We start from the raw sequence: 53,822 nt of genomic DNA on the forward strand, positions 1-53,822 counted from the left end.
TGCGGGGTGGAGCAGTCTGGCAGCTCGTCGGGCTCATAACCCGAAGGTCGCAGGTTCAAATCCTGCCCCCGCTACCAAGTAAAGAATGCGCCTTCGAAGCTCTGCTTCGAGGGCGTTTTTCTTTGCGGCTTCCGCCGATCCGCCGGGCATGGCCCGGCGCTACCATCGCGCGGTCACCCGGTAGCGCCGGGCCATGCCCGGCGAGTGCAGCGGAGGGTTTCAGGACGGCCGCAGCCTTGCACCAGAGCGGTGCAGGGGCTATCATCAGCGGCCTAGAAGTACCCCTGACGGCGGCGCTCCCCATCGGAGATCCACCCGGAAGGAGGGCCGCAGCACGCTTGTTCAGCGCGTTGCAACCGGAATCCAGTCACCGGAGTCTTTCCGGAAAAGGGGCCCAGCGGGCCCTTCGTCGTTTTCGGGGCGTCATGTTTCCATGCTGGCCAAGGCCGGCACCCAACCAAGAGATCAAGGCAGGCTGTGAGCGACAAGGCAACCGACATCGCGAATCTGCTCGCCCCGACCGTTGTGTCGCTGGGCCTGGAGCTGCTGGGCGTTGAGTATCTGCCGGCCCCCGGCGGTGCGACCCTTCGCCTTTACATCGACGTGCCGCTGGCGGAACAGCCGGAGCGCATCATCAATGTGGACGACTGTGAGCGGGTAAGCCGCGAAGTGTCCGCACAGATGGACGTCGAAGACCCGATCAGCGGCAATTACACGCTGGAAGTGTCTTCGCCGGGCGTGGATCGCCCGCTGTTCAACCTGGAGCAGTTCGGTCGTCACCTCGGCGAATCGGCCAAGGTCACCCTGAAGCTGCCGCAGGAAAACCGTCGTCGCCTGCAGGGTCGCATCGAAGCGATCGACGAGGCGCAGGGTAGCATCACCTTCATCGTCGACAACGCCGCACTGGTGGTGTCGGCCGACAACATCGACAAGGCGCGGATCATGCCTGACTGGGTGGCGCTGGGGCTGGCCCCGAGCAAGCCGACCGGTCCGGCACCGAAGCGTCCGAAGCCGAACAAGAATTCTTCTTCCAACGAGCCGGCGGCAAAGAAGCCGCGCGCGGAGTGAGCCAATGAGCAAGGAACTGTTGCTGGTAGTGGACGCGGTCGCCAATGAGAAGGGCGTGCCGCGTGAAGTGATCTTCGATGCCATCGAGGCCGCCCTGGCCTCGGCAGCGAAGAAGCGCTATCCCGACGAGGAAGTGCTGACCCGCGTGGTCATCGATCACAAGGATGGCAACTACGAAACCTTCCGCCGCTGGGAAGTGGTGGCCGACGACGTAGTGATGGAATCGCCGGATCGCCAGATCCGCCTGATGGACGCCATCGACGAAGCCGAAGGCGTGGATGTCGGCGATTACATCGAAGAGCAGATCGAGAACCCCGACTTCGGTCGCATCGCCGCCCAGGCCGCCAAGCAGGTGATCGTGCAGCGTGTGCGCGAAGCCGAGCGCCAGCAGGTGGTCGATGCCTGGGCCGATCGCGTCGGTGAGCTGATCACCGGTGTGGTCAAGCGCGCCGAGCGCGGCAACATCTATGTCGACCTGGGCGGCAACGCCGAAGGCTTCATTCCGAAGGACAAGGGCATTCCGCGTGATGTCCTGCGTGCCGGCGACCGCGTCCGCGGCTACCTGGCCGAAGTGCGTTCGGAGCCGCGTGGCCCGCAGCTGTTCATCAGCCGCGCCGCACCGGAATTCATGATCGAGCTGTTCAAGCTGGAAGTGCCGGAAGTCGGCCAGGGCCTGGTGGAAATCAAGGCCTGCGCCCGCGATCCGGGCGACCGCGCCAAGATCGCCGTGCTCGCCCACGATGCCCGCACCGATCCGATCGGCGCCTGCATCGGCATGCGTGGTTCGCGCGTGCAGGCCGTGTCCAACGAGCTCAATGGCGAGCGCGTGGACATCGTCCTGTGGAACGAGAACCCGGCCAACTTCGTCATCAACGCGATGGCGCCGGCCGAAGTGCAGTCGATCATCGTCGATGAAGACAAGCATTCGATGGACCTGGCCGTTGCTGAAGACCGCCTGGCCCAGGCGATCGGCAAGGGCGGCCAGAACGTGCGCCTGGCCAGCCGCCTGACCGGTTGGCAGCTGAACGTGATGACCCAGGACCAGGTGACCGCCAAGTCGGAAGCCGAGCAGGCTTCGGCTCGCCAGCTGTTCATGGACAAGCTGGAAGTGGACGAGGAAATCGCTGGCATCCTGGTCAGCGAAGGCTTCGGCACGGTCGAGGAAATCGCATATGTACCGGTCGGCGAACTGCTGGCCGTGGAAGGTTTCGACGAAGACATCGTCGAAGAGCTGCGCGCACGTGCCCGCGATGCGCTGCTCAATGAGGCCCTGGCAGTCGAGGAAGGCCTGGAGGACGGCCAGCCGGCGCAGGACCTGCTGTCCCTGAAGGGCATGGACGAAGCCACCGCATATGCGTTGGCCGGCCACGGCGTGCGTACCAGCGAGGACTTGTCCGACCTGGCCGCCGACGAGGTCATGGACTTCGGCATCGAAGGGCTGGACCAGGAGCGCGCCGCGGCGCTGATCCTGGCCGCGCGTGCCGAGGAAATCGCCCGACTGGAACGCGGCGAATGAGCCGGCAATGAACAGGGCCCTGAGCCGATCAGGGCGTAGAATCCGCGCCACCTCCAGATGCGGGGGGGCGCCCACAAGATCATAGGATCCGAATGTCGCAGCAAACCACCATCCGCAAGCTTGCTGAACTGGTCAATACACCGGTCGAAAAACTGCTGGAACAGCTGGCTGGTGCCGGCATGAAGTTCAGCGGTCCCGACCAGGTCGTGACCAGCTCCGAGAAAGTGAAGCTCCTGGGCTTCCTTCGTCGCTCGCATGGCAAGCCCGAGCAGGCCCCGGAAGAGACTGATCAGTCTGCCAAGAAGATCACCCTCAACCGTCGCAAGCAGCAGGAAGTGACGGTCAATTCCGGTCGCAGCAAGACAACCGTGAACGTGGAAGTGCGCCAGAAGCGCACCTACGTCAAGGCCGATGGTGGTCGCGCGATGACCCCGGACGAAGAGCGTGCCGACATCCTGCGCAAGCTGGAAGAGTCGCGCGCACGCAACCTCGCCGAGCAGCAGGCACTGGCCGAGAAGGACCGCCTGCGTGACGAGGAAATCGTCCGCAAGCGCGAGGAAGAGGTCGCTGCCAAGGAGCGTGCCGAGGCCGAGAAGAAGGCGGCCGAGGAAGCTGCGGTAGCCGCCAAGGCTGCCGAGGCACTGGCTGCCAGCCAGCCCAAGGTGCGCGCGCCGATCGACGAAACCGCGCCGCGCCCGCCGCGTGCTCCGGCTGCAGCCCCGGCTGCTCCGCGTAGTGCGCCGCCGCGCAGCGACGACCGCAACAATCGCAACGCGCCGCGCAACGAGCGTGGCCCGGGTGATCGCTTTGCCGGTCAGATGCACTTGTCCGCCGCTGATCGTGCGCGCCGTGGCAACAGCAACAACAGCAACAACCGTGGTCGCCCGGGCAGCCGTCCGACGTCCGGCCGTCGCGACATGTCGCGCGGCGGTGGCAACTCCGGCCCGCACGCCTTCGAACGTCCGACCGCACCGGTCGTGCGTGAAGTGGCGATCGGCGACACCATCACCGTAGCCGACCTGGCGCAGAAGCTCGCGCTGAAGGGCGGCGAGGTGGTGAAGGCGCTGTTCAAGATGGGCGTGATGGCCACCATCACCCAGTCCATCGACCACGACACTGCGGCACTGGTCACCGAAGAACTGGGTCACAAGGCGATCCGCGCCAGCGACAACGACGCTGAAGACGCGCTGTTGGCATCGGCTGGCGAGAACCAGGGCGAGGCCGTGCAGCGTCCGCCGGTGGTCACCATCATGGGCCACGTCGATCACGGCAAGACCTCGCTGCTGGATTACATCCGTCGCACCAAGGTCGCCACCGGCGAAGCCGGCGGCATCACCCAGCACATCGGTGCGTACCACGTTGAAACGCCGAAGGGCGTCATCAGCTTCCTGGATACCCCGGGCCACGCCGCGTTCACCTCGATGCGTGCCCGCGGTGCCAAGCTGACCGATATCGTGGTGCTGGTCGTGGCTGCCGATGACGGCGTCATGCCGCAGACCAAGGAAGCGATCCAGCACGCCCGCTCGGCGGGTGTGCCGCTGATCGTGGCGATCAACAAGATCGACAAGTCCGGTGCCGACCCGATGCGGGTCAAGAACGAGCTGCTCTCCGAGCAGGTCGTGGCCGAAGACTTCGGTGGCGACACCCAGATGGTGGAGATCTCGGCCAAGACCGGCCTGGGCATCGACGATCTGCTGGAAGCTGTTTCGGTCCAGGCTGAACTGCTGGAACTGAAGGCGGTCGACGACGGTCGTGCCAACGGCGTGGTCATCGAATCGTCGCTGGACAAGGGTCGTGGCCCGATCGCGACGGTGCTGGTGCAGCAGGGCCGCCTGAAGAAGGGCGATTACCTGGTGTGCGGCATCCAGTACGGCCGCGTGCGTGCGCTGTTCGACGAAACCGGCAAGCAGCCGGAGTTCGCCGGCCCGTCCATCCCGGTGCAGGTCCTGGGCCTTTCCGGCGTGCCGGAAGCCGGTGACGACTTCGTCGTCGTTGACGACGAGCGTCTGGCCAAGGACGTTGCCCAGCAGCGTGAGACCAAGCGCCGCGAATCGCGCCTGGTCGCCACCGCGGGCAGCCGCATGGAAGACATCATGGCGACCCTGGGCAAGGGCGAGGGCCAGCAGGTCCTCAACCTGGTCATCAAGGCCGACGTGCAGGGTTCGGTGCAGGCGTTGAGCCAGGCCCTGGTGGCGCTGTCCAACGACGACATCCGCATCAACGTGATCCACTCCGGCGTGGGCGGCATCACCGAGTCGGATGCCAATTCGGCTGCCGCTTCGAAGGCCACCGTCATCGGCTTCAACGTGCGTGCGGATGCTTCGGCCCGTCGCATCATCGAATCCAACGGCGTGGACCTGCGTTACTTCTCGATCATCTATGACGTGATCGATCAGGTGAAGCAGGTGGCCTCCGGTCTGCTGGGCGTGGAGATCCGCGAAGAGATCATCGGTATCGCCGAGGTCCGCGACGTCTTCCGCAGCTCCAAGCTGGGTGCCGTCGCCGGCAGCATGGTCATCGAGGGCGTGGTCAAGCGCAACAAGCCGATCCGCGTCCTGCGCGACAGCGTGGTGATCTTCGAAGGCGAGCTGGAATCGCTGCGCCGCTTCAAGGAAAACGTCGAGGAAGTCCGCAACGGTACCGAATGCGGTATCGCGGTGAAGGCCTACAACGACGTCAAGCCGGGTGACCAGATCGAGTGCTTCGAGCGTATCGAAGTGCCGCGCACCCTGTAATGCTGCAACGGACCGGCCCTCACGGGCCGGTCCTGTTTCAACCCGTAGACTGCAACAACGAAACCCAACAAGAGCCTGCCGCGTGCCCAAGACTTTCCATCGAACCGACCGTGTCTCCGCCCAGCTGCGCCGTGAACTCGGCACCCTGGTGCACAACGCCGTGCGTGAGCACGGGTTGCCCTCGGTGAGCGTGTCCGACGTGGAAATCACCCGCGACATGGCCCACGCCAAGGTGTTCGTCACCGCGCTGATGCCGGAACGTTCGGTTGAAGCCGTGAAGGGCCTGAAGGAACTGGCCTGGGGCCTGCGCATGGAACTGGCGCGCGCGATGAAGCTGCGGCATGTGCCGGAGCTGCATTTCCATTACGACGACTCGGTCGATCGTGGCGAGCGCATCGACAACCTGTTGCGCGACCTGCCCGATACCGTGGCCGCCGAAAAGCGTCGCGAAGGCGACGAAGAATAACCGCGCGACGCCGGGCATGCCCGGCGTTGTTGCATTCCGGCTGCGCGATGTCTGATGCAGACCGCGCTGCGCGCTCGCCGGGCATGGCCCGGCGCTACCCGTACCTGTCATGACCCGAATTCAGTTCCGCCGCCTGGATGGCATCCTGCTGCTCGACAAGCCGACCGGCATGAGCTCCAACGCCGCGCTGCAGGTCGCCCGTCGCCTGTTCCGTGCGGAGAAGGGTGGCCACACCGGCAGCCTTGACCCGTTGGCCACTGGCCTGTTGCCGCTGTGCTTCGGCGAGGCCACCAAGATCGCCGGCCTGCTGCTGGGCTCGGCCAAGGCCTACGACGCCGAGATCGTGCTGGGCCAGACCACCGATACCGACGACGCCGAGGGCCAGGTGCTGCTCGAGCGGTCGGTGCCCGTGATCAGCGCCGAGGCCCTGCAGGCGGCGATCGCGCCGCTGCTTGGCGACATCCTGCAGCGTGCGCCGATCTATTCCGCGCTCAAGCAGGGCGGGGAGCCGCTGTATGTGAAGGCCCGCCGTGGCGACGCCATCGAGGCGCCCGAGCGCCAGGTCAAGGTCCACGCCATCGAGATTCTGGAGCAGCACCCCGAGCGGCTGCGGCTGCGGGTCACCTGCGGCTCGGGCACCTATATCCGCAGTCTGGCCCGTGACCTGGGTGAAACGCTGGGCTGTGGCGCGCACATCAGCGCCCTGCGGCGCCTGTGGGTGGAACCGTTCCACGAACCGGCGATGGTCACCCTGGAGCAGCTGAGGGCTCTGGTGGAAGCGCAGGATGAGGCCGCCATGGACGCGCTGCTGCTGCCGCTGGCGGCGGGCCTGTCCGAATACCCCCGGGTTGACCTGGACGCCGAGCAGACCCAGCGCTTCTGCGTGGGCCAGCGCCAGCGCGACCTCTCCTGGCCGCGCGGCCTGGTGGCGGTGTTTGGCCCTGGATCGGTGGTGCAGGGCCTGGGCCAGGTCGACGACAGCGGTCTGCTGGCCCCGCAGCGCCGCTTCAACCTCTGAACGAGGAGGCCCGGTTCAGCCCCGGACCTTGTTCCAAAGCCCCCTGGCCGTTACAATTCCGCGGCCGTTTTACGGCAGCCTGCCGAAGGCGGGTTTCATCCATTGTTGGTTCACGGCGAGCCAGGCGGTGCGCGAAAGCGCGTTCCTGCCGGCCACGCATCACAGAGAAAAAAGACATGTCGATCGACACCCAGAAGGTCATTGAAGACAACAAGCGCAGCTCGGCTGATACCGGCTCCCCGGAAGTCCAGGTTGCACTGCTGACCGCCCGCATCGAACTGCTGACCGGCCACTTCAAGACCCACAAGAAGGATCACCACAGCCGCCGTGGTCTGCTGCAGATGGTCAACCGCCGCCGCAGCCTGCTCGACTACCTGAAGAAGAAGGACGTCGAGCGTTACAAGGCCCTGATCGAGAAGCTTGGCCTGCGTCGCTAAGCAACGAATCCCCCGCGGCGCAGCGATGCGCCGCGGTTTTGTTTTGTAGCACCGCAATACCTTTTTCAGATCGGAACGACCGGTCATCCGTTGGCGGCAAGGGTCGCCCACGGTCCATTCGCAGACAGCATCCCCAAGGACACCCTCCGTGGCAAAAATCACCAAAACCTTCCAGTACGGCAAGCACACCGTCACGCTTGAGACCGGCGAAATCGCCCGCCAGGCCGGTGGCGCCGTCATCGTCAAGTTCGACGACACCGTGCTGCTGGTCTCCGCCGTTGCCGCCAAGAGCGCGCGTGAGGGCCAGGACTTCTTCCCCCTGACCTGTGACTACCAGGAGAAGTTCTACGCCGGTGGCCGTATCCCGGGTGGCTTCTTCAAGCGCGAAGGCCGCGCGACCGAGAAGGAAACCCTGATCTCGCGTCTGATCGATCGTCCGATCCGTCCGCTGTTCCCGGAAGACTACAAGAACGAAGTCCAGATCATCGCCACCGTGATGTCGCTGAACCCGGACATCGACGGTGACATCCCGGCCCTGATCGGTGCCTCGGCTGCGCTGTCGCTGGCCGGCACCCCGTTCAAGGGTCCGATCGCCGCCGCCAAGGTGGGTTACAAGAACGGTGAGTACATCCTCAACCCGACCGTGACCGAACTGAAGGATTCGGAGCTGGAGCTGGTCGTTGCCGGTACCGCCAACGCCGTGCTGATGGTGGAATCCGAAGCCGCGCTGCTGTCCGAAGACGTGATGCTGGGCGCCGTGACCTTCGGTCACCGCGAAATGCAGAAGGTCATCAACGCGATCAACGAACTGACCGTGGAAGCCGGCACCAAGCCGTCGACCTGGGTGGCCCCGGCCAAGAACGACGTGCTGATCAGCGCCCTGCAGGAAGCCATCGGCCCGCGTCTGGGCGAGGCCTTCCAGGTGCGCGACAAGCTGCAGCGCCGCGACGCCATCTCGGCGATCAAGAAGGACGTGGTCGAGTCGCTGGCCGGCCGCGTTGCCGCTGAAGGCTGGAACCCGGCCGAGCTGTCGAAGGAATTCGGCGAGCTGGAATACAGCACCATGCGCAACTCGGTGCTGGACACCAAGGTCCGCATTGACGGCCGTGCGCTGGACACCGTCCGCCCGATCGCAGTGAAGACCGGCATCCTGCCGCGTACCCACGGTTCCTCGCTGTTCACCCGCGGTGAAACGCAGGCCATCGTGACCATCACCCTGGGCACCGCCCGTGATGGCCAGGTCATCGATGCCGTCTCCGGTGAGTACAAAGAGAACTTCCTGTTCCATTACAACTTCCCCCCCTACTCGGTGGGTGAAACCGGCCGCATGATGGGCCCGAAGCGTCGCGAGATCGGCCACGGCCGTCTGGCCAAGCGCGGCGTGCTGGCAGTGATGCCGTCGCTGGAATCCTTCCCGTACACCATCCGCGTCGTCTCGGAAATCACCGAGTCGAACGGTTCCTCGTCGATGGCGTCGGTCTGCGGTTCGTCGCTGGCCCTGATGGACGCCGGCGTGCCGGTGAAGGCTCCGGTGGCCGGCATCGCCATGGGCCTGGTCAAGGAAGGCGATCGCTTCGTCGTCCTGTCCGACATCCTGGGTGACGAAGATCACCTGGGCGACATGGACTTCAAGGTTGCCGGTACCGCTGAGGGCATCTCCGCCCTGCAGATGGACATCAAGATCGAAGGCATCACCGAAGAGATCATGAAGCAGGCTCTGCAGCAGGCCAAGGCTGGCCGTCTGCACATCCTGGGCGAAATGGCCCACGGCCTGACCGCCCCGCGTGAGGAGCTGTCGGACTACGCGCCGCGCCTGCTGACCATCAAGATCCACCCGGACAAGATCCGCGAAGTGATCGGCAAGGGTGGTTCGACCATCCAGGCCATCACCAAGGAAACCGGCACCCAGATCGACATCCAGGATGACGGCACCATCGTCATCGCTTCGGTCAATGCCATCGCTGCCCAGGCCGCCAAGGCCCGCATCGAGCAGATCACCTCGGACGTCGAGCCGGGCCGCATCTACGAAGGCAAGGTCGCCAAGATCATGGACTTCGGTGCGTTCGTCACCATCCTGCCGGGCAAGGACGGCCTGGTCCACGTGTCGCAGATCTCCAGCGACCGCGTCGAGAAGGTCGGCGACGTACTGAAGGAAGGCGATGTGGTCAAGGTCAAGGTGCTGGAAGTCGACAAGCAGGGCCGTATCCGCCTGTCGATGAAGGCCGTCGAGGAAGGCGAAGGCGCCACCGCCGAGTAATCGACCGCAGGTCGATGACGGTAGGTGTCACCCTTGGTTGACACGCCAGAATGAAAAAGCGGGCTTCGGCCCGCTTTTTCTTTGCCTGTCGTCCGGCGCTGCCGGCGTCGAACTGCGGCGCTATGCTTCACCCATGGACACCCTGCGCCTGCTTGACCTGCAGATCGACCGCCCCGCGCAGCGGGTCAGCCGCGCCGGCGACGTGCTGCCGATCCAGGGGCTGAGCTGGCGCCTGTTCGACGTGCTGCTGGCACACGGCAACGACGTTGTCGACTTCGACACGCTGGCTGCACAGGTGTGGGCACCTGCAGTGGTTGGGGAGGATGCGATCAGCCAGCGGGTCAAGCTGTTGCGGCAGGCGCTGGGTGATGACAGCCGACGCCCGCGCTACATCCGTTCGGTACGCGGGCGCGGCTATCAGTTGTGTGCAGTGCCGACCATCGCACCGCCGGCAGCGGCGGTGCCCATTACCGCGCACCGGAAGAAATGGCCATGGCTTGCAGGTGCCGGTGTCGTCGTTCTTGCCGCTGCCGCCTCGTTCTGGCCGCGCACGCCGGCGGCCGGTGGCCCGCTGCCGTTGCTGCAGCGCGCCGACTATTACGCCAGCATTGGCCAGGCCAGCAACAACGAGCGCGCCATCGCCCTGTACCGGCAGGCATTGCAGGTGGACCCTGATTCCAGTCCGGCGCGCCGCGGCCTGTCACGAGCGTTGTCCGCGCAGGGCTGTCTGTTCAATGGATCGCCCGAGCAGGTCCGGGAAGGGCTGGCGCTGGCCAACATCGAACGTGAACTCGCGCCGCAGGAGGGTGCTGTGTACGCGCTTCGAGGCTATGCCTACGACTGCCTCGGGCAGATGCCGCAGGCCATTTCCGAATACGAGCGGGCGATCGCGCTGGATCCGGGCGACGAGCGCACCCGTGCCTCGCTCGCCTACCTGCACCAGGAGCGCGGCCACCTTGCCCTGGCCCTGCGTGCCAATCTTGCATTGACGGCGCCCGAGCGCCTGCGCTTCCGTGATGTGCAGGTGGCGCGCGAACTGGAGCTGCTCGGTTTCACTCACGCGGCCGCGCAGCGCCACGCGCGTAATTTCCAGCTGTATCCGGACAACGTCTTCGCCAACATCGCCTGGCCACGCAGTCTGTTCGCGGCAGGTGACCCGGGCCGGGCGAGGCAGGCGTTGACCGAGGCGCTGGCACGCGGCACGCCACATCCGCAGTTGCTGCGGCTGCAGGGCGAACTGGCGCTGCTGGCGGGCGATCACGCCGCTGCTGCCGATGCCTTCGAGCGCGGGCGGCAGCTGCGTCCACAGCAATCGCTCGGTCAATCGCTGGCGGCCTTGTACGCGCAGCCCGCGGCATCGCCGGAGTGGGTGGCTTCGCGTCTTGCAATGTTGCAGGCGCAGCGCGGCGACGGTTGGTCCGATGCCGCGCTTGAGCGGGCCCTGCTGCTGCAGGCGCAAGGCGACCCGGAGGCTGCCGTCACCGCGCTGCAACAGGCGGTCGATGATGGCTTCCGCGATGCGGCGTGGTTGCGCTCCACGCCGCTGTTTGCGTCCCTGCACGAAGCGCGCGGCTGGGGGCCGCTGCTGGCGCGCATCGATGCCGATATCGGCCGCCAGCGTGCGCAGGTGCTGGCGGCCGACTGGCGTCCCGCCGGGCTGGCCGACCTCAGCGCAGCGCCGGCAGCAGGAATTCGGTGAGAATGCGGCGCGACTGCGGGTGAGCGATGCTGCGGTTGTAGGCCTGGCTGGTCACCACCGCGACAGCGCGCTGTTGCGGCAGCAGGAACACGTAGTTGCCGCCGTTGCCGGACATCGCCCATACGGTCTGTGGCTGGCCACCGACAGTCAGTTTCAGGCCCCACCATTGATAGCCGTAATCGCTGCCGTCGCCGGCCGTTGCCTGCGGTGACAGCATCGCGGCGACGTAGTCGCGTGGAACCAGCTGGCGCCCCTGCCAACGACCGCCATCAAGCACGAGCTGGCCAAGGCGGGCCAGGTCCCGGCTGCGGTAGCGTGTGCCGCCTCCGCCCATGCCGATGCCCTCGGGGGAACGGTTCCACTGGCTGTGGGTGATGCCCAGTGGTCGTTCCAGTGCATGGGCTGCGTAATCGGCCAGCGGTTGTCCGGTCGCACGTTCCAGTACCGCGCCGAGCACGAAGGAGTTGGCGGTGCAGTAGGCAAACGCGCGCCCGTGAGGACTGTCCTCCGGGCGCGCCATCCAGGGCGCGAAGCCCTTCACCGGCAGCGCCAGGGCGAAATCGAGCCAGCGCTCGCCGACGTACATGCGCTCCTCGTGGCCGGCCGAGAACGGGTTCTCGTCGTCGCACTCCCACAGCGTGCTCATCGCCAGCAGATCCTCCACCGTCGTGCCACGCAGGCGGGGGTCCACGTCGTGGTGGGCGACGAAGGCCGGGAAGTAGTCGTACACCTTCGCGCGAACGCCCGGCAGCCGGCCGTCGCCGATCGCTGCGCCGACCAGCAGGGCGGTCACGCTTTTGCTGGCCGAGCGCACGTCGTGCAGGGTCTGCGCATCGGCACCGTTGAAATAGCCCTCGTACACGACCTGTCCATCAACCTGCAGCAGCACGCTGCGGATCTGTTTCAGCTCATCGCTGGCGATGGCCTGCTCCAGCGCGCGCATGCGGCCGGGATCAGGGTGGGCAGGGCCTGCGATGCAGGGGAGGGCGTACAGGCACAGCAGCAGGGTGGACACAGGCAGGGGCGAACGCATGATCGGACTCCATCGAAAGGAGTGCCGATTCGGCCAGAGGGCTGGCTGAAGTGCTGGAAGGACGCCTGAAGAATTCTGAAAGCCTTGTGCTGCAAGGCCTGCAGCGCCCTGCCGTCATGCGTCCGCTTGTTCGTGACCCAGCCACCACACCTGGCCCGGCTGCGGACCCTGCTGCGGGTGCTCACGGTGTTCGATCGCATCGAGCGTGCGCCCGGTGCCTGCCGCGGCCCAGGCCGACATCAGTTTTTCGACCGCAGCGCGGCCTTGTGCGGCAATACCGAGATTGCGCTCGCGCACCCAGCCGCCGTCATCCTCGTGGCTGTCGTCATCGTGCTGGTGCGGTGCGCCATAGCTGCAACGCAGGCACAGGTGACGTACCGAATGGGTCCAGTCTTCGACCAGGCCGATGCCGGGCAACGTCATTGCGCGCAGCGCGGCGATGTCGTCCGGCGAACCGCATTGCACGAACACGGCGTAGGTCGCCATGTCCGACTGCTGCAGGCGCTGCATGGCATTGAACACCGGTACTTCGCGCTCGCCGTAGGTCCGGCGCCCGGTGGAGGCGCCGTCGTGCAGCACGATGTCGCCGAAGCGGAACCCGCTCTCCGCAAGCGGCACGTTTTCCAGCCGCGCGCGTACCGGATCGAGCCGGCGCATGTACACGGTCTCGCCGCTGGACCACGGATTCAGGCGAACACAGGCAACACCGAAATTGCCGTTGATCGGGCCTTCGCCCTCGGGGAGGGTGATGCCGCAGCGGGTCCATTGCCGGCGCGCCTCGGCCCAGTCGCCGGCGCCGGTGGCGGCAATTCCCGCATTCCACGCGGTCGCCTCATCGACTTCATCGCGCAGCTGCTCGGAGCGGAGATTGTCCTGCAGCGACAACGCCCACTCGCGCAGGTACTTGTGTGCCAGCCCGCGCATGTAGTGCAGGTGGGGGATGTCGGGTGTCCATTCGACGAGCTGGCCGAACAGCATTGCTGCGTCAGCCAGGTCGCCCGCATCAAAGGCCGCATAGGCGCGGGCCTCCAGCGCCTGCAGCTTTTCGAGGGTTTCGTCGTCCAGCAGTTCGCCGTCTGCGTCGTGGTCTGCGGTCATGTCCGTGTGCCAGTGAAGATCCAGCGCCACCTTAGCTCAGGCAGGTCGTGTGTTGTCCTGCAGCGAAGTGCTTTCGACGTTGTGCAGCCACGACCGTGTCAGCTTCCAGCGGCACGCCACTGGCCAGCGGACGACATGCACGGACATCCGCACCACGGGCCGATCTGTTTGCTAACGTGGCGGCGCCTTCGACCCGGGAGTTTCCATGTTCCGCCAGACCTTGGCCGTACTTGCAGTGCTGATCGCCGGCACCCTGCCCATTGCCGCGCAGGCGCAACCGGCGCAACCGCCGATCTTCGGTGCGTACTATCCCGGCGGTTCCGCCGAGCGCTATCCGGTATCGAGCATCCCGGCCGAACGACTCACCCATCTGTTCTATGCGTTTTCCACCATCGAGGACGGACGCTGTGCGATCGGTGCCGAGGCGCCAGCCAACTTCGCCGCATTGGCCGAGCTCAAGCGCAGGCATCCGCATCTGCGCACGTTGATTTCGATCGGGGGCTGGGGCGCGGGCGGATTCTCCGATGCGGCGCTGACCGAGACCAGCCGCAGGCGCCTGGTCGATTCGTGCATGGCGTTGTTCTTCGAGCGCCATGCGGGCAGCTTCGATGGCGTGGACATCGACTGGGAGTTCCCCGTCAGCGGTGGCCCGAAGGAACTGGCGCACCGGCCGCAGGACCGTGCCAACCTGACCAAGCTTGCGCAGGCATTCCGGCTGGCGCTGGATGCCCGCGGCAGAAAGGCGGGGCAGCCGATGCTGCTGACCGCCGCGCTGGCCGCTGGCCGTCTGCAGACCGATGGGCCATACGACCCTGCCGCCAGCTACGATCTGCCGGCGTTGGCCAAGGTGTTCGATTTCATCAACCTGATGAGCTACGACATGGGCACCGGCTTCTCGGCGGTGTCGACCTTCAATGCACCGCTGCATGAAGTGCCTGCCGACCCGCTGGCGCCGGAGCTGCGGCGCTGGAACAACGTGGCCGGTGCCGTGCAGTACTACCGCGAGCATGGCGTGCCGGCGGCCAAGCTGGTACTGGGCGTGCCGTTCTACGGGCGCGGCTTCAAGGTCACCGGCGAGTCGGCGGACGGCCTGTACCAGGCCTACAGCGCGCCGGCCGATGCCGGTGACTGGCGGGTGATCAAGGCGCGCTATCTCGACCAGCCGGGTTGGACGAAGCATTGGCAGCCGCAGGCGCAGAGTCCGTGGCTGTACAGCCCGACGCAGAAGATCTTCATCAGTTACGAGGATCCGCGCTCCATCGGCCTGCGTGCGCAGTTCGCGCGCGAGCAGGGCCTGGCCGGTGTCTTCATGTGGGAGCTGACCGGTGACGACGAGCAGGCCAGCCTGCTCAACGCCATGCTCGCTCCGTGGCAGAAGGCCCGCGTCGGCGACTGACCGGTTCGACATCTCCGGACCGGGGCTGGTACGGCGGTGACGGGCAAACGCTGTGGCCTGAAACCGCACATCGGCGCCATGCACGCAGCGCTAAGCTGCGTGCATGATCATCATCGACCGCCTGGACCATCTGGTGCTTACCGTTGCCGACATCGAGCGCAGCTGCGACTTCTACCAGCGCGTGCTGGGCATGCAGGTCGTGCGCTTCGGCGCCGGCCGCGTCGCCCTGCAGTTCGGCCAGCAGAAGATCAACCTGCACCCGGCCAGCGCGCCGTTGCAGCCCCACGCGCTACTGCCGACCCGTGGCAGCGCCGATCTGTGCCTGATCACCCCGCTGGGCGTACAGGCGGTGCTGGCCCACCTGCAGGCCCAGCAGGTAACGATTGAAGAAGGACCGGTGCCGCGTACCGGAGCGCTTGGGCCGATCGAGTCGGTGTACTTCCGTGATCCGGATGGAAACCTGATCGAGATCGGCCGCTACGCGGACGCCGCGTAACCGCGCTCGCTTCGAACTGGCCCGGTCAGTTCGCCCACACGCTGTTGGGGTCACCGTTGCGGGCCCGCCGCTGGCTCGCATACGCCAGACGGGCAAAGCCAAAGGCCATCGCCAGTGCCATCGCATCGATCCAGAACAACGGCCAGTGGCCGCGTGCGGCGGCCAGCCACAGCCAGTCACCGTTGAGGATGCCGTGCGCCAGCGGCACCAGCGCGGTGCTGATCGCCGCGGCCCACAGCAGCTCGCGCGACGCCTGTGCCGGGCGGCGCAGGGCTGCCCACAGCGCACACGCCGCCCAGGTCACGAAGCAGGCCCAGCGGATGCCGTGGTCGACCTGGGCAGGCGCTACCCGCTCCAGCACCAGCGCGGCCACGAAGGCCACCGAGATCGCCACACACAGGCCGATGCAGACGCCCACCGTGGCCCGCGCCATGTTGACGGCCGCGCGCGACTGCTGCGGCTGACGGCGCTTGCGACGCGACTCGATCCACAGCAGGTTGCCCGAATAGAACAGGAAGGCGCCGCCGAGGCCCAGCAGGAAGTACAGCCAGACCACCACGCCGTTGCCGAACTCGCCGAAATGCAGGGCGTAGGCGGCACTGAGCGTGGCGTGATTGGCATCGCGCTGGCCGGGCAGCTGGCTGGCCAGCACGCGGCCGCTTTCGACATCCAGCGCGACAGCGCCGAGCGGGCCAAGCGTGCCGCTGGCCTCGCCGGTGATTTCGATGGTCGCGTTGGCATCACCGCCATTGGCCAGTTTCAGGTAGGCCGGTTCGAAGTTGGCCACGCCCTGCGCGCGGGCCACTTCCAGCGCCCGCGCGTGCAGTTCGCGCAGGCTGCCCGGTGCGGCAGGGATGCCACTGGCTTCGCGCAGCGGCGCGGTATCCATCGCCGTCGGTACCGCCTGCAGCGCCTTGCCGTCGTAGATCAGGGGATCGAGTACCGCCATCTGCATGAACACCAGGCAGAGCAGGGCGCCGGTCACCGCGAACATCAGGTGGAACGGCAGGCTGAGCACGCCGATCACGTTGTGCGCGTCCTGCCACTGCTGCTTTAGATTGCGGCCCGGGCGCAGCGCGAACAGATCGCCCAGCAGCTTGGGCAGGTGGATCACCAGCCCGCTGAGCAGGGCCATGCCGTACAGAAGGCTGACGATGCCCATCACGTAGATCCCGGCTACCGGCAGGCCCAGGCTGTAATGCAGTTCGTTGACCAGTTCGGCCAGCCCGGTCTGCGGTGGCGTCGGACTGCCGCCGGTCTGTCCTGGCCATGCATAGCGCCAGCTGCCGTCTTCGGCCTGCCAGTAGGCCAGCGGCTGCGGATGATCGGCGCCCGGGAAGGTCATGCCGACGTGGCGACGCGCTTCCGCATGCGTGGCCAGCACGTCGTCGAGCAGGTACTGGGCGTCATCCAGGCCGGCCGGCAATGCGGTTGCCGCGCCAGGCGTCTGCCACAGCGGGAGGTCATGGTGGAACAGGGTCAGTGCGCCGGCATAGAACGCCACGAACAGCCCGAAGCCGGCGACCAGGCCGACCCAGGTGTGCAGGGTGGTGAACGTGCGCAGGGTCTGTGAACTGAATTTCATGCAGTCGATCTCATTGCACTGCGCCGGCCAGGCGCAGCAGGCCGAGTACGGCGAAGCCCAGGGCCGCGCAACCGGCCAGGGTCAGCCAGGCGCGCAACGGGCTGCGGAAACTGAAGGCCCACAGCGCGGCCAGCATCCACAACGGGACGAACGCGATCAGGCTCGGCACCAGGGCCTTCTGCCAGGGGCCCGGCGGCAGCCATGCGACCAGGCCGGTCGCCGCAGCGGCAAGGAAGAAGCCGGCGAAGATGCCGGCCAGTGCGCGCGACCACATCAGCGCGGCTCCACATCGGGGCGGTGCCACGCGGCCAGTGCCGGCAGCAGCATGGCGGCCAGCATCCAGGTGCACAGCATCGCCACCAGGCCGGCGGCAAAGCCCAGTTCGGCCATCCACAGCCACAGCGCAGCGACTGCAGCGACCAGGCCGATCTGCCGGCCCAGGCGCCCGGCACGGCGCAGGCGTGGCCAGCGGCAGTGCGGGGAGGCGGCATAGAAGGCCAGCGCGGAGAACATCGCCGACAGCATGCCGAGGCTGCAGAAGCCCAGGGTCGACAGGCCAACGGTGATCATCGGGGGCTCCGGGCCCGGCATATGGCCGGTGAACGCGGGGCACGGGCGGGACCGGCAGGCGCCGGTCGGGGCGGGTGGCGCATTGCAGGATCCTGGGGGGAAGCGGGCAGGCCGGCACGGGGCGGGCTGCGCGGACATGGTAATCATTGCGTTTTCACGCCGCCAGCCAGCGCCATTCAGGCACCGCTTGGGCTTTGTCCGCCGCTGGTTTAAGATCACGGGCAACCACATCCTGGAACCAAGGTGGCCCGCGCACTGCGCCGGCCGAGCGTGCGACATGAGTACTACCACCGCCCACTGTTGACCTGCCCCGAAGGCCCTGCATTCCAGGCGCCCTCGCGGCGCTTTTTTATTGCCCGGACGACAGCCCGGGAGCGCTTTCCAGCCCGCTACGGCGGGCCCCGCATGAAGCCATTGCAATGATCACGATTACCCTTCCCGACGGCAGCCGCCGCGAATTCGAAAACCCCGTCAGCGTCATGGACGTCGCCCAGTCGATCGGCGCCGGCCTGGCCAAGGCCACCATCGCCGGTTCGGTGGATGGCGTGCTGGTCGATGCCAGTGACGTCATCGACCACGATGCGTCCCTGCGCATCATCACCGCCAAGGACGAGGAGGGCGTGGAAATCATCCGCCACTCCAGCGCCCACCTGGTCGGACACGCGGTCAAGCAGCTCTATCCGGACGTGAAGATGGTGATCGGCCCGGTGATCGCCGAGGGCTTCTACTACGACATCTACTCCGAGCGCCCGTTCACCCCCGAAGACATGGCGGCGATCGAAAAGCGCATGGGCGAGCTGATCGCGCAGGACTACGACGTCATCAAGAAAGTGACGCCGCGCGCGGAAGTCATCGAGATCTTCAAGGCCCGTGGCGAGGACTACAAGCTGCGCCTGATCGAGGACATGTCGCCTGACATCCAGGCGATGGGCATGTACTACCACCAGGAATACGTGGATATGTGCCGCGGCCCGCACGTGCCGAACACGCGCTTCCTGAAGGCCTTCAAGCTGACCCGCATTTCCGGCGCCTATTGGCGCGGCGACGCGCAGAACGAGCAGCTGCAGCGCGTCTACGGCACCGCCTGGGCCGACAAGAAGCAGCTCGATGCGTACATCAAGCGCATCGAAGAAGCGGAGATGCGCGACCACCGTCGCATCGGCAAGCAGCAGGACCTGTTCCACCTGCAGGAAGAGGCCCCGGGCCTGGTGTTCTGGCACCCGAAGGGCTGGGCGCTGTGGCAGGTGGTCGAGCAGTACATGCGCAAGGTGTACCGCAGCACCGGCTACGGCGAAGTGCGCTGCCCGCAGATCCTGGACGTGTCGCTGTGGCAGAAATCGGGCCACTGGGACAACTACCAGGACGCGATGTTCTTCACCGAGTCGGAGAAGCGTACCTACGCGCTCAAGCCGATGAACTGCCCGGGTCACGTGCAGGTGTTCAACCAGGGGCTGCACAGCTACCGCGATCTGCCGATCCGCTACGGTGAGTTTGGCGCCTGCCACCGCAACGAGCCCTCCGGTGCGCTGCACGGCATCCTGCGCGTGCGTGGCTTCACCCAGGACGACGGTCACGTGTTCTGCACCGAAGACCAGGTCGAGGCGGAAGTGACCGCGTTCCACCAGCAGGCGCTGGCGGTGTACCAGCATTTCGGCTTCGAGGAGATCCAGGTCAAGATCGCGCTGCGCCCCGAATCGCGCCTGGGCGATGACGCCACCTGGGACAAGGCAGAGGGCGCGCTGCGCTCGGCGCTGTCCAGCTGCGGGGTGGAATGGCAGGAGCTGCCGGGCGAGGGCGCCTTCTACGGCCCGAAGATCGAGTACCACCTGAAGGACGCCATCGGCCGCACCTGGCAGCTGGGCACCATGCAGGTCGATTTCATGATGCCTGGCCGTCTGGGCGCTGAATACGTGGACGAAAACAGCCAGAAGAAGCATCCGGTCATGCTGCACCGGGCCATCGTCGGTTCGATGGAGCGTTTCCTGGGCATCCTGATCGAGCACCATGCCGGCCAGTTCCCGGCCTGGCTGGCGCCGACCCAGGTGGTGGTGGCCAATATCACCGATGCTCAGGCTGAATACGTCTCTGCGGTGACCAAAAGCCTTGCGGATCAAGGCTTCCGCGTCAGCGCCGATTTGCGTAACGAGAAGATCGGCTATAAGATTCGCGAGCACACGCTGCAGCGCGTGCCGTACCTGCTGGTCATTGGTGACCGCGAGAAGGAAAACGGCGCTGTGGCGGTGCGTACGCGTTCTGGCGAAGATCTCGGCAGCATGAGCCTCCAGGCTTTCACCGAGCGGCTCCAGGCCGAGGGCGCGTAAACAAAGGTCCGGCCCGTGCGCATTGGCGCCCGGGCCGGGTTCGACACCCTTGGGAGATCGCAATATCAGTACCCCTGACAACAAACAGAACCGCAAGAATCAGGAAATCCGTGTGCCGCGCGTCCGCGTGATCGGCAGTGACGGAGAAATGATCGGCGTGTTGACGCGAGACGAAGCGTTGTCCATGGCCGAAGATGAAGGCCTGGACCTGGTCGAGATCCAGCCGCAGGCCGACCCGCCGGTGTGCAAGATCATGGACTTCGGCAAGTTCAAGTTCGAAGCCCAGAAGAAGGCCAGCGAGGCCAAGAAGAAGACCAAGCAGGTCGAGATCAAGGAAGTGAAGTTCCGTCCGGTCACGGACGAGGGCGACTACCAGATCAAGCTGCGCAAGATGCGCGGTTTCCTTGAAGAAGGCGACAAGATCAAGGTCAACATCCGTTTCCGTGGCCGTGAAATGAGCCACCAGGAACTGGGCCGCGAGATGGCAGGCCGGATCGAAGCTGATCTGGGCGAAGACATCGTCATCGAATCCCGTCCGCGCCTGGAAGGGCGTCAGATGGTGATGATGATCGCGCCGAAGAAGAAGACCTGACGCCTGACGGGCTGCCTCGCGGGGCGCCTGGCGGCTGAATGGATGAAGGTGAAGGGACGCCGCTGGCGTCCTTTTGCTTTTCCGGGGCGGGCAGGGCCGGTCTCGGTGTGAAAACGGTGTGGGGGCTGGTTACAGGGCGGATTTGCCTGTATCATGCCCGGCTCGACCCACCCAGGACGGGTCGTACGCCGATCATGGCAGGACGGAAAGAGCGGCCCAGGCCGCCGCCAGATCAGTCAGAAACCAGGGTCATATCCCATCAAGGACATTGCAATGCCCAAGATCAAGACCAACCGGGCAGCGGCCAAGCGTTTCCGCAAGACCGCCTCGGGCAAGTACAAGTGCGGCCACGCCAACCGTAGCCACATCCTCACGAAGAAAGCGACCAAGCGTAAGCGTAACCTGCGTCAGACGAATCACGTCCGCGCAGAAGACGCAGGCCGTCTGGACCGCATGCTTCCCTACCTCTGAGGACTGATACATGGCACGAGTAAAGCGTGGCGTACAGGCGCGTCGCCGCCACAAGAAAATCCTTGATCTGGCGAAGGGCTACTACAATGCCCGTCGCAAGGTCTTCCGCGTCGCCAAGCAGGCGGTCATCAAGGCACAGCAGTACGCCTACATCGGCCGTAAGCAGAAGAAGCGCAACTTCCGTTCGCTGTGGATCACCCGCATCAACGCGGCTGCCCGCATCAACGGCCTGAGCTACAGCCGTTTCATGAACGGCCTGCTGAAGGCTGGCATCACCCTGGACCGCAAGGTTCTGGCTGACATCGCCGTGCACGACGCAGCTGGCTTTGCTGCACTGGCCGAAAAGGCCAAGGGCGCACTGGCGGCATAAGTCCTTCCCGATGCCGTTGCCGTTCACGGAGAACGGTGTCAGGTAGAGGCAATGCATGGGGAAGGGCGGAAGTCCTTCCCCATTCTTTTTTGTGCCGGGCGCAGCCGTGCAGATGGCGGGCGACCGGCAAGCGGTTGCGACGGCGCGGCCCTTCGCGCATCGCGATGGCAGACCGACTGGAGTTCCGGCTACCCATGAGCGACATCCAATCCCTCACTTCCCAGGCGCTGGCCGACGTGGCCGCCGCGCAGAGCCCGGACGCGCTGGAGCAGCTGCGCGTGGCCCTGCTTGGCAAGAGCGGCAGCATCACCTCGCAGCTCAAGCAACTCGGTGCACTGCCGGCCGACGAGCGCAAGGCGGCCGGTGAGGCCATCAACCAGGCCCGCGACGCGCTGAGCAGCGCGCTGGGCGAGCGCAAGGCGGTGCTGGAAGATGCTGCGCTCGATGCGCGGCTGGCGGCCGAGGCGATCGACATCACCTTGCCGGGCCGCAGTGGCGAACGCGCCGGCCTGCACCCGATCACCCGCACCCTCGAGCGAATCACCGGCATCTTCGGCCGGCTGGGCTACGAGTTGTCCGAAGGGCCGGAGATCGAGGACGACTGGCACAACTTCGAGGCGCTGAACTTCCCGCCGCACCATCCGGCGCGCGCCATGCATGACACCTTCTACTTCGGTGACGGCCGACTGCTGCGCACGCATACCTCCGGTGTGCAGGTGCGCTACATGGGCGAACACCAGCCGCCACTGCGCATGATCGCCGCCGGCAAGGTCTACCGCAGCGACAGCGACCAGACCCATTCGCCGATGTTCCACCAGGTCGAAGGCCTGCTGGTTGACGAGCATTCGACCTTCGCCGACCTGAAGGGCACGCTGTCCGAGTTCGTGCGTGCGTTCTTCGAGCGCGATTTCGAGATGCGCTTCCGCCCCAGCTACTTCCCGTTCGTTGAACCCGGCGCGGAAGTGGACATCGCCTGGCAGCAGCCCGATGGCAGCACCCGCTGGCTGGAAGTGCTCGGCTGCGGCATGGTGCACCCGAACGTGCTGCGCAACGTCGGCATCGATCCGGAACGCTACACCGGCTTTGCCTTCGGCATGGGCGTGGAGCGTTTCGCGATGCTGCGCTACGGCGTCAACGACCTGCGCGCGTTCTTCGAAAATGACGTGCGCTTCCTCAAGCAGTTCGCGTAACGCATAAGGTAGCGCCGGGCCATGCCCGGCGGACTCAACAACGCAGGCCCAGGCGCATGCGCCGGGCCCACCAGGGTGAACCCATGAAATTCTCCGAAAACTGGCTGCGCAGCCACGTCCCGACCACTGCCTCGCGCGATGAGCTCAGCGCGGTGCTGACCGCCATTGGCCTGGAAGTGGAAGACGTGACCGCGCTTGGCGATGGCCTGCAGCACGTGGTCGTTGCGCGTATCGTCGAAGCCGAGCGCCATCCCGAAGCCGACCGCCTGCAGGTGTGCAAGGTTGATGCGGGGCAGGCTGAGCTGCTGCAGATCGTCTGTGGTGCGCCGAATGCACGACCGGGCCTGGTCGCGCCGCTGGCGATGGTCGGTGCGCAGATCGGTGAGTTGAAGATCAAGCCGGCCAAGCTGCGCGGCGTCGAATCCAACGGCATGCTGTGCTCGGCCAAGGAGCTGGGCCTGGACAACGATGCCTCCGGTTTGCTGGAACTGCCGGACGACGCGCCGGTCGGCCAGTCCCTGGTGGAGTACCTCGGCCTGCCGGATGCCAGCATCGAGATCAAGCTGACCCCTAACCGCGCCGACTGCTTCAGCATCCGCGGCATCGCCTATGACGTCGCCGCAGCGACGCGCAGCGAGGTGCTGGATTTCATCGCAGCGCCGATCGCTGCCCAGAGCAGCCGCGAGCTGGCAATCCAGCTCGATGCCGGTGCCGAAGCGCCGCGCTATCTGGGCCGTGTCATCGAAGGTGTCAACGCCGCGGCGAAGACCCCGTTGTGGATGGCCGAGCGCCTGCGCCGCAGCGGCGTGCGCCCGGTATCGCTGCTGGTCGACATCACCCAGTACGTGATGCTCGAGCTGGGCCAGCCGATGCACGCCTACGATCTCGGCACCCTGCAGGGCACGATCGGTGTGCGCCGTTCGCGCGCAGGCGAAAGCCTGAAGCTGCTGGATGGCCGTGATGCTGCGCTGGACGACAGCTTCCTGGTGGTCACCGACGCTGATCGCGCGGTCGGCCTGGCCGGCCTGATGGGCGGCTTCGATACGCGCGTCACCGATGCCACCACCGCCGTGTTCCTGGAAGCGGCGCACTTCGCGCCGGCCGCGATCATGGGCCGCGGCCGCAAGCTGGGCCTGCACACCGATGCCGGCCACCGCTTCGAGCGTGGCGTCGACCCGGCGCTGCCGCGTACTGCCATCGAATACGCCACCCGCCTGGTGCTGGACCTGGCCGGCGGTACCCCCGCAACGGTTACCGAAGCGGTACGGGAGGCCGACCTGCCGCAGCCGGCGACGATCCTGCTGCGCCGCGCGCGCATCACCCGCGTGCTGGGCATCACCATCGAAGACGCCGAAGTCGAGCGCATCCTGCGCGCGCTGGGCATGCAGGTGGTGGACGCTGGCGAAGGCTGGCAGGTCACCGCGCCGAGCCGCCGCTTCGACATCGCCATCGAAGAAGACCTGATCGAGGAGCTGGCCCGGATCCACGGTTATGAGCAGATCCCGACCACGCTGCCGGGTGGCGCATCGCGTGTCGCGATGCCGTCCGAGACCCAGCTGGACGCGCTGAGCGTGCGCCGCCAGCTGATCGCACGCGATCTGCAGGAAACCGTCAATTTCGCCTTCGTCGACGATGGCCTGCTGGGCCAGTGGCAGCTGCGCGAGGATCTGGTGCCGCTGGCCAACCCGCTGTCGGCCGAACTGGCGGTGATGCGCCCGTCGCTGCTGCCGGGCCTGGTCGCCACGCTGGGCCGCAACGCCGCCCGCCAGCTCGGCCGGGTGCGCCTGTTCGAGCTTGGCCGGGTGTTCGCGCAGCAGGCCGGAGATGGCCAGCCGGCGCCGCTGGAAACCCCGCGCGTGGCCGCTGCGGTCTGCGGCGAAGCGCAGGCGGTGCAGTGGGGCCTGCCGACCCGCAAGGTTGATTTCCATGACCTGAAGGGCGACCTGGAATCGCTGGCCGCGGCCAGTGGCGCGGTCCTGGAGTTCCGCCCATCCTCGCGTGCCTACGGTCATCCGGTGCGTTCGGCCGAGGTGTTCCGCGACGGCCTGGCCATCGGCTGGATCGGCCAGATCCACCCGCGCCTGGCCAAGGCGATGGACATCGACGTGGACGTGTACGCCTTCGAGCTGGAACTGGAAGCGCTGTCGGCCCGTGCGCTGCCGCGCGCCGGTGAACTGTCGCGCTACCCGGCAGTGCGCCGCGACCTGGCCTTCCTGGTGCCTGAACAGGTGGCCTGGAGTGACCTGGCCGCGACCATCCGCCAGGCTGCCGGTCCGCTGCTGCGCGAGCTGAACCTGTTCGATCGCTATGTCGGTCAGGGCGTCGAGCCGGGATTCAAGAGTCTCGCTATGGGCTTGATTTTGCAGGACAAGTCGCGCACTCTGACGGACCGCGACGTGGAAGCGGTAGTGGCCGAGGCGGTCACTGCCATCGAGCGTGAACACCACGCCCGGATCCGCGGCTGAGCGGGCAGCACTCGGGGGTAGCAGGCAATGGCATTGACCAAGGCGGAGATGGCGGAAAAGCTGTTCGACGAAGTCGGTCTGAACAAGCGGGAAGCCAAGGAATTCGTCGACGCGTTCTTCGATGTGCTGCGTGAAGCATTGGAACAGGGACGTCAGGTGAAGCTGTCGGGCTTTGGCAATTTCGACCTGCGGCGCAAGAACCAGCGCCCGGGTCGCAACCCCAAGACCGGCGAGGAAATTCCGATTTCCGCCCGTACGGTGGTTACCTTCCGTCCGGGCCAGAAGCTCAAGGAGAGGGTGGAAGCTTATGCTGGATCCGGGCAGTAACCGCGAACTTCCGCCGATTCCGGCCAAGCGCTACTTCACCATTGGTGAAGTCAGTGAACTGTGCGACGTCAAGCCGCACGTGCTGCGCTACTGGGAAACCGAGTTTCCCAGTCTCGAGCCGGCCAAGCGCCGTGGCAACCGTCGTTACTACCAGCGCCACGACGTGCTGATGGTGCGGCAGATCCGCAGCCTGCTGTACGAACAGGGCTACACCATCGGTGGCGCGCGCCTGCGCCTGGATGGTCCGGATGCGCGCGAGGAATCGGCCTTGAGCAACCAGATCATCAAGCAGGTGCGGATGGAACTGGAAGAAGTGCTGCAACTGCTGCGTCGCTGACCCATTTCCGCCGTAATCCGCTATACTTCACGGCCCGCCGCAATGGCGGGCACATCGCAGCATCAGTCGGGGCGTAGCGCAGCCTGGTAGCGCATCTGCCTGGGGGGCAGAGGGTCGTCGGTTCGAATCCGGCCGTCCCGACCACTGTGATGTAACAGACAAGCCTGCGCAGCGATGCGTGGGCTTTTTTGTTGCGGCGTTGTATCCTGCGCGCACTCGTACTACCGCGGCTGCTGAACCCGGTACTCACGAGAATACGATCATGGAAACGCAAAGGAACCGCGCCTGGAGGCGCTCGCAGTCGCGCCACCACGCTGGCGACCACACGGCAGCACCGTCGATCTTCAAGCCGGAAAAGAACTGGAAGCTGATGTACACGCGCGGGGACAAGCTGCTGCGGGCGCGCCAGCTGGGTTTCACCTATCCAGTCCTCAGCCCGCGGCAACTGCTGGACCAGGAATGTTGAACCTGTTGTTTGTCTGCAGTCGCAACCAGCTGCGCAGCCCCACCGCTGAAGCGATGTGGCAGCGCCGGCCAGGTATCAGTGCGCGCTCGGCAGGCACCAGCCCGCATGCGCGCCGGCCCATCAGCCCAGCGGATATCCGCTGGGCTGATGTCATCTTCGTGATGGAGCCCAAGCACCAGCATCGGCTGCAGGCGAATTTTGCCCGCCTGCTTGAACACACGCCGCTGCACTGCCTGGATATCCCCGACGACTATCGCTGCATGGATCCGGCGCTGATGGCGCTGCTGGAAGCGAAGGTCGCGCCTTACCTCACATCGTCAGTAGCGAAGCGGTAGATCAACTCCGGATCGCCTTCGTCGAGGCCGTGCACGATGCCGCACTGCTGGAAACCAGCGGCTGCCAGCAGCCGCTGCATGTTGGCGTTGGATTGGTTGGTGGAGGTGAAAAGCCTGGCACCTGCGCTGCACGACGTGGCATGCAGAAGCAGCGCGCTGCCGACGCCGTGTCCGCGCAGTGGCGCGGCGACCATCAGCATCTCGATGAAGGCTTCACCGAAGAAGTGCCGGTGCTGGACCCGGTAGCCGGCCAGCGTGTCGTCGAGTTCGGCGACGTGCATGTGGCCGTCCGCCAGCCATTGGCCGATCTGCACGGCACGCCGTGGGTCATCGGCCGCAACGCTGTCCAGGGCGATCAGTGCCGGAAGATCCGTGCACACGGCCGCGCGTATCCGAACTGCTGGAGCCCGCACGTTCATCGCCGACGGATGCGCAGCAGCAAACCGCTGCCGCTGACCAGGCAGGCCAGAAGCGTGAGCAGCGACAGGGGCAGGTGGAATTCATCGCGACCGGCCGAAGCGAAGCCTGCATGGATGAGGGCTGTGCCGATACCCAGCGCGCCGCACAGCAGTGCGTAGCGGCGCGCAGAGCCCAGGCCGAGCACGACCTGACGGTAACCGTGCAGCAGTACGCCGATGGCAAGCAGATTGAAAAGCAGGAATCCCTGGATGCCGCCGGGCACCTGGAACATCCGCCACTCCTGCCAGAACGCGGCATCGATCTGATGCAGCAGCAAGGACATCATCGTTGCCAGGTACCAGCGTTCCATGCGGTGTTTCCTGCTGCGGGAGCTTCATTCTAGCGATGATGGGCCCGCAGCCATCGCACTCAGTAGACGCGGAATTCGGCGCGGCAGCCGTCGCTGACCCATACACCGCGTCGGTCCCAGCCCCAGTTGCGGTCCTCGGTGCAGGTGGTGACCGATTTCTGCTTGACCAGCCGCACGTCATGACGGACGCGGATGCGGCACTGTTTCTCCTTGTTTTCGTAGGATTCGCAGACCAGGCGCTCGCCATCGCGATCACGGTCACGCCCACGCCCACGCCCGGGCCAGCGGCTACGCCCGCGCTCTTCGGCGACGAATTCGGCGCGGCAGCCGTCGGTAACCCACAGCATGCCGCGGCGCTGTCCCCAGTTGTCATCTTCAACGCATCGCGTCACCGACAGCTGCCGCGCCAGTCGCGCGCGTCCTTCGAACGGGCACTGCTGGGTCTTGTTGAAGTGCGATTCGCAGGTCGTGCGCGGTGACGATTCGCTGTCGTAATCCTGTGCTGAGACGGTCGTTGCGGCCAGCAGCAGGGCAAGTGCAGAGCCGCCCAAGGGCAGTAGCAGGCGAAGGCTCATGGAAACCTCGGTTTGGGGATGGGACGCAAGAATGGCGCACGTATGGCGCTCTGCGACGACTGCGGGCTGCGCTGGCTCAGGACGGATTTATAAGTGTGCGACGGCGCATGCAGGGCGTTACATCCCGTATCATCCCGGGCACATCCGATTGCATCGGTTTACAGTTTTTTACACGTTCCAGCGCTTTCGGACGCGGCCTTCGGGCATCGCCCGTGGCCGCTGGCGCGGGTGCGGACAAGGATGTGCGGACCACGACGACCACAGGGGGTTGCGTTGATCAGCAGTATCGTCATTCATCGGTCGGCCGGTACAGGCGCGGCCGACGTGCAGGTCCTGGACACGACGTTCAAGGGCAAGCGTGTTTTTGTTGCGTGGGGCCTGCGTGGCCTGGAACTGACCCGCGAAGCCGAGCCGGAAGATACGGTTGCGGCCCGCGATGCCTTGCGGCGGGTTTCCCGCCAGGCCGACGGGCCGCGCAGCAGCGAGATTTTCATTGCCAGCCAATCGGGCGTGGCCATCAGTGTCTACCGGATGCTGACCGAAGCCCGCAGCGGCGACGCCGTGTTCTTCCTGTGCGATTCGCCACCGGTGGTGGAATGGCTGGTTACTTCGCTGGAAGTGCAACCCGAATCGCCTGCGTGACCGGACGCCTGACCGTGCAGTCGAGCCTGCTCGACTGCACCCCGCCGTGGGTTACGCCAACGCTGCGTCCACTGCCGCGCGCGCATGCAGGGTCGTGGTGTCGAACAGCGGCACCGGGCTGTCTTCGGCGCGTACCAGCAGCATGATCTCGGTACAGCCGAGGATGATCGCCTGGGCACCGCGGGCAACGAGGCGTTCAATCACTTCGACGTACACCTGCCGTGATCGCTCGTTGACCACCCCGGCGATCAACTCCTCGTAGATGATCGCGTGCACCTCGCGGCGGTCATCGGCCTCCGGAACCAGTACGTCCAGGCCGAAGCGCTCGCTCAGGCGGCCACGGTAGAAGTCTTCCTCCATGGTGAAGGCGGTGCCGAGCAGGCCGACACGCTGCAGACCGGCCTGCACGATCGCCGTGGCAGTCGGGTCGGCGATATGCAGCAAGGGCAGCGGGCAGGCCGCCTCGATCTCAGCAACGAGCTTGTGCATGGTGTTGGTGCAGATCAGCAGCAGGTCGGCGCCACCGGCCTGCAGCCGCTGTGCGGCATCGACCATCTCGTTGCCCAGGGCATTCCAGTCGCCGTCGTGCTGCAGCTGCTTGATGCGGGCGAAATCCAGCGACCACATCAGCAGCTGCGCCGAATGCGCGCCGCCCAGCCGCGCGCGTACCTCTTCGTTGATGAGGCGGTAGTACTGCGCCGAACTCTCCCAGCTCATGCCACCGATCAGGCCAAGCGTCTTCATGCGTGTCTCCGTGCCGGGGAAGCGCCATTGCAGCACAACATGGGCCAGGACGTGCAATTGTGGGTGGACCCGCCGCAGCAGCTGCCGACGGGCCTGGTCGGCGTGATAATGGGGTACGACAGGCAGAGGGCAGGGCGATGGGCGAATGCTGTGGCTGCGGCAAGACGCTGGATGTGGCAGCCATGCAGGCGCGCCACCGGCGCGTGCTGTGGATCGTCCTACTGATCAACCTGGCGACCTTCCTGATGATGGTCGGCGCGTCCTGGTACAGCCATTCGTCCTCGTTGCTCTCCGGTGCGCTGGACAACCTGGGCGATGCGGCGACCTATCTGCTGAGCCTGCTGGTGGTGGGGGCCGGCGTGGCGGCCAAGGCGCGGGTTGCGTTGTTCAAGGGCGTGCTGATCCTGGCTGCGGCCGTGGCAGTGGCGGCACAGATCGGATGGCGGCTGGCGCATCCGCAGGTTCCCCTGTTCGAAAGCATGGGCCTGGCCGCGCTGTTGAACCTGGCTGCCAACGGTTTCTGCCTGTGGCTGCTGACGCCGTATCGCAATGATGACGTGAACCTGGCATCGGCCTGGGAATGCGCACGCAACGATATCTTCGAGGGCGTTTCGGTGGTGCTGGCGGCGGGGCTGGTGGCGCTGTTCGGTGCCGGTTGGCCGGACCTGCTGGTCGCCATCGCGCTGCTGGTCGTGTTCCTGCGCTCGGCGCTGCGGGTGCTGCGCATCGCGATGACCGAGCTGCGCGCATCGCGCATTGCCACCGGCTGAGCCGCAGCAGCTGTAAGCGTCGAATCGACCCCGGACTGTACATGGTGGTGACAGCCGCTGCGCACTATCCTTGCAGGGATTATTACGGTGGATGAAGTGATGGCCCTGCATACCTGGTGGTGGTTCCTGGCGACAGTCTTCGTGCTGTGTGGCACGCCGGGCCCGAACATGCTGCACATCCTGGGGCGCAGCGTCGGCCTGGGCTTTCGTCGCAGCGTGCCGGCCATGGCCGGTTGCCTGCTGGCGATGCTGCTGGTGCTTGCGGCGTCCGCGGCCGGCCTGAGCGCGGTGCTGCGATCATCGCCGATGCTGTTCGATGTGCTGCGCTACCTGGGTGTGGCCTACCTGGCCTGGCTGGGCATCAAGGCGTGGCGGGACAGCTACCGGCAGGCGCCGGTGGCGACAGACGTCGATGCAGCAGCGCTGGCGCCGGTGCACGGTGCTTGGGCAGTGTTCCGTGGTGGCCTGCTGGTGGGGTTGAGCAATCCCAAGCTGCTGCTGTTCGCCGCCGCGTTCCTGCCGCAGTTCGTCGACCCCGCGCGTGGCCAGGCCGTGCAGTACACGGTGCTGGTGGCGACCTTCGCCACCTGCGAACTGTTCTGGTACGTGATGTATGCCGCAGGCGGGCATGGGCTGCGCCGTTGGCTGGCAAAGCCATTTGCGCAACGCTGGTTCGAACGCCTGGTCGGCAGCGTGTTCCTCGCTTTCGCAGTGGCGCTGCTGCGCTTCCGGCCGCGCTGAGCGGGTTCGTTTCACACCGCGCCTGCGACCTGTTCACGCGTGTGGCATCGCGGCGTACCTAACCTGATCCCACCTTCAGTATTCCCGCCAGGGTGAGGATCGACATGATCAAGTGGGCCATCATTTTCGCCATCATCGGCCTGATCGCAGGTGCGCTGGGTTTCGGCGGCATCGCCGGCGCTGCCGTGGGCATCGCCAAGTTCCTGTTCTGGGCCGGCATCATCATTGCCGTCGTACTTTTCGTGCTTGGCATGACCGTCGCCAAGAAGGTCGCCTAGCCCGGGTGTTCGTGCAGCAGCGCGTTCAATGCGTGCTGCTGTGCGAGAACAGGTTGATGACCAGCACGCCGGCACAGATCAGGCCGATACCGATCAGCGCCGGAGCGTCCAGACGCTGCTTGAACACCAGCAGTCCGATCAGCGAGATCAGCACGATGCCGACGCCGGACCAGATCGCATAGGCGATGCCGGTGGGGATCGACTTCATCGTCAGCGACAGCAGGTAGAAGCACACGCCGTAACCGGCAAGCGCGCCCAGCGTGGGACCGAGCCGGGTCATGCCTTCGGATGCCTTGAGCAGGGACGTGGCGATCACCTCCAGCACGATCGCACCGGCCAGGTAGACATATGGGTTCATCGAATCCTCCTGCTCATGCCGGTTCGCACAGCTTCAATGCCTCCAGGGCCATGGCCTGGGCATTCTGGCGCTCGTTTTCGTCCAGCGGCCGCCCATAGGCGGTGGCCCAGTAACCATCGGCAACGCAACGCGCGGCGTACAGGCGCGGATCGCTGGCTTCATCCGGGAACTCGGCGAGCATGCCGCGCAGCCACGTGCGCCAGTAGACCAGAAGCGCCGGCTCCAGCATGTTGCCCATGGTGAGCCCGATGTCGTTGATCTGCTCCTGCTGCAGCAGATGCTCGAAATTCACCTGCACATAGGCACGGCTGAAGCCGCCATGGCGGCGCGGGGACTGTCGCAGCACCGCACGCACTCTGTCCTCGAAGTCGGCGATGAGCGAGGTCAGCGTCGCCTCGATCAGGTCCTGCTTGCTGCTGAAGTGATGGAACAGCGCGCCCTTGCTGACACCGGCGGCGTCGGCGACGTCCTGCACGGTGAGGGCCGCCAGCCCATTCTGGCCGAGGGTATGGGCGGTCGCGTGCAGCAGTGCCTGGCGCACGCTGTCGGGCGCTTTGCGGCGCGAGCGGGGAGGGGATTCTGTCATGGGGGGAACGAAACCGACTGGGCGGTATGATTGTAGCGCGGGGGCGATGCGCCCGGCGCGCACGATCAGGTCTTGAGCTCACTGCATATAGAACGCGATGCCGGTGCCGAGCTGCAGGTCGGGGCTGTTGCGATTGAGGCCCAGGTCGAACGAGGCGTCCAGCTGCACGTTCGGCCGCAGCATCCAGGTCAGCCCTGCGCCGGCGATGGCCTGGTCGGGTTGCTGGTTGGCGTGGGTGAAACCGGCTTCGAGATAGGTGCCAAGCCGCTCGGTCACGCTCAACGAGAGGCTGGGCGACCAGGTGGTGCTGCGCTGGCCGGCGCCACGCTGATGACTGCCATACAGCGCGCCGCTCCAGCGGTCGTTGAAGCTGTGCTCGACGCTGGCGGCCAGCGCGTACTGGCGGCCGTCGCTGAAGGCTGCATCGCCACGCGCGATCACCCCGCTGGCCAGCAGCGCCCACGCCGTGCGTTCGGTACTGCCGGGACCTGCCCATTTCACTCCGACGGTGCTGTCGCCGGCGCCGCGCTGCTGCGTGCGCGGCATGTGGGGGCCACGTTCTCGCTGACGCTGCCATGGCGTGGACGCCAACTGCAGTTCCCAGCCCGGAGCCAGCCCGGTGCGCAGCAGCAGGTCGCTGGACAGCGTCGTCGTGCGCAGGCCGTCGCGATCACGCTCACGTTGATAGCTGGGCAGGCCCAGTTCGACGGCAAGGCCGCCACGCGGCACCGTGTCGGTGCCGAAGCCGATGCCGGGACGATCGAAGCTGGGAGGTTCCGCGCCCAGCACCGGGGTACTGGCCAACGACAGGGCGATCAACAGGGTGTGGCGCATGCGGGTTCCGTCTCGCAGGGGGTCTTCAGCATGCCCGGCGGTACCGTGCGCGCGGCGTGAGCCGCACCGCTCAGTCGCTGATGCGGGCGAAACGCGCCTGCGGGCCGTGCTCGCCGGGCACCTGCTCAATGAACATCGCATAGGGCCGCACCCACAGGCCGCCCTCGCCATACAGAGCGCGGTAGAGAACCATCGGCTGCAGCGTCTCACTGCTGCGGACGATGTCGATCACTTCGTACTCGCCACCCTTGAAGTGGCGGTAGCGGCCAGGTGCCAGCGCGGGCAGCGGGGTCAGGTCGGTCATTGGTGGGCCCGTTACCTGCGTGCCGGCGACGCCGGGGTGGCGCAGTAGGCATCGATGGCTTCGGCGGTGTTGGCCAGGCCCTGCGCCTGTGCCAGTTCCCACGGGCGCTCGCAGCGCTGGCTGCGTTCGCACCACTGATAGCCGGCCGAACCGATGCAACCGTGCGCATCGCGGTCGCCACCGACCACGGGTGTGGCGGCGTCATGGGTGACTGGTTTTTCCGGGCTGGCACACGCGGCCAGAGCCAGCAGCGGGATCAGCATCAGGACTTTCATGGGCGCGGCTCCGTGCCGTAAACCGACAGTCTGTTCGGTCCCGGCAGCAGCGGCAAGCATCGCTGGCCGATCCTCAACTCAGCGATGCGCGGACCAGTTCCTCGATCAATACCACGTAGCTGGCGGCGAAATAGAACTTCAGCAGCGTCGAACGCTGCAGTGGAAGCGAGGTGCGCATGTGGAAGGGGCCCCTGTTGATGACGATAGTGTGAAGCGCGGCTGACTTCGTGACAAGGGTCACGGAACGGGTTTCCTAAATGGCCTCAGGGATGTGATGGGGGGCGCTTTCTGAGGCGGTGGTGGGGAGTTTTCGGATAAATCCGATAGGTCTTCTCCGGGGCGCTGGCTAGGCTGGTCGGGCATCGGAGATCGGCCTTGCGCCGGTCCCCGATTTCCCAGAACCGCAGGAGCCCACCATGGTCATCACTGTCCAATGCACCGCCCAGCGCTGGTCCGTCCTGGATCCGCAGACACGCGCGACCGAAGTGTTCAGCACCGGTGCGGCCGCCTTCGATGCCGCTGCCTCGCGGGCCAGCGAGCATCACTACCGTACCGGCCAGCACAGCACCGTGCGCGTGGAAGCGCTGGGCACAGCGGTCGACGCGCTGCACTTCGGCCGCTGAGCCACCGCAGCCGCAGTCAGTTGCGGTTGGGTTGGTTGAATGGGGGAAAAACCGCCGTCGCGGCTCCCTCTGTGCGGCACGCCGGGAATCCCTGATGCTTGCCTCCACCGTATTCACCTGGAGACAAGGGATGGGCAAGGGACTCACTTGGCGCACCGTGGCGTGCACCCTGTTGCCGATGATGGCTGCCGCTGGCGGCGCGCAGGCGCAGAACTATGGCTACGACGATCGCTACGATGATCGTGGTGGCAATGGCATCGTGCGCTGCGAATCGATCAAGAACCGCAGCAACGAGTGCCGGCTGGAAGGGCGTGCGCGCATGATCCGCCAGTTGTCCGGCTCCCCCTGTGTGGAAGGTGAGACCTGGGGCCAGTCCCGTTACGGTGTCTGGGTTACCCAGGGCTGCCGTGCCGAATTCGTCGGTGAATACCGGCGGCCGGGCGGTGGCGGCGGTGGTTGGGGTGGCGGTGGTGGCAACGGCTGGGGCGGAAGCCAGTGGGGTGGTGGTGGCCAGGTGATTGCCTGCCATTCCAATGACCGGCGCCAGCAGTACTGCGATGCGCAGGTTCGTCGCGGCGTGCGTCTGGTACGACAGGAATCGCGCAGTGCCTGCATCGAAGGCCAGACCTGGGGCTGGGACCGCCGTGGCATCTGGGTCAGCAATGGCTGCAGGGCCCAGTTCCAGGTGAACTGAGCGGCTGTCGCAATCGGCTCAAGATCAGAAAAATCTGATAGCGATCACACTTCTTTCCTCGTATTGTCGACTCCCGGGACGCCTTGCGCGTCCCGGTTCGCACTGGCCATTCCTGTCGCGCCTGGTGCGGTCATTCTCTCGTCGTCGATACGCTGTTCAAGGAGTGAGCAACGCATGTTGATCCGACTGCAATGTGAGCAGCGCCAATGGCGCGTGCTGCACCCGGACAAGCCGGAGCCGATCGAGTTCCGCGATGGCGTCCGTGCCTTCGATTTCGCCGAAACCCTGGCCCGCCTGCATTTCACCGATACCGGCCAGCGCGCCTCGGTGCGGGTGGAGTCCAGCGGTGCGTTTGTCGAGGCGATCAGCTACGGCTGAGCACGCCGCGTGTCGGCACGGTCCGCGCCATCCACGCTTGGCGTGGATCTGCTTTTGCGCCACCAGCAATCTGGTAGATCCACGCCATGCGTGGATGAGGAACCTGGGGAGCCACGCATGGCCTGGCCCCACCAGACCCCTGCAACGCTCTCAGCCCGCCGCGCTCAACGGCGGGTTGCCGGCGGCCAGCTGCGGCCAGCGCTTGAGCAGCGCCGCACGGATGCCGGCCGCATCGATGCCGGCCTCGGCCAGCAGGTCCTCGCGGCTGGCGTGATGCTGGAAGGCATCGGGCAGGCCCAGGTGCAGGATCGGACGCAGCACGTCCTCGGCATTGAGCAGTTCGGCCACGGCCGAACCTGCGCCGCCCGCCACCACGTTGTCTTCGATCGTCACCAGGGCGTCGTGCTGGTTGGCCATGGCAAGTACCAGTTCACGATCGAGTGGCTTGATGAAACGCATGTTGACCACGCTCAAACCCAGTTCGCGACCCACCTGTTCGGCGGCGGCGACGGTGCTGCCGAACGCGAGCAGGGCGACGCGGTTGCCTTGCAGGCGCAGCTCGCCCTTGCCGATCGGCAGGGTCGACAGATCGCTGCCGGCATCCACGCCGGTACCGCTGCCGCGCGGGTAGCGCACCGCAGCCGGGCCGGGGTGCTGCAGGCCGGTGCTGAGCATCTGCCGGCACTCGGCTTCGTTGGAGGGTGCCATCACCACCATGTTCGGCACGCAGCGCAGGAAGCTGAGGTCGAGGTTGCCGGCGTGGGTTGCACCATCCGGGCCGACGACGCCGGCGCGATCGATCGCGAACAGCACATCCAGGTCCTGGATGGCCACGTCATGCACCAACTGGTCGTACGCGCGCTGCAGGAAGGTGGAATAGATCGCCACTACCGGCTTGCCGCCCTGGGTGGCCATGCCTGCAGCCAGGGTCACCGCGTGCTGCTCTGCGATGGCCACATCGAAGTAGCGCTGCGGATATTCCCTGCTGAAGCGCACCAGGCCCGAGCCTTCGCGCATTGCCGGAGTGATGCCATACAGACGCGGCTCGGCTGCGGCGGCGTCACACAACCAGTCGCCAAATACATCGGTATAGGTGGGCTTCTTCGCGCCGGTCTTGGCCACCAGGCCCTTGTCCGGATCGAACGGGCCCACCGCGTGGTAACCGATCTGGTCGCCTTCGGCCGGCTCGTAACCCTTGCCCTTGGTGGTCATCACATGCAGCAGCTTCGGGCCCTTGGAGGCACGCAGCGTTTTCAGCGCGGACAGCAGCGCCGGCAGGTCATGGCCATCGATCGGGCCGGTGTAATGGAAGCCCATTTCCTCGAACATCGTGGACGGCACGAACATGCCCTTCCAGTGTTCTTCCCAGCGCTTCACGAAACGCGCGGGATTGTTCTTCTTGTCGCCGAGGATCTTCTTGCCGCCTTCGCGCAGCGCATTGAGCGTGCGGCTGCCGGTGGCGCGGCCGAGCATCTTGGTCAGCCCGCCCACTGCCTCGGAAATCGACATGTTGTTGTCGTTGAGGATCACCAGCAGGTTCGGCTCCGGTTCCATGCCGCCGGCGTGCATCAGCGCTTCGAAGGCCATGCCGGCGGTCATTGCACCGTCGCCGATCACGGCCACGACCTTGCGATCATCACCTTCGGTCTGGCGCGCGATGGCCATGCCCAGCGCTGCGGAGATCGAGGTCGAGGAGTGGCCGACACCGAAGGTGTCGTACTCGCTTTCCTCGCGCTTGGGGAACGGCGCGACGCCATCCTTCTGCTTGACGGTATGGATCTCGTCGCGGCGACCGGTGAGGATCTTGTGCGGATAGGTCTGGTGGCCGACGTCCCAGACCAGCTGGTCGACCGGGGTCTGGTACAGGTAGTGCAGGGCCACGGTGAGCTCGATCACGCCCAGGCCGGCGGCGAAATGGCCACCGCTTTTGCCGACCGATTCGATCAGGTAGGCACGCAGTTCATCGGCGACCGCCGTCAGTTCGGATTCGTCGAACGTGCGCAGGTCATCCGGTGTCTGGATGCGCGCGAGGCGGGGATAGCGGGCAGAGTCGATCATCATGTTCGCACTTGTTCTGAACGCCCATTTTCGCCCTCAAACGGGGGTGGGGCAAGCAAACGCCGCCGCCCGTGACAGGACGGTGAGGGTTGCATTCCCGGATGTTCAGGTGCAGAGCTTGGAACGCTTGGGCAGCTGGGCCCTCAGGAACGCCATCTGGTCGGCCAGGATGTTGCGGTTGGACAGGATCAGGTGCTCGATCCAGCTCGGCCGGTACGGCACCGCCAGCAGCGGCATGCCGGCCTGTTGCGGGGTGCGGTCGCTCTTGCGCGAATTGCAGTGGAAGCAGGCGGTGACTACGTTTTCCCAGGTATCCAGGCCGCCTTTGGACAAGGGCATGACATGGTCGCGGGTCAGGGTCGGGCGTCCAAACTGCTGGCCGCAGTAAAGGCAGAGATGGGCGTCGCGGGCGAACAGGGCCGGGTTGGTCAGGTTCGGTGTCGGGTCCAGTGCACGCGAGCGGGCATGGCCGCGCGCGGCGATGATCGGGTGCAGGTCCATTCCGCTCTGCATGCCACTGCGACGATTGGTCCCACCGTGGATGTGCAGGCAGGGATCGCCGAGGGTCCAGGCGACGGCATCGCGGGCGTAGAGACAGGCGGCGTCCTGCCAGGTGATCCAGTCCAGGACCCGGCCATGACCATCCAGTGAGAGCAGCCGGACCGTGCCGGGGCGATGCAGCGTCGTGGCGTTGGGCGATGCTTCGGCGCCCGGAGCAGAAAACGGAGCTCCGGCTTCGATCAGACCCAAGCGTGTAGTGTCTGTCTCCATCGGGAAAACAGCTTATACCTGAATCATTGCGATTTGGGTATCGCCCGGAGGGCGAAACCCAAATCGCAAGATTCAGGTCCGCGCATTCTTCCTATTCCCCGCGCCTGTTGGCGCGCCCCCTTTAACAAAAGGGGGCTTTTCTCCAGAGGCATTACGGGTGGTTTCCATCCACGCTTGGTGTGGATCTACCGGGAAATTGTCGAAGGCGGGGTGGGGCCGGTTGCGGGGGCGTGAGCGGCATGGATGGCGCGATCGAGGCTACAGGGACGTACTTGCGCCGTCCCCCGCAATTGGACCCACCCCGCCATCCCGCAGGAAACCAGCTGTTGCTGTTGCTCCAGCTGTTGCGGTTGCCGGCCAGCGGCCGGCACTCCCGTGGGTGCCGACCGCGGCCCGGCTCAGGCGCCGAAGCGTTCGTCGTCCATTGCCATCAGCGGTGCGGCGCCCGCCTGGATGGCGGCGGCGTGGCTGAGGGTGCGCGGCAGCACGCGGGCGAAGTAGAAGCGCGCGGTCTCGCGCTTGCCTTGGGCAAACGCCGCGCCGTGTGCGCTGGCATCGGCGGCGGCAACGCTGCGGGCCCACCAGTAGGCCAGCACCACATAACCCGAATAGAACAGGTAGTCGTAGCTCGCTGCGCCCAGTTCGTCCGGATTGGCGGCCGAACGCTGCAGCACGTCCATCGTCAGCTTGCCCCATTCGGCTGCCTTGGCGCGCAGCGGGCCGATGAACTCGGCCAGGCTCTCGTTGCCTTCATTCGCCTTGGCGAACGCCTCGATCTCGGCCAGCATCAGTTTCAGGCCAGCGCCCTGGCTGGACGCGGTCTTGCGGCCGATCAGGTCCAGCGCCTGGATGCCGGTGGTGCCTTCATACAAGGTGGTGATGCGGGCATCGCGGGCCAGCTGTTCCATGCCGTGTTCGCGGATGTAGCCGTGGCCGCCGAAGCACTGCAGGGCGTTGTAGGTGTTCTCGATGCCCCATTCGGTCTGGCAGGCCTTGGAGATCGGGGTCAGGAAGCTCACCAGGGTGTCAGCGCGCTCGCGTTCACCGGCATCGTCTGCATGGTGGGCGACGTCGATCAGGGTGGCCGCATGCAGGGCCAGCAGGCGGCTGCCTTCCACCAGCGACTTGATGGTCAGCAGCATGCGACGCACGTCCGGATGCACCAGGATCGGGTCGGCCGGCTTGTCCGGGAACTTGGCGCCGCTGAGCGAACGCGACTGCAGGCGCTCGCGGCTGTACTTCAGCGCGTTCTGGTAGGCGCGCTCGGACAGGCCGATGCCCTGCAGGCCGACACCCAGGCGAGCAGTGTTCATCATGGTGAACATCGCCTGCAGGCCCTTGTGCGGCTGGCCGACCAGGTAGCCTTGGGCGCCATCGAAATTCATCACGCAGGTGACCGAGCCCTTGATGCCCATCTTGTGCTCGATCGAGCCACAGCGCAGCGCGTTGCGCTCACCGACGTTGCCGTCGCGGTCGACCTTGAACTTCGGGGTGACGAACAGCGAGATGCCCTTGGCGCCCGGGGGAGCATCGGGCAGCTTGGCCAGCACCAGGTGCACGATGTTGCCGGTCAGGTCGTGCTCGCCGGCGGTGATGAAGATCTTGGTGCCGGTGATCGAATAGCTGCCATCGGCGTTCGGCTCGGCCTTGGTCTTGAGCAGGCCCAGGTCGGTGCCGCAATGCGGCTCGGTCAGGCACATGGTGCCGGTCCAGCGGCCTTCGATCAGCGGCTTCAGGAAGGCCTCGTGCTGCCAGGCTTCGCCGTGCTGCTTCAGCGCTTCGATGGCGCCGTGCGACAGCAGCGGGAAGTTGCCCCAGGCCAGGTTGGCGGCGTTGATCATTTCATTGAGCGGCACGCCCAGCGTGTGCGGCAGGCCCTGGCCGCCCAGTTCCGGCGCCGCGGTCAGGCCGGTCCAGCCGCCGTCGACGAACTGGTCGTAGGCCTGCTTGAAGCCGGGCGGCGTGGTCACTTCGCCGCTGGCCTGGTCGAGCACGCAGCCGATCTCGTCGCCCACGTTGTTGAGCGGGGCCAGTACGCTGGCGCTGAAGCGGCCGGCTTCTTCCAGCACGGCATCGACGACATCGGCGGTGGCGTCGGTGAAGCCAAGACGGGCGAACAGCGGCTCGACCTTCAGCACATCGTGCAGGCCGAAACGAAGGTCGGAAAGCGGGGCGGTGTAGCTGCTCATCGGTGCGTCTCGATTTGATCAGTAACAGGGGGAGCGGCGCGATGCGTCGCGGCGGAAAGCGGAAATCAGCGCAGCACGCCGGGCAGGCCCGGGGCCTGGTTGAGCGTGCTGCGGCTGTTGATATCGAAGGTGCGCTGCTTCTTTTCCTGCGGCGTGGCCGACACAGTGCCCTTCAGGCTGTAGGCGAGGGTGCGATTGCTGGCCAGTGCGTCGGCGATCACCAGGCGTGCGGCCGGGCTGGGCTTGAAGTTCACGTTGATGACATCGGCAGAGACGCCGCCGATGGAGATGCCCGGCTTGGCCGACAGCGGGCCGGCCTCGGTGTCGCCGATGGTCAGGGCCAGTGCGACGTCGTCGAAACTCATCGGCATTGAACTGTAGTTCTGCAGGCGCAGGGCGACAGTCCAGTCGCCATTGGCCTGCACGGTCAGCTGCTGCAGGCTCGCGGCCGGTTCCGAAACACGCTTGACGATGCCATCGCCGCAAGCGACCAGGGCCAGGGTGCACAGGACGATCAAGACGGTACGGAAGCGGTGGAACATGGGCGCAGGTCCTCTGAAGGCGGTGCGTGGGATAAGCATACTACGGCGTATGGTGGAAAAGGTCGCCCGCGGCGACCGGCCACAGAGGGTAGCGCGTGAAGATGCACGCGAGGCGTGCGCGATGCTGGATTGCAGACGTTGCGTGCGCCGGTCGGGCGGCGCCTCAGTCGGCGGGCGCGTCGCGTACGGGCGCGTCGTGCACGGGCGCCATCAGACGCAGCGGCGCCAGGTCGTAACCCATCGCTTGCGCCTTCGCCTTGAGCTGGTCGAACAGGGCGCGGTCCATCTCCGGCAGGCGAGCGAGGATCCACAGATACCTGCGGCCGGGTTCACCGACCATCGCCCACTGGTAGTCCGGGTCCAGCGCGATCACCCAGTAGTCGGCCCAGACCAGGGGCACCCAGCTCAGCCAGTCGGGAACGAAGCGTACCTGCAGCTGGCCGGGCTGCCCGGCAACGGGCCGCGCCACACCCTCGGCGACAATCCGCTCGCCATCGGCCTTGCGGCAGGCGTTGGTGACGCTGATCCGGCCATCGCGGCGCAGCCCGTAGTTGGCAGTGATCTCGCCCACGCATTGCTTCTGGAACGACACCGGCAGATGTGCGATCTCGTGCCACTGGCCGGCATAGCGATCGATGTCCAGTTCGCTGACCGCGCGCACGGGCTCGGCAGCGAGTGCCGGTGCGGCGAAAAGCAGCAGGCAGGCGAGCAGGGCAGGGTGCAAGCGCATTGGTCGGCTCCGGGCAGGAGTCTGGAGCGTAGGTTGCGCAGCACGCGGAGGTGTGAATGTTTCGTCAACCCACGTGCCGCATCCGCGCAGGATCGATGCGGCGCGATCCATGTCGTGCGTGGACGGAACGTCACGGACAAAAAAAGACCTGCATTTCTGCAGGTCTTCGAACATGGTGGCCGAGGACGGAATCGAACCGCCGACACGGGGATTTTCAATCCCCTGCTCTACCAACTGAGCTACTCGGCCATGTAGAAAAAAAAGACCCGCATTTCTGCAGGTCTTCGAAAGTGGTGGCCGAGGACGGAATCGAACCGCCGACACGGGGATTTTCAATCCCCTGCTCTACCAACTGAGCTACTCGGCCACTTGTTTCGTTGCAGCGATGTCGCTGCCGAGGACGCGCATATTACGGACGTAGGACAGGTTCGGCAAGCGTTTTGGAAAAAAACCTTCACATTGGTGTCTGCGGCCAGCGGAAGTACCTGCAAGTGGTTGATCCTGCGTAGAGCCGGCCTGACCGGGAATGCCGGACGCGGAAAACAGCGGCCCGTCGCTGGCGCCAAAGGTGACGGGGCAAGCGATGCAGCGGCGGAGTGGGGAAGGCACCGATGGAACGCTGTTTTCATGGCACCCACGAGGGCAGGGCGCGGCGTACTGTCGCGGTTCCTCTCCCGACGCTGCCCGCAGCAGAGCCATTGGACATGTCCGATTCAACTACCCGCATCGTGCTTGCCTCGCGCCCGCAAGGTGCGCCGGTCGCCGCCAATTTCCGCCTCGAACAGGTGCCGCTGCCGGCATTGGCCCCAGGCCAGGTGCTGCTGCGCAACCGCTACCTGTCGTTGGATCCGTACATGCGCGGACGCATGGACGATGGCCCGTCGTACGCACCGCCGGTGGCAGTGGATGCGGTGATGGAGGGCCAGACCGTGGCCGAGGTGCTGCAGTCGCAGGCGCCTGGCCTGGCGGTGGGCGAGCTGGTGCTGGCCCCCGGTGGCTGGCAGACGCATGCCGTGGTGGCGGGTGATGCGATCAGCCGGCACCTGGATCCGGCCGGGCTGCCGCTGAGCACAGCGTTGGGCGTGTACGGCATGCCGGGGTTCACCGCGTACTCCAGCCTGATCGAAATCGGCAAGCTGCAACCCGGCGAGACCCTGGTGGTGGCCGCTGCCAGTGGACCGGTCGGCGCCACCGTGGCCCAGTTGGCCAAGCTGCAGGGCGCGCGGGTGGTTGCCATCGCCGGCGGTGAGGCCAAGCGTGCCTATCTGGAAACACTGGGCGTGGACGTGGCGCTGGACCATCGCGCCTCTGGTTTTGCCGAACAGCTGCGCGCTGCCGTGCCGGATGGCATCGACGTGTACTTCGAGAACGTGGGTGGCCATGTGCTCGATGCCGTGCTGCCGCTGCTCAATGATTTCGCGCGCATTCCGGTGTGCGGCACCATCGCCACCTACAACGCCCGCGGCGTCGCGCAGCCTGGACCGGACCGGCTGCCGGCGCTGTTCAGCCAGATCCTGCGCCAGCGCCTGACCGTGCGTGGCTTCATCGTGCATGACTTCAAGCATCTGTGGCCCGATTTCGAGCGCGACATGCCGCAGTGGCTGCGCGATGGACGCATCCAGTATCGCGAGGACGTCGTGCAGGGCCTGGAAAATGCACCCGAAGCCTTCTTCGGCCTGCTGCAGGGGCGCAACTTCGGCAAGCTGGTGGTGAAGCTGGATTGAGCGACCGCGTCAGCGACGGGTCATCTTTTCCCGCCGCAGCAGTTCGCGCTTGCGTTCCACGCCCCAGGCATAGCCGGACAGATCTCCGTCGCGCCGCACCACGCGGTGGCAGGGCACCGCCACTGCGAGAGGATTGCTGGCACAGGCGCGGGCTACCGCACGACTGGCACGCGGCGCGCCGATCCGCGCTGCGATGTCGGCGTAGGACGCAGTCTGCCCGTGCGGAATGCGCTGCAGTGCCTGCCATACCCGCTGCTGGAAGGCGGTGCCACGGATATCCAGTGCCAGCGTGATGCCGCGCGCAGGCTCTTCGACCAGGCCGATGACCTGGGCGATGAGGTGTTCGTAGCCCCGATCGGCACCCACCAGTTCAGCTTGCCGAAAGCGCTGCTGCAGGGAGTACAGCAACGCTTCTGGATCATCGCCCAGCAGGATCGCGACCACGCCGGTGCTGCTGCTTGCCACCAGTACGCTGCCCAGCGTGCTCTGTGCAATCGCGAATCGGATGACCTCGCCGCCGCCGCCCGCGCGCCAGCGCTTGGGTGTCATCCCCAACAGGCGGGGGGCATTTTCGTAGAAGCGTCCGCTGGAACCGAATCCCGCCTCGTGGAAGGCATCGGTGATCCGGTCCTGGCGTTGCAGCCCTTCGCGCAGGCGGTCGGCGCGCAGGGCAGTGGCGTACTGCTTCGGGGTCACGCCGGTGGCTTGCTTGAACAGGCGATGCAGGCGGGACGGGCTGCAGCCGGCGATGTCGGCCAGTTCCTGCAGCGACGGTTCGTCAACGCTGGCCTGCAGATGACGGCAGACCCGTTCAATACGGGCATCCAGATCGATATCGGCGGTGCTGTCCATGTCGTGATTCTGGCATGCACCAGGGCAGTGGAAACTCCGTTTCCTGCACCCACCGGCCGGGTCTGGAAACGGAGTGTCGGCGTGGCCGTGCAGGCGCATGGTTGCGGGCATATCCCAACCCGGAGCACATCCATGCGGCTGCACGACAAGATCATCCTCATCACCGGCGCCAGCGCCGGCATTGGCCGCGCCAGCGCGCTGCGTTTCGCTGCTGAGGGCGCGCGACTGGTCCTCAATGCGCGGCGCCCACAGCCGCTTCATGAACTGGCTGCGCAGATCCGCGCAAGCGGCGGCGAAGTGGCCGTGCATGCGGGTGACGTGGCCGATGCTACCACCGCGCAGGTGCTGGTCGATCTGGCCCAACAGTCATTTGGCGGATTGGATGCCGCCATCAACAACGCCGGCATGCTCGGCCCCAGCCTGCCCACCGCAGAGCTCCCTGCCGATGCCTGGCGCGAGGTGGTGGCCACCAACCTGGATGCCGCTTTCCATGCGGCGCGCGCGCAGTTGCCGGCATTGCTGGCACGCGGCGGTGGCTCGCTGGTGTTCGTCGGCACGTTCGTCGGCCACACCGTGGGATTCCCGGGCATGGCGGCCTATGCAGCGAGCAAGGCCGGGCTGATCGGCCTGAGCCAGGTGATCGCCGCCGAGTACGGTGCGCGCGGCGTACGCAGCAACGTGCTGCTGCCCGGTGGCACCGACACCGAAATGGGCCGGCAGGCCGCGCCCACGGGCGATGCGCGTGATTTCGTGCGCTCGCTGCACGCCCTCAAGCGCATGGCTGAGCCGGAAGAGATCGCCAACGCGGCGTTGTTCCTGGCCAGCGATGAAAGCAGTTTCGTCACTGGCAGCGCGATGCGTGTCGAGGGAGGAGTGTCGATTACCCGCACCTGAGCATGCTCACCGGCGTGGGCGGTAGCGGATGCCGCTGCTGGCCATGAACCCCTTCGGATCGAAACCGGCCCAGGCCTCGCCCCAGTCGAAGCGGGCGTGCCCGCCTGCCAGCGTCCGCCCCAGTGCCGCGCCGAGCGTGCGCTTCATGAAGGCGACCTCGGCGTCGATGGCCGCCTGGGTCGGCCAGCCCTCCTGCAGCTCTGCACCAGGCAGTTCGACGCCCATCGTCACCATGTCCAGTTGCTGGCCGCGGAAGCACAGGCTGATGCCTGCGCGGGCGCCGCCCAGGCTCAGCCCCTGCAGGCTTAGCCACAGATAGCCTGTGCCGACGTCGCGTTCGCCTTGGATCCACGCGGCAAACGCGATGCGCGCCTGGTCCAGTGACAGCGCGGGGCCGATCCGGGTCGGCAGGTTGCCGATCTGGATGCGTCCATCGGCGGCGTCGATGGTCATTGGCGCTGCTGGCGAAGCGGACTGCGCACGAGAGGGCATGGCATATTCCGATAAACATGAGGCTTTCTGATTCTGGGGGGGAGCCGATTGCGGTCGCAAGGCCGAGGCTGCACACGGTGTTGGCGCCGGACTGACCTGCGGCTCACGCCCCACGCTCTAGCGTGGCCGGGAGCATCGGTCCCCCACCGATGACGGAGCTTTCGATGAGCGAGCGCGACAAGGACCAGGCTGACCCCAAGCAGGGCGTGCAGGAAAGCCGGCAGGACAAGCAGCAGGATGAAGTGGCCAAGCAGCGTCCCGGCCAGCAGGACCAGAAGGTGCGCGATGCACATTCGCGTGCACCCGTGCGCAAGGACGGCGGGCAGGAGCCGGCCTGAGCGGCTGGCCAAAAAAGAAAGCCCCGGCAGTGCCGGGGCTTTCTGTTTTTCATATGGTGGAGCCAAGGAGGATCGAACTCCTGACCTCGTCATTGCGAACGACGCGCTCTCCCAGCTGAGCTATGGCCCCATTGGGGTGTTGCATCCCGTGGGCAGCGGAGCTGGCGCCACGTGACGACCCTAGCATAGCGCTGGCCGGTGCCGGCTGCAAAGGGGCGGGCCGGACACAGCGGCGCAGGTGCTCTGCGCCGCTGCAGGCCTGGCTCAGGGCAGCAGGGCCGCCGCGCGCTGGATCGCGATGTCGGTCGCCGCCGAGACACCATGCAGGTGGATGCAGGCGTGGATCATCCCCGGCAGGCGCTCCAGCGTGCAGTCCACACCCGCTTCCCGCAGGTTGGCGGCGTACTGTTCAGCTTCGTCGCGCAGCGGATCGAACTCACAGCTCAGCACCGTGGCCGCCGGCAGGCCACGCAGATCGCGGGCGTGCAGGGGCGAAGCCAGCGCCTGTCGGCGGTCACTGTCGCCGAGGTAGGCCTGCCAGCAGCGCTGCATCAGTCCGGCGCTGAGGTAGTAGCCGTCGGCGAACTCGCGGTAGGAGCCGCTGGCCATGGTGGCATCCAGTGCCGGGTACAGCAGCAGTTGATGCGATGGCAACGGCAGTCCCTGATCGCGCAGCAGCAGGCAGCACGCGGCGGCGAGATTGCCGCCGGCGCTGTCGCCGCCGATGACCAACCGTGCCGGATCAAGACCCAGCGCGGTGGCATGGGCCTGCAGCCACAGCCAGGCATCGGCGACGTCGTGCAGCGGCGTCGGGAACGGATGCTCCGGCGCCAGGCGATAGCCGACGGCAGCGACGACATGGCCGCTGGCATTGGCCAGGGCCCGGCAGGGGCCGTCATAGACCGCCAGCGAGCACTGGAACCAACCACCGCCGTGGGCGAACAACAGGGCAGGGCGCAGCTCGGTGCCGTTGGCTGCGGGCGTATACAGGCGCACGACCAGCGCATAACCGTCGCGCGCGCTGATGACGTGCTCCACGACATGCGATACCGCCTCGGTGGCACCCTGCAGCGTGGGCAGCGCCTGCTCGCTCAGTGCGCGCAGTTCCAGCAGATCGTCTGGCAGCGGTTGCGCCGCCACCGCATCGACGAAAGACTGCAATGCAGGTTCAAGCGGCATGGTCAGCCTCCTGCAGGAACGGCAGCAGCTGGGCGAGGAAGGCGTCCGGTGCCTCTTCCATGATGAAGTGGCCACACCCCGGCACGACGCTGCCGCGCAGGTCATCGGCGTGCGGCTGCAGGGTCAGCATGGGGGCATTGCCGGTGGCGTGCTCGGCGCCGATGGCCAGCACCGGCATCGTCAACCGGCGTTGTGCGCGGAGCTGGTTCTGGCGGATGGTTTCCGGAATCGCACGGTACCAGGCAAAGCCTGCACGCAACGCGCCGGGGCGGCTGTAGGCGGCGATGTAGGTTTCGCTGGCCACCGCATCGCGCCGGTACGACCAGCGGTCGAACATGAAGTCCAGGTAGGCACGTTCGCGACCGGTGATGAGGGCCTCGGGCAGATCGGCCACCTGGTTGAACATGAAGTGCCACAGGAAGATGTTGTCGGCCGGCGCGGCGAAGATGCCCGGCTCGGGTGCCAGCCCGGGAATCACCGCCTCGGTCACGGCCAGGCGCTGCACCGCCTGCGGCTGGTCGCTGGCCAATGCATAGGCGATCCACATGCCGATGTCATGGCCGACCACCTGATAGCGCTCGTGGCCCAGCGCCTGCATGGTCTGGTGCAGTACTGCGGCGGCGCTGCCGGTGTCGTAGCCGTGCGCGGGACGATCGGATTCGCCGATGCCGGGCGGGTCGACCGCGATCGCTTCGAAGCCGGCCTCGGCCAGGGCATGCAGCACGTGGCGCCAGGCGTACCAGGTCTGCGGCCAGCCGGGAATCAACAGCACCGGTTGACCGCTGCCGGCGGAGACGCAATGCACGCGCTGGCCGTCGATGCGCAGGTAGTGGTGGCGCACGGTGTCGTCGCCGGGGGTACCAGCGGTGGAAAAATTCGTCATGGGGATGTTCCTGTGGGGGCTCAGGCGATGCCGAGCATGTGCTGCAGCTGGGCGCTGCTGATCGGCGCGCCGGCGAAGTCGTCGAAGATCTTGTCGGTGACCGGGATGATGTGGTCGCGGATGAAGGCGGCACCTTCGCGCGCACCGGCTTCCTGGTCCTTCAGGCAGCACTCCCATTCCAGCGTTGCCCAGCCGGCGTAGTCGTACTGCGCCAACTTGGAGAAGATCGACTTGAAATCGACCTGGCCGTCGCCCAGCGAGCGGAAGCGGCCTGCGCGTTCGGTCCAGTCGGCGTAGCCACCGTAGATGCCCTGGCGACCATTGGGACGGAACTCCGCATCCTTGACGTGGAACATGCGGATCAGCGGATGGTAGATGTCCAGGAACTGCAGGTAATCCAGCTGCTGCAGCACGAAGTGGCTGGGATCGAACAGGATGCGGCAGCGCTCGTGCTGGCCAACACGCTCGAAGAAGCGTTCGAAGCTGGTGCCATCGTGCAGGTCTTCGCTGGGATGGATTTCGTAGCAGAGGTTGATGCCGTTGTCCCCGCAGGTATCGAGGATCGGCCGCCAGCGGCGTGCCAGCTCATCGAATGCGGCATCGATCAGGCCTGGCGGACGCTGCGGGAAGGGGAACAGGTAGGGCCAGGCGAATGAGCCGGAGAAGGTGCCCATGTCCTGCAGCCCGAGCCGGCGCGAGGCGCGGGCGGCCAGATGCAGCTGCTGCTGTGCCCATTCGCTGCGTGCCTGCGGATTGCCGCGCAGTGCTTCCGGTGCGAAACCATCGCACAGCTCATCGTAGGCCGGATGCACCGCCACCAGCTGGCCCAGGATGTGGGTGGTCAGCTCGCTGACCTGCAGGCCGTGCTCGGCCAGGGTGCCACGCAGGTCATCGCAGTAGTCCTGGCTGTCGGCGGCGGTGGCCAGGTCGAACAGGCGCGCGTCCCATGCCGGAATCTGCAGCGCCTTGAAACCATGACCGGCTGCCCAGGCGGCGATGCCGGACAGGCTGTCGAACGGCGCCTGGTCGCCAGCGAACTGCGCCAGATGCAGGCTGGGGCCTTTGAGGGTTTGCATGTGTTGCTCCAATTGTTTGTCGGTCGACAAAGAATAGGCGCGTGCATCGGGATGGTCAACACCCGCGTTACACTGCGCGCCTCAGAACGGCAGGCAGGCAGATGGCAGGGCGACCGCGCGAATTCGACAGGGACCAGGCATTGCGCAAGGCGATGCTGCTGTTCTGGCAGCACGGCTATGAGGGCACCTCGATGTCGGCCCTGGTCGAAGCGCTTGGCATTGCCTCGGCGCGCATCTACGCCGCGTTCGGCAGCAAGGAGCAGCTGTTCCGCGAAGCGGTGGCGCTGTACGAGGAAGGCGAGGGCGGCTTCGCGCCGCGCGCGCTGGAGCAGGCGTCACTGCGCGATGCGATCGGCAGCATGCTGCGGGATGCCGTGTTGACCTACACCCGTCGCGGTCGTCCGCATGGCTGCCTGGTAGTGTCCTCGGCCAGCAGCGTGTCACCGGATGGCGAGGGCGTACGCGACTGGCTGGCCGGCCACCGCCGCCAGCGCACGGCAGCGATCATCGCGCGGCTGCAGCAGGCGCAGGCGGCTGGCGAGCTGGCCGCCGATCTGTCGGTGCAGGCGCTGGGCGATCATTTCGCCACGGTGCTGCATGGCATCTCGGTGCAGGCGCGAGACGGCATCAGTCGCGAACGCCTGCTGGCGATGGTCGAGGTCGCGCTGGCGCCGTTACCGCAGCACGGCTGAGGCGGGACTGTGCCGAAAACGGCCTGATCCCCCTGCTGCCTAGCGGCGCAACGAAATTGTAACAATTTGGAGGATAATGGCGGCTTGCGCAGTTTTCCTCCTATTTGCCGCCCGGTCAGCGCAGGCCGCACGGACGCCTCCTCAGAGCTTTCGATGCCTTCCCATTCCGATTCCCGCCGTTCGTCGGGCATGTCGTCCTCCTTCGTTTCCTTCCGTCGCCATCCGCTGGCCCTGGCCTGTGCAGGCCTGGCGCTGGCTGCCAGCTTCGGTGCTGCCGCGCAGGACAGTGCACCGACCCCGACCGGGCTGGACACCATCACCGTGACCGCCGAGCACCGCGAGCAGAACCTGCAGGAAGTGCCGGTGTCGGTAGGCGTGGTGCAGGGCGAGCGCATGCGCGACTTCACCGCCGGCGGCGACGACACCCTGCTGGCGCTGTCCGGCCGCGTGCCGAGCCTGTATGCGGAAACCACCACCGGCCGCATCTTCCCGCGCTTCTACATCCGCGGCCTGGGCAACATCGATTTCTACCTCGGTGCCTCGCAGCCGGTGTCGATCATCCAGGACGACGTCGTGCTGGAGCACGTGGTGCTGAAGTCCAACCCGGTCTATGACGTGGACCAGGTGGAAGTGCTGCGCGGTCCGCAGGGCTCGCTGTTCGGCCGCAACACCACCGCCGGCATCGTCAAGTTCGACACCCTCAAGCCGACCCAGGACTACAGCGGTCGCGTCAGCGCCAGCTATGCCTCCTACAACAGCGTGTCGATCGACGGTGGCTTCGGCGGCCCGATCAACGACATCGCTTCGTTCCGCGTGTCGGCGCTGTACCAGCACCGCGACGACTACGTCGACAACACCTACACCGGCCCCAGCGCCGACGGCACGGTCAGCCCGAAGAAGAACGCCATGGGCGGCTTCGACGACCGCAACGTGCGTGCGCAGCTGCTGCTGACCCCCAGCGACGAGTTCTCGATCCTTGCTTCGGCCCACGCCCGCGACTACGAAGGCACCTCGACCCTGTTCCTGCGCAACGCACTGACCAAGGGCTCGAACAAGACCGACGTGCCGCGTGACCAGGTCGCCTACGACGAGGCCGACAACAACCCGCAGGCGTACAAGACCTACGGTGGTTCGGTGAAGGCGCGTTATGACTTCGGCGCGATCGACTTCACCTCGATCACCGCTTACGAGACCACTTCCGGCTACAGCCGCGGTGACACCGACGGCGGCGCTGCGGTCAACTTCCCGGTCAATGGCGTGCCGAACGGCTACGGCCAGTCGATGGGCCAGATCCGTGACCTGGACCAGTGGACCCAGGAGTTCCGCCTGGCCAGCCATGACGACAGCGCCCTGCAGTGGCAGGCCGGTGCGTTCTACTTCAACGGCAGCGACACCACCGACTTCTACCAGCGCGCCTGGTTCCTGAAGGGCGCTGCGCGCAACCCGAACAACTGGGTGCGCCTGCGCAACAAGAACACCTCCTGGGCCGGTTTCGGCCAGCTCAGCTACGCCTTCACCGACAAGTTCACCGTCACCGCCGGCCTGCGCCAGACCCGCGATGAGAAGCACACCCGCCTGCTGAAGACGGCCGATACCGCTGCCGGCCTGGTCACCTACAAGGGCCGCACCGACGTCAAGATGACCGACACCACCCCGAGCTGGGATCTGAGCGCGATGTATCAGATCACCCCGGACGTGAGCGTCTATGCGAAGGTCGCCCGCGGCTTCCGTGGCCCGACCATCCAGGGCCGTTCGGCGGTGTTCAATGCCGACTTCACCACCGCCGATTCGGAAACGATCCTGTCCTGGGAAGCGGGCGTGAAGAGCAGCCTGTGGGACAACCGCCTGCGCCTGAACGCCACCGCGTTCACCTACACCGTCAACGACATCCAGCTCAACGGCAACGATTCGGACGGCAACGGCGTGCTGTTCAACGCCGACAAGGCCAAGGCCTACGGCTTCGAAGCGGACATGGAGCTGCGCCCGATCCAGAACCTGACCCTGAGCGCCGGCCTGAGCCTGCTGCACAGCGAGATCAAGGACAAGCGCGTCTACGCGCAGGTCTGCGGCCTGAACGGCCAGGTGGTGTGCACGGTGAACGATCCGACCATCAAGGTCGGTGCCAACACCTTCGCGCAGATCGATGGCAACCCGCTGCCGAACGCACCGAAGTACAACATCAACCTGGCAGCGCGCTACGACTTCCCGGTCAGCGACGCGGCCACGATGTTCGTGTCCACCGACTGGAACAAGCAGGGCTACACCAGCTTCGTGCTGTACGACAGCAAGGAGTTCAACTCCAAGGGTGATTTCGAGGGTGGTCTGAAGATCGGCTATTCGGGCAACTACGGTGCCTACGAAGTGGCGCTGTTCGCGCGCAACATCACCAACGAGAAGAACCTCAAGGGTGTGATCGAGAACTACATGGCCGCGGTCTACAACGAACCGCGCACCGTGGGTGTTTCGCTGAACATGAACTGGTAAGCACTACCGGTTGGAGTATCGAAAACGGCGCTCATCGAGCGCCGTTTTTCGTTGTCCGCCCGGTTCCTCAGACTGCGGGCAACAACGCTTGCAACCGCGGCTCCAGTTCCTGCTGGCGCCAGCCGGCCAGTGCAGCCGGCCACTGCTGGTGCTCCAGATAGCTTTCCAGATGCTTGCGTGAGGCCAGCACGCCGTCGGCCAGGCCGAGCTCGCGGCTGCGTTCGGCCACCGCATCCTGCAGCTTCTTCAGCAGCTGCTTGCTGGCATCGCTGGCCTGCATCGCCAACGGCGCATCGGCTTCGTCGGCCAGCGGCGTGTCCAGCGCCTGCCATACCGCAGCGGCCAGCTTGCGCGGCGCCTTCGGGAACTGTTCGAACAGCTTGCTCACTGCAGCGGCATCGGCTGGCGGGGTGCGTGCCAGGGTGGCGGCCAGTTCGTTGTCCAGGATCCAGCTGCGCGGGCGGTCGCTGGCGCGCGCCTGCATGTCGCGCCAACGCAGCAGGCGCAGCAGGCGGCGCTGCGCGGGCGCGTCCAGGAACTGCGCCGAGCGCATGCCCAGGTGGGGCCAGCGGTCTTCGTCATTTGCCACGCTGGCCAGCAGCCGCTCGCCATCGTCGTGCAGCCACTGCTGGCGCCCCAGCGTTTCCAGCTTGGCGGAGATGGCGTCGTGCATCGCGAACAGATGCTCGACGTCGTCGGCGGCGTACTTCAGCTGGGAGTCCGACAACGGCCTGCGCATCCAGTCAGAGCGGGTTTCGCCCTTTTCCAGTGCCACGCCGGTGATCTCCTGCACCAGCTTCTGGTAGCCCATGCCAGCACCGATGCCAGCCAGCGCGGCGCCGATCTGGGTGTCGAACAACGGACGCGGCAGCACGCCACAGGTCCACTTGAACGCCACCAGGTCTTCGCTGGCGCTATGCATCACCTTGGTGATGGATTCATCGGCCAGCCACGGCGCCAAGGCCTCGGGCATGCCGGGAATCAACGGGTCGATCAGCAGGATGTCCTCGCCGACGGCCATCTGCACCAGCGCCAGCTGTGGCCAGAAGGTGCGTTCACGGATGAATTCGGTATCCAGGCCGATGCGGGTCGGCCGCTGCTGGCGGTATGTGTCCAGCTCGGCGGGGGTGGTGATCCAGGTTGCCACGTGTCAGGGCCTACTACTCGGGTTTGCTCAGGCAGGGGAGAATAGCCTAACGTCGGTCCGCATCCGTGCCGAAGGAGGCCCTGCTTGCGTTTTCTGCTGTCGCCCGCGCTGTTTACCGCCTTGGCCGTGAGCCTGGCCGGTTGCACGCCGTCGCCCCCTGCGCAGACCGCCGGTGCCACCGCAGCCCAGCCGGCCGATCCCGTACCAGAGGCCGGTCCGGCGCGTGGTACCGGGCGGGGCACGGTGACCATTGCCGGTGACGACGCGGCCGAGGACATCCAGCAGTGGACGCCGCCGCGGGTCGATCGCCAGGGACGTACGCTGGCACAGCTGCGCCGGGCTGCCGACCAGGCATTCGCGCGGGGGAATCTGTATGAAGATGGCGATGCGGCCGTGCCCCTGTGGCTGGCAGTGCAGGAGGAGGAACCCGACGATCGGCAGGCGCGCCTGGGCCTGCAACGCGCGAAACAGAAGCTGCAGCAGCAGGCCGATGCCTTGTTGCAGCGGCCATTGCAGCAGCGTGAGGCGCTGGCCGAAGCCGGGCGCCAGGCGCTGGTGCTGCTGACCCTGGCGCCGAAGGACGAGAAGGTGCGCGCGCTGCAGGGGCGGGTCGAGACCGCGCAGCGTGTGGTCGCCTACAACCGCGCGGGCGAAGACGATCTGCGTGCCGACCGTATCGGCGAAGCGGGGGATGGTGCGATTGGCAACTTCCGTGAGGCACTTGCGCTGGACCCGGCGAATCGTCGCGCGCGGCAGGGCCTGGCAGCTGCGGAAAGTGGGCTGATCCGGCGTGCCGAGGATGCCGCGCGTATCCGCGATTTCGCCAGTGCCGGCGCGTGGTTGGCAGAAGCCAGCAAGGTGCGGGACTCGTCACCGACCATCGCTGATGCGTTCGAGCGCATCGAGCAGATCCGTGCAGCGGCACTGGTCCAGCTGCGCGATGGCGGCCTGC

At 66.2% G+C, this 53,822-nt stretch carries 58 protein-coding genes and 5 tRNA genes (1 of these 63 running past the window's edge); 35 read left to right on the top strand and 28 right to left on the bottom strand.

From position 1 onward, the window contains the following. The 9 genes from AC3WTC_RS09295 to AC3WTC_RS09335 all read left to right on the top strand — a co-directional run bounded on the left by AC3WTC_RS09295 (window position 1) and on the right by AC3WTC_RS09335 (window position 11,196). A tRNA-Met gene (locus tag AC3WTC_RS09295) sits at window positions 1-77 on the top strand. A 400-nt stretch (window positions 78-477) separates the two neighbouring features. After that, on the top strand, window positions 478-1,068 hold the full coding sequence (rimP, locus tag AC3WTC_RS09300; protein WP_025876223.1) for a ribosome maturation factor RimP: 591 nt from the start codon (window positions 478-480) through the stop codon (window positions 1,066-1,068). Window positions 1,069-1,072: 4 nt separating this feature from the next. Continuing rightward, window positions 1,073-2,584 carry a transcription termination factor NusA gene (gene nusA, locus AC3WTC_RS09305; protein ID WP_025876225.1) on the top strand — a complete coding sequence of 504 codons (1,512 nt, stop codon included), beginning with the start codon at window positions 1,073-1,075 and terminating at the stop codon, window positions 2,582-2,584. Window positions 2,585-2,676: 92 nt separating this feature from the next. After that, window positions 2,677-5,319 carry a translation initiation factor IF-2 gene (gene infB, locus AC3WTC_RS09310; protein WP_025876227.1) on the top strand — a complete coding sequence of 881 codons (2,643 nt, stop codon included), beginning with the start codon at window positions 2,677-2,679 and terminating at the stop codon, window positions 5,317-5,319. Between the two features lie 82 nt (window positions 5,320-5,401). After that, window positions 5,402-5,785: a 30S ribosome-binding factor RbfA gene (gene rbfA / locus AC3WTC_RS09315; protein WP_025876229.1), complete on the top strand. Its 384-nt coding sequence runs from the start codon at window positions 5,402-5,404 to the stop codon at window positions 5,783-5,785. A 109-nt stretch (window positions 5,786-5,894) separates the two neighbouring features. Further along, entirely contained in the window at window positions 5,895-6,803 is a 909-nt protein-coding gene (truB, locus tag AC3WTC_RS09320; protein ID WP_492711319.1) for a tRNA pseudouridine(55) synthase TruB, read from the top strand. Window positions 6,804-6,979: 176 nt separating this feature from the next. After that, window positions 6,980-7,240, top strand: coding sequence for a 30S ribosomal protein S15 (rpsO, locus tag AC3WTC_RS09325; RefSeq protein ID WP_005410445.1), 261 nt, complete (start codon window positions 6,980-6,982; stop codon window positions 7,238-7,240). A gap of 148 nt (window positions 7,241-7,388) precedes the next feature. Further along, on the top strand, window positions 7,389-9,497 hold the full coding sequence (gene pnp, locus AC3WTC_RS09330) for a polyribonucleotide nucleotidyltransferase (protein ID WP_025876239.1): 2,109 nt from the start codon (window positions 7,389-7,391) through the stop codon (window positions 9,495-9,497). Window positions 9,498-9,630: 133 nt separating this feature from the next. Continuing rightward, window positions 9,631-11,196 carry a winged helix-turn-helix transcriptional regulator gene (locus AC3WTC_RS09335; RefSeq protein WP_080148368.1) on the top strand — a complete coding sequence of 522 codons (1,566 nt, stop codon included), beginning with the start codon at window positions 9,631-9,633 and terminating at the stop codon, window positions 11,194-11,196. Here the strand turns inward: AC3WTC_RS09335 and AC3WTC_RS09340 are convergent. Both AC3WTC_RS09340 and AC3WTC_RS09345 read right to left on the bottom strand, forming a co-directional pair. Beyond that, window positions 11,165-12,229: a serine hydrolase domain-containing protein gene (locus AC3WTC_RS09340; protein WP_025876243.1), complete on the bottom strand. Its 1,065-nt coding sequence runs from the start codon at window positions 12,227-12,229 to the stop codon at window positions 11,165-11,167. The genes AC3WTC_RS09335 and AC3WTC_RS09340 overlap by 32 nt on opposite strands. 114 nt (window positions 12,230-12,343) lie before the next feature. Further along, window positions 12,344-13,327 carry a tetratricopeptide repeat protein gene (locus tag AC3WTC_RS09345; RefSeq protein ID WP_080148369.1) on the bottom strand — a complete coding sequence of 328 codons (984 nt, stop codon included), beginning with the start codon at window positions 13,325-13,327 and terminating at the stop codon, window positions 12,344-12,346. A gap of 205 nt (window positions 13,328-13,532) precedes the next feature. On the opposite strand from AC3WTC_RS09345, the gene AC3WTC_RS09350 reads away from it, so the two are divergent. Next, a complete protein-coding gene (locus AC3WTC_RS09350; RefSeq protein ID WP_080148370.1) occupies window positions 13,533-14,723 on the top strand; it encodes a glycoside hydrolase family 18 protein in 1,191 nt (396 codons plus the stop codon). 103 nt (window positions 14,724-14,826) lie between these two features. Continuing rightward, complete coding sequence (locus tag AC3WTC_RS09355) at window positions 14,827-15,219, top strand: VOC family protein (RefSeq protein ID WP_033831632.1); 393 nt, start codon at window positions 14,827-14,829, stop codon at window positions 15,217-15,219. A 25-nt stretch (window positions 15,220-15,244) separates the two neighbouring features. Here the strand turns inward: AC3WTC_RS09355 and AC3WTC_RS09360 are convergent, their stop codons facing one another. The 3 genes from AC3WTC_RS09360 to AC3WTC_RS09370 are packed head-to-tail and all read right to left on the bottom strand — an operon-like array spanning window position 15,245 to window position 17,374. Beyond that, window positions 15,245-16,804: a PepSY-associated TM helix domain-containing protein gene (locus AC3WTC_RS09360; RefSeq protein ID WP_140227450.1), complete on the bottom strand. Its 1,560-nt coding sequence runs from the start codon at window positions 16,802-16,804 to the stop codon at window positions 15,245-15,247. A gap of 10 nt (window positions 16,805-16,814) precedes the next feature. After that, window positions 16,815-17,078, bottom strand: a complete 264-nt coding sequence (locus tag AC3WTC_RS09365) for a hypothetical protein (protein WP_025876252.1) — start codon at window positions 17,076-17,078, stop codon at window positions 16,815-16,817. After that, window positions 17,078-17,374, bottom strand: coding sequence for a hypothetical protein (locus AC3WTC_RS09370; protein WP_025876254.1), 297 nt, complete (start codon window positions 17,372-17,374; stop codon window positions 17,078-17,080). The genes AC3WTC_RS09365 and AC3WTC_RS09370 overlap by 1 nt, the downstream gene beginning before the upstream one ends. Window positions 17,375-17,793: 419 nt before the next feature. Between AC3WTC_RS09370 and thrS the strand changes: the two genes are divergently transcribed. From thrS to AC3WTC_RS09425, 11 genes are all read left to right on the top strand, one after another. Next, a complete protein-coding gene (gene thrS / locus AC3WTC_RS09375; RefSeq protein ID WP_025876257.1) occupies window positions 17,794-19,695 on the top strand; it encodes a threonine--tRNA ligase in 1,902 nt (633 codons plus the stop codon). Window positions 19,696-19,744: 49 nt separating this feature from the next. Next, a complete protein-coding gene (gene infC / locus AC3WTC_RS09380) occupies window positions 19,745-20,287 on the top strand; it encodes a translation initiation factor IF-3 (RefSeq protein ID WP_025876259.1) in 543 nt (180 codons plus the stop codon). Window positions 20,288-20,560: 273 nt separating this feature from the next. Next, entirely contained in the window at window positions 20,561-20,758 is a 198-nt protein-coding gene (rpmI, locus tag AC3WTC_RS09385; protein WP_002811096.1) for a 50S ribosomal protein L35, read from the top strand. Window positions 20,759-20,768: 10 nt separating this feature from the next. Beyond that, on the top strand, window positions 20,769-21,128 hold the full coding sequence (gene rplT / locus AC3WTC_RS09390; RefSeq protein ID WP_005410435.1) for a 50S ribosomal protein L20: 360 nt from the start codon (window positions 20,769-20,771) through the stop codon (window positions 21,126-21,128). 194 nt (window positions 21,129-21,322) lie between these two features. After that, entirely contained in the window at window positions 21,323-22,318 is a 996-nt protein-coding gene (gene pheS / locus AC3WTC_RS09395) for a phenylalanine--tRNA ligase subunit alpha (RefSeq protein ID WP_032978609.1), read from the top strand. An 83-nt stretch (window positions 22,319-22,401) separates the two neighbouring features. Further along, the gene (pheT, locus tag AC3WTC_RS09400; protein WP_492711320.1) at window positions 22,402-24,783 is read left to right on the top strand and encodes a phenylalanine--tRNA ligase subunit beta; all 2,382 of its coding nucleotides are present in this window, start codon (window positions 22,402-22,404) and stop codon (window positions 24,781-24,783) included. 27 nt (window positions 24,784-24,810) lie between these two features. Further along, a complete protein-coding gene (locus tag AC3WTC_RS09405; RefSeq protein ID WP_005410432.1) occupies window positions 24,811-25,110 on the top strand; it encodes an integration host factor subunit alpha in 300 nt (99 codons plus the stop codon). Further along, window positions 25,091-25,447 (top strand): MerR family transcriptional regulator, encoded by a 357-nt coding sequence (locus AC3WTC_RS09410; RefSeq protein ID WP_005410431.1) that lies wholly within the window; start codon window positions 25,091-25,093, stop codon window positions 25,445-25,447. Before AC3WTC_RS09405 ends, AC3WTC_RS09410 begins: the two co-directional genes overlap by 20 nt. Before the next feature lie 67 nt (window positions 25,448-25,514). Beyond that, window positions 25,515-25,591 (top strand) — tRNA-Pro (locus AC3WTC_RS09415). A gap of 118 nt (window positions 25,592-25,709) precedes the next feature. Beyond that, window positions 25,710-25,913, top strand: a complete 204-nt coding sequence (locus AC3WTC_RS09420; RefSeq protein ID WP_025876303.1) for a hypothetical protein — start codon at window positions 25,710-25,712, stop codon at window positions 25,911-25,913. Then, entirely contained in the window at window positions 25,907-26,248 is a 342-nt protein-coding gene (locus AC3WTC_RS09425; protein WP_025876304.1) for a low molecular weight protein tyrosine phosphatase family protein, read from the top strand. Before AC3WTC_RS09420 ends, AC3WTC_RS09425 begins: the two co-directional genes overlap by 7 nt. On the opposite strand, the gene AC3WTC_RS09430 is transcribed toward AC3WTC_RS09425, so the two are convergent. The 3 genes from AC3WTC_RS09430 to AC3WTC_RS09440 are packed head-to-tail and all read right to left on the bottom strand — an operon-like array spanning window position 26,218 to window position 27,592. Continuing rightward, a complete protein-coding gene (locus AC3WTC_RS09430) occupies window positions 26,218-26,667 on the bottom strand; it encodes a GNAT family N-acetyltransferase (protein ID WP_117310904.1) in 450 nt (149 codons plus the stop codon). The genes AC3WTC_RS09425 and AC3WTC_RS09430 overlap by 31 nt on opposite strands. Continuing rightward, window positions 26,664-27,017, bottom strand: a complete 354-nt coding sequence (locus AC3WTC_RS09435) for a DUF6713 family protein (protein ID WP_492711321.1) — start codon at window positions 27,015-27,017, stop codon at window positions 26,664-26,666. The genes AC3WTC_RS09430 and AC3WTC_RS09435 overlap by 4 nt, the downstream gene beginning before the upstream one ends. 59 nt (window positions 27,018-27,076) lie before the next feature. Beyond that, on the bottom strand, window positions 27,077-27,592 hold the full coding sequence (locus AC3WTC_RS09440) for a DUF3011 domain-containing protein (protein WP_492711322.1): 516 nt from the start codon (window positions 27,590-27,592) through the stop codon (window positions 27,077-27,079). Window positions 27,593-27,916: 324 nt separating this feature from the next. Between AC3WTC_RS09440 and AC3WTC_RS09445 the strand changes: the two genes are divergently transcribed. Further along, window positions 27,917-28,234: a hypothetical protein gene (locus tag AC3WTC_RS09445; protein ID WP_223482838.1), complete on the top strand. Its 318-nt coding sequence runs from the start codon at window positions 27,917-27,919 to the stop codon at window positions 28,232-28,234. A gap of 51 nt (window positions 28,235-28,285) precedes the next feature. On the opposite strand, the gene AC3WTC_RS09450 is transcribed toward AC3WTC_RS09445, so the two are convergent. After that, window positions 28,286-28,978 (bottom strand): aspartate/glutamate racemase family protein, encoded by a 693-nt coding sequence (locus AC3WTC_RS09450; protein ID WP_099784890.1) that lies wholly within the window; start codon window positions 28,976-28,978, stop codon window positions 28,286-28,288. A 137-nt stretch (window positions 28,979-29,115) separates the two neighbouring features. Here AC3WTC_RS09450 and AC3WTC_RS09455 point away from each other — a divergent pair, with 137 nt between their 5' ends. The 3 genes from AC3WTC_RS09455 (at window position 29,116) to AC3WTC_RS09465 (ending at window position 30,767) form a co-directional block, all read left to right on the top strand. Continuing rightward, window positions 29,116-29,748, top strand: coding sequence for a cation efflux transmembrane domain-containing protein (locus tag AC3WTC_RS09455; protein WP_025876315.1), 633 nt, complete (start codon window positions 29,116-29,118; stop codon window positions 29,746-29,748). Between the two features lie 99 nt (window positions 29,749-29,847). Continuing rightward, the gene (locus AC3WTC_RS09460) at window positions 29,848-30,489 is read left to right on the top strand and encodes a LysE family translocator (RefSeq protein ID WP_032978625.1); all 642 of its coding nucleotides are present in this window, start codon (window positions 29,848-29,850) and stop codon (window positions 30,487-30,489) included. Between the two features lie 104 nt (window positions 30,490-30,593). Then, on the top strand, window positions 30,594-30,767 hold the full coding sequence (locus tag AC3WTC_RS09465; RefSeq protein ID WP_025876319.1) for a DUF1328 domain-containing protein: 174 nt from the start codon (window positions 30,594-30,596) through the stop codon (window positions 30,765-30,767). A 25-nt stretch (window positions 30,768-30,792) separates the two neighbouring features. Here AC3WTC_RS09465 and AC3WTC_RS09470 read toward each other — a convergent pair whose 3' ends face one another. The 5 genes from AC3WTC_RS09470 to AC3WTC_RS09490 all read right to left on the bottom strand — a co-directional run bounded on the left by AC3WTC_RS09470 (window position 30,793) and on the right by AC3WTC_RS09490 (window position 33,124). Further along, window positions 30,793-31,125, bottom strand: coding sequence for an SMR family transporter (locus AC3WTC_RS09470; protein ID WP_088101305.1), 333 nt, complete (start codon window positions 31,123-31,125; stop codon window positions 30,793-30,795). 13 nt (window positions 31,126-31,138) lie between these two features. Beyond that, window positions 31,139-31,711: a TetR/AcrR family transcriptional regulator gene (locus AC3WTC_RS09475; RefSeq protein WP_134832865.1), complete on the bottom strand. Its 573-nt coding sequence runs from the start codon at window positions 31,709-31,711 to the stop codon at window positions 31,139-31,141. A gap of 78 nt (window positions 31,712-31,789) precedes the next feature. Beyond that, window positions 31,790-32,545: a transporter gene (locus AC3WTC_RS09480; RefSeq protein ID WP_492711323.1), complete on the bottom strand. Its 756-nt coding sequence runs from the start codon at window positions 32,543-32,545 to the stop codon at window positions 31,790-31,792. A gap of 70 nt (window positions 32,546-32,615) precedes the next feature. After that, window positions 32,616-32,849 (bottom strand): DUF1653 domain-containing protein, encoded by a 234-nt coding sequence (locus AC3WTC_RS09485; protein ID WP_025876328.1) that lies wholly within the window; start codon window positions 32,847-32,849, stop codon window positions 32,616-32,618. 11 nt (window positions 32,850-32,860) lie between these two features. After that, entirely contained in the window at window positions 32,861-33,124 is a 264-nt protein-coding gene (locus AC3WTC_RS09490) for a hypothetical protein (RefSeq protein ID WP_033831612.1), read from the bottom strand. 416 nt (window positions 33,125-33,540) lie between these two features. Here AC3WTC_RS09490 and AC3WTC_RS09495 point away from each other — a divergent pair, with 416 nt between their 5' ends. The 3 genes from AC3WTC_RS09495 to AC3WTC_RS09505 all read left to right on the top strand — a co-directional run bounded on the left by AC3WTC_RS09495 (window position 33,541) and on the right by AC3WTC_RS09505 (window position 34,819). Next, window positions 33,541-33,747, top strand: a complete 207-nt coding sequence (locus tag AC3WTC_RS09495) for a hypothetical protein (RefSeq protein WP_080148379.1) — start codon at window positions 33,541-33,543, stop codon at window positions 33,745-33,747. Between the two features lie 130 nt (window positions 33,748-33,877). Next, on the top strand, window positions 33,878-34,441 hold the full coding sequence (locus AC3WTC_RS09500) for a DUF3011 domain-containing protein (protein ID WP_080148380.1): 564 nt from the start codon (window positions 33,878-33,880) through the stop codon (window positions 34,439-34,441). 174 nt (window positions 34,442-34,615) lie between these two features. Continuing rightward, the gene (locus AC3WTC_RS09505; RefSeq protein WP_032978640.1) at window positions 34,616-34,819 is read left to right on the top strand and encodes a hypothetical protein; all 204 of its coding nucleotides are present in this window, start codon (window positions 34,616-34,618) and stop codon (window positions 34,817-34,819) included. A gap of 150 nt (window positions 34,820-34,969) precedes the next feature. Here the strand turns inward: AC3WTC_RS09505 and dxs are convergent, their stop codons facing one another. From dxs to AC3WTC_RS09540, 7 genes are all read right to left on the bottom strand, one after another. After that, complete coding sequence (gene dxs / locus AC3WTC_RS09510; RefSeq protein WP_032951912.1) at window positions 34,970-36,877, bottom strand: 1-deoxy-D-xylulose-5-phosphate synthase; 1,908 nt, start codon at window positions 36,875-36,877, stop codon at window positions 34,970-34,972. 105 nt (window positions 36,878-36,982) lie between these two features. After that, a complete protein-coding gene (locus AC3WTC_RS09515; protein WP_025876340.1) occupies window positions 36,983-37,648 on the bottom strand; it encodes an HNH endonuclease in 666 nt (221 codons plus the stop codon). Window positions 37,649-38,046: 398 nt separating this feature from the next. Next, entirely contained in the window at window positions 38,047-39,837 is a 1,791-nt protein-coding gene (locus tag AC3WTC_RS09520) for an acyl-CoA dehydrogenase C-terminal domain-containing protein (RefSeq protein ID WP_492711324.1), read from the bottom strand. Window positions 39,838-39,902: 65 nt separating this feature from the next. Next, window positions 39,903-40,379: an LEA/WHy family protein gene (locus tag AC3WTC_RS09525; protein ID WP_025876342.1), complete on the bottom strand. Its 477-nt coding sequence runs from the start codon at window positions 40,377-40,379 to the stop codon at window positions 39,903-39,905. 163 nt (window positions 40,380-40,542) lie between these two features. Next, window positions 40,543-41,109 (bottom strand): lipocalin family protein, encoded by a 567-nt coding sequence (locus tag AC3WTC_RS09530; RefSeq protein WP_025876343.1) that lies wholly within the window; start codon window positions 41,107-41,109, stop codon window positions 40,543-40,545. Between the two features lie 173 nt (window positions 41,110-41,282). Next, a tRNA-Phe gene (locus AC3WTC_RS09535) sits at window positions 41,283-41,358 on the bottom strand. A 42-nt stretch (window positions 41,359-41,400) separates the two neighbouring features. Beyond that, window positions 41,401-41,476 (bottom strand) — tRNA-Phe (locus AC3WTC_RS09540). A gap of 337 nt (window positions 41,477-41,813) precedes the next feature. Here AC3WTC_RS09540 and curA point away from each other — a divergent pair. Further along, on the top strand, window positions 41,814-42,833 hold the full coding sequence (gene curA, locus AC3WTC_RS09545) for an NADPH-dependent curcumin/dihydrocurcumin reductase (protein ID WP_492711325.1): 1,020 nt from the start codon (window positions 41,814-41,816) through the stop codon (window positions 42,831-42,833). A gap of 9 nt (window positions 42,834-42,842) precedes the next feature. Here curA and AC3WTC_RS09550 read toward each other — a convergent pair whose 3' ends face one another. Further along, window positions 42,843-43,685, bottom strand: coding sequence for a bifunctional transcriptional activator/DNA repair enzyme AdaA (locus AC3WTC_RS09550; RefSeq protein WP_492711326.1), 843 nt, complete (start codon window positions 43,683-43,685; stop codon window positions 42,843-42,845). 132 nt (window positions 43,686-43,817) lie between these two features. On the opposite strand from AC3WTC_RS09550, the gene AC3WTC_RS09555 reads away from it, so the two are divergent. Continuing rightward, on the top strand, window positions 43,818-44,579 hold the full coding sequence (locus AC3WTC_RS09555) for an SDR family oxidoreductase (protein ID WP_492711327.1): 762 nt from the start codon (window positions 43,818-43,820) through the stop codon (window positions 44,577-44,579). A 6-nt stretch (window positions 44,580-44,585) separates the two neighbouring features. Here the strand turns inward: AC3WTC_RS09555 and AC3WTC_RS09560 are convergent, their stop codons facing one another. After that, window positions 44,586-45,071: a hypothetical protein gene (locus AC3WTC_RS09560; RefSeq protein ID WP_025876349.1), complete on the bottom strand. Its 486-nt coding sequence runs from the start codon at window positions 45,069-45,071 to the stop codon at window positions 44,586-44,588. A 164-nt stretch (window positions 45,072-45,235) separates the two neighbouring features. On the opposite strand from AC3WTC_RS09560, the gene AC3WTC_RS09565 reads away from it, so the two are divergent. Continuing rightward, window positions 45,236-45,409 (top strand): hypothetical protein, encoded by a 174-nt coding sequence (locus AC3WTC_RS09565; protein ID WP_492711328.1) that lies wholly within the window; start codon window positions 45,236-45,238, stop codon window positions 45,407-45,409. 54 nt (window positions 45,410-45,463) lie between these two features. On the opposite strand, the gene AC3WTC_RS09570 is transcribed toward AC3WTC_RS09565, so the two are convergent. From AC3WTC_RS09570 to AC3WTC_RS09585, 4 genes are all read right to left on the bottom strand, one after another. Continuing rightward, window positions 45,464-45,539: transfer RNA gene (locus tag AC3WTC_RS09570), tRNA-Ala, on the bottom strand. Between the two features lie 134 nt (window positions 45,540-45,673). Continuing rightward, complete coding sequence (locus AC3WTC_RS09575; RefSeq protein WP_492711329.1) at window positions 45,674-46,588, bottom strand: alpha/beta hydrolase; 915 nt, start codon at window positions 46,586-46,588, stop codon at window positions 45,674-45,676. Next, window positions 46,578-47,471: an alpha/beta fold hydrolase gene (locus AC3WTC_RS09580; protein ID WP_218787764.1), complete on the bottom strand. Its 894-nt coding sequence runs from the start codon at window positions 47,469-47,471 to the stop codon at window positions 46,578-46,580. The genes AC3WTC_RS09575 and AC3WTC_RS09580 overlap by 11 nt, the downstream gene beginning before the upstream one ends. Before the next feature lie 20 nt (window positions 47,472-47,491). Continuing rightward, window positions 47,492-48,547 (bottom strand): sugar phosphate isomerase/epimerase family protein, encoded by a 1,056-nt coding sequence (locus AC3WTC_RS09585; protein ID WP_312401864.1) that lies wholly within the window; start codon window positions 48,545-48,547, stop codon window positions 47,492-47,494. A gap of 101 nt (window positions 48,548-48,648) precedes the next feature. Here AC3WTC_RS09585 and AC3WTC_RS09590 point away from each other — a divergent pair, with 101 nt between their 5' ends. After that, window positions 48,649-49,239, top strand: a complete 591-nt coding sequence (locus tag AC3WTC_RS09590; RefSeq protein ID WP_059064683.1) for a TetR/AcrR family transcriptional regulator — start codon at window positions 48,649-48,651, stop codon at window positions 49,237-49,239. Between the two features lie 153 nt (window positions 49,240-49,392). Next, window positions 49,393-51,723 (top strand): TonB-dependent receptor, encoded by a 2,331-nt coding sequence (locus AC3WTC_RS09595; protein ID WP_312401862.1) that lies wholly within the window; start codon window positions 49,393-49,395, stop codon window positions 51,721-51,723. Between the two features lie 67 nt (window positions 51,724-51,790). On the opposite strand, the gene rnd is transcribed toward AC3WTC_RS09595, so the two are convergent. Further along, entirely contained in the window at window positions 51,791-52,870 is a 1,080-nt protein-coding gene (gene rnd / locus AC3WTC_RS09600) for a ribonuclease D (RefSeq protein WP_492711330.1), read from the bottom strand. A gap of 84 nt (window positions 52,871-52,954) precedes the next feature. Between rnd and AC3WTC_RS09605 the strand changes: the two genes are divergently transcribed. Next, window positions 52,955-53,822 carry the beginning of a formylglycine-generating enzyme family protein gene (locus tag AC3WTC_RS09605; protein ID WP_492711331.1) on the top strand. It continues 1,016 nt past the right edge of the window, so the window shows 868 of its 1,884 coding nt (coding positions 1-868); it begins with the start codon at window positions 52,955-52,957; the stop codon falls past the right edge of the window.

This window comes from Stenotrophomonas sp. FW305-C-20-S1, assembly GCF_058783335.1.

What these genes read in the sequence shown, in the direction of transcription:
- AC3WTC_RS09520 (WP_492711324.1), bottom strand. Translation starts at nt 39,837, where the DNA reads ATGAGCAGCTACACCGCCCCGCTTTCCGACCTTCGTTTCGGCCTGCAC.
- AC3WTC_RS09420 (WP_025876303.1), top strand. Translation starts at nt 25,710, where the DNA reads ATGGAAACGCAAAGGAACCGCGCCTGGAGGCGCTCGCAGTCGCGCCAC.
- AC3WTC_RS09370 (WP_025876254.1), bottom strand. Translation starts at nt 17,374, where the DNA reads ATGATCACCGTTGGCCTGTCGACCCTGGGCTTCTGCAGCCTCGGCATG.
- AC3WTC_RS09440 (WP_492711322.1), bottom strand. Translation starts at nt 27,592, where the DNA reads ATGAGCCTTCGCCTGCTACTGCCCTTGGGCGGCTCTGCACTTGCCCTG.
- AC3WTC_RS09430 (WP_117310904.1), bottom strand. Translation starts at nt 26,667, where the DNA reads ATGAACGTGCGGGCTCCAGCAGTTCGGATACGCGCGGCCGTGTGCACG.
- AC3WTC_RS09525 (WP_025876342.1), bottom strand. Translation starts at nt 40,379, where the DNA reads ATGTTCCACCGCTTCCGTACCGTCTTGATCGTCCTGTGCACCCTGGCC.
- AC3WTC_RS09345 (WP_080148369.1), bottom strand. Translation starts at nt 13,327, where the DNA reads ATGACCGCAGACCACGACGCAGACGGCGAACTGCTGGACGACGAAACC.
- AC3WTC_RS09500 (WP_080148380.1), top strand. Translation starts at nt 33,878, where the DNA reads ATGGGCAAGGGACTCACTTGGCGCACCGTGGCGTGCACCCTGTTGCCG.
- AC3WTC_RS09515 (WP_025876340.1), bottom strand. Translation starts at nt 37,648, where the DNA reads ATGGAGACAGACACTACACGCTTGGGTCTGATCGAAGCCGGAGCTCCG.
- AC3WTC_RS09580 (WP_218787764.1), bottom strand. Translation starts at nt 47,471, where the DNA reads ATGACGAATTTTTCCACCGCTGGTACCCCCGGCGACGACACCGTGCGC.
- AC3WTC_RS09590 (WP_059064683.1), top strand. Translation starts at nt 48,649, where the DNA reads ATGGCAGGGCGACCGCGCGAATTCGACAGGGACCAGGCATTGCGCAAG.
- AC3WTC_RS09560 (WP_025876349.1), bottom strand. Translation starts at nt 45,071, where the DNA reads ATGCCCTCTCGTGCGCAGTCCGCTTCGCCAGCAGCGCCAATGACCATC.
- rplT (WP_005410435.1), top strand. Translation starts at nt 20,769, where the DNA reads ATGGCACGAGTAAAGCGTGGCGTACAGGCGCGTCGCCGCCACAAGAAA.
- AC3WTC_RS09505 (WP_032978640.1), top strand. Translation starts at nt 34,616, where the DNA reads ATGTTGATCCGACTGCAATGTGAGCAGCGCCAATGGCGCGTGCTGCAC.
- AC3WTC_RS09470 (WP_088101305.1), bottom strand. Translation starts at nt 31,125, where the DNA reads ATGAACCCATATGTCTACCTGGCCGGTGCGATCGTGCTGGAGGTGATC.
- AC3WTC_RS09435 (WP_492711321.1), bottom strand. Translation starts at nt 27,017, where the DNA reads ATGGAACGCTGGTACCTGGCAACGATGATGTCCTTGCTGCTGCATCAG.
- rpsO (WP_005410445.1), top strand. Translation starts at nt 6,980, where the DNA reads ATGTCGATCGACACCCAGAAGGTCATTGAAGACAACAAGCGCAGCTCG.
- AC3WTC_RS09585 (WP_312401864.1), bottom strand. Translation starts at nt 48,547, where the DNA reads ATGCAAACCCTCAAAGGCCCCAGCCTGCATCTGGCGCAGTTCGCTGGC.
- pheS (WP_032978609.1), top strand. Translation starts at nt 21,323, where the DNA reads ATGAGCGACATCCAATCCCTCACTTCCCAGGCGCTGGCCGACGTGGCC.
- AC3WTC_RS09405 (WP_005410432.1), top strand. Translation starts at nt 24,811, where the DNA reads ATGGCATTGACCAAGGCGGAGATGGCGGAAAAGCTGTTCGACGAAGTC.
- dxs (WP_032951912.1), bottom strand. Translation starts at nt 36,877, where the DNA reads ATGATCGACTCTGCCCGCTATCCCCGCCTCGCGCGCATCCAGACACCG.
- AC3WTC_RS09460 (WP_032978625.1), top strand. Translation starts at nt 29,848, where the DNA reads ATGGCCCTGCATACCTGGTGGTGGTTCCTGGCGACAGTCTTCGTGCTG.
- AC3WTC_RS09455 (WP_025876315.1), top strand. Translation starts at nt 29,116, where the DNA reads ATGGGCGAATGCTGTGGCTGCGGCAAGACGCTGGATGTGGCAGCCATG.
- AC3WTC_RS09340 (WP_025876243.1), bottom strand. Translation starts at nt 12,229, where the DNA reads ATGCGTTCGCCCCTGCCTGTGTCCACCCTGCTGCTGTGCCTGTACGCC.
- pheT (WP_492711320.1), top strand. Translation starts at nt 22,402, where the DNA reads ATGAAATTCTCCGAAAACTGGCTGCGCAGCCACGTCCCGACCACTGCC.
- infB (WP_025876227.1), top strand. Translation starts at nt 2,677, where the DNA reads ATGTCGCAGCAAACCACCATCCGCAAGCTTGCTGAACTGGTCAATACA.
- AC3WTC_RS09490 (WP_033831612.1), bottom strand. Translation starts at nt 33,124, where the DNA reads ATGAAAGTCCTGATGCTGATCCCGCTGCTGGCTCTGGCCGCGTGTGCC.
- nusA (WP_025876225.1), top strand. Translation starts at nt 1,073, where the DNA reads ATGAGCAAGGAACTGTTGCTGGTAGTGGACGCGGTCGCCAATGAGAAG.
- AC3WTC_RS09565 (WP_492711328.1), top strand. Translation starts at nt 45,236, where the DNA reads ATGAGCGAGCGCGACAAGGACCAGGCTGACCCCAAGCAGGGCGTGCAG.
- AC3WTC_RS09530 (WP_025876343.1), bottom strand. Translation starts at nt 41,109, where the DNA reads ATGCGCTTGCACCCTGCCCTGCTCGCCTGCCTGCTGCTTTTCGCCGCA.
- truB (WP_492711319.1), top strand. Translation starts at nt 5,895, where the DNA reads ATGACCCGAATTCAGTTCCGCCGCCTGGATGGCATCCTGCTGCTCGAC.
- AC3WTC_RS09595 (WP_312401862.1), top strand. Translation starts at nt 49,393, where the DNA reads ATGCCTTCCCATTCCGATTCCCGCCGTTCGTCGGGCATGTCGTCCTCC.
- AC3WTC_RS09495 (WP_080148379.1), top strand. Translation starts at nt 33,541, where the DNA reads ATGGTCATCACTGTCCAATGCACCGCCCAGCGCTGGTCCGTCCTGGAT.
- curA (WP_492711325.1), top strand. Translation starts at nt 41,814, where the DNA reads ATGTCCGATTCAACTACCCGCATCGTGCTTGCCTCGCGCCCGCAAGGT.
- AC3WTC_RS09355 (WP_033831632.1), top strand. Translation starts at nt 14,827, where the DNA reads ATGATCATCATCGACCGCCTGGACCATCTGGTGCTTACCGTTGCCGAC.
- AC3WTC_RS09410 (WP_005410431.1), top strand. Translation starts at nt 25,091, where the DNA reads ATGCTGGATCCGGGCAGTAACCGCGAACTTCCGCCGATTCCGGCCAAG.
- AC3WTC_RS09475 (WP_134832865.1), bottom strand. Translation starts at nt 31,711, where the DNA reads ATGACAGAATCCCCTCCCCGCTCGCGCCGCAAAGCGCCCGACAGCGTG.
- AC3WTC_RS09350 (WP_080148370.1), top strand. Translation starts at nt 13,533, where the DNA reads ATGTTCCGCCAGACCTTGGCCGTACTTGCAGTGCTGATCGCCGGCACC.
- AC3WTC_RS09425 (WP_025876304.1), top strand. Translation starts at nt 25,907, where the DNA reads ATGTTGAACCTGTTGTTTGTCTGCAGTCGCAACCAGCTGCGCAGCCCC.
- rpmI (WP_002811096.1), top strand. Translation starts at nt 20,561, where the DNA reads ATGCCCAAGATCAAGACCAACCGGGCAGCGGCCAAGCGTTTCCGCAAG.
- AC3WTC_RS09550 (WP_492711326.1), bottom strand. Translation starts at nt 43,685, where the DNA reads ATGGACAGCACCGCCGATATCGATCTGGATGCCCGTATTGAACGGGTC.
- AC3WTC_RS09575 (WP_492711329.1), bottom strand. Translation starts at nt 46,588, where the DNA reads ATGCCGCTTGAACCTGCATTGCAGTCTTTCGTCGATGCGGTGGCGGCG.
- thrS (WP_025876257.1), top strand. Translation starts at nt 17,794, where the DNA reads ATGATCACGATTACCCTTCCCGACGGCAGCCGCCGCGAATTCGAAAAC.
- AC3WTC_RS09480 (WP_492711323.1), bottom strand. Translation starts at nt 32,545, where the DNA reads ATGCGCCACACCCTGTTGATCGCCCTGTCGTTGGCCAGTACCCCGGTG.
- AC3WTC_RS09465 (WP_025876319.1), top strand. Translation starts at nt 30,594, where the DNA reads ATGATCAAGTGGGCCATCATTTTCGCCATCATCGGCCTGATCGCAGGT.
- AC3WTC_RS09335 (WP_080148368.1), top strand. Translation starts at nt 9,631, where the DNA reads ATGGACACCCTGCGCCTGCTTGACCTGCAGATCGACCGCCCCGCGCAG.
- AC3WTC_RS09360 (WP_140227450.1), bottom strand. Translation starts at nt 16,804, where the DNA reads ATGAAATTCAGTTCACAGACCCTGCGCACGTTCACCACCCTGCACACC.
- AC3WTC_RS09450 (WP_099784890.1), bottom strand. Translation starts at nt 28,978, where the DNA reads ATGAAGACGCTTGGCCTGATCGGTGGCATGAGCTGGGAGAGTTCGGCG.
- AC3WTC_RS09485 (WP_025876328.1), bottom strand. Translation starts at nt 32,849, where the DNA reads ATGACCGACCTGACCCCGCTGCCCGCGCTGGCACCTGGCCGCTACCGC.
- AC3WTC_RS09555 (WP_492711327.1), top strand. Translation starts at nt 43,818, where the DNA reads ATGCGGCTGCACGACAAGATCATCCTCATCACCGGCGCCAGCGCCGGC.
- AC3WTC_RS09365 (WP_025876252.1), bottom strand. Translation starts at nt 17,078, where the DNA reads ATGTGGTCGCGCGCACTGGCCGGCATCTTCGCCGGCTTCTTCCTTGCC.